Consider the following 57,671-nt stretch of genomic DNA (forward strand, 5'->3'; position numbering starts at 1 on the left):
AAAACTATCGCGAGATAGGAGAGAAGTTTGCCATCATCTATTCCAATCGATTTGAAGAGGGTGAGTTTAGAAAAAAAGTTCAGTTCATGTTTCCAGGCAAGCTGATGCGTCTTCAGTTTAAGTATACTGGACGAAGTCTAGAAGCAATACTGGATAGATTGCCAACAGCGAAGGTTGTTTCTGAAGATGGGGAATCGAGTTTAATAGAGGCGGAAGTATATGGCAAGGGTATTATTATGTGGCTTTTGAGCCAAGGACGTTCTATAGAGATTGTTCGCCCTAAAGAGATGAGAGAGGAATTTAAACAAATATTGGAAGATATGCTTTCAATGTATAATTAATCGTTTTTTTTCGTTTTTTCTACGTCCTCCGACAGTAATGGCCCAATAATCTCTGTTAATCCCGGAAGGTACTCCATGTAAGTATTGTGAGCAGAATTATAATATGTAAAAGCCCGGATATTTACATCATGTGTAAGTTCCTCCAAAGCTGTATCAAGACCAGATGTATGATATAGTTCTTTGTAGTAACTAATTGGAAAAAGCCTGTAATAATCATGGTTATCCAATAATTCTTTTGCCAACATAGATTCAAAAGAATCGTTGCTTTCGCGCATAAACAGATTTATTTTAGAATAAGCTTGAAGAAGTTTTGATATGGCTTGATAGTCATCCATACCGTCTGTATAAAGCTCGATTGCTTCATCTATATGCTGCATGTAATAATTCAAAGTAAAAGAAACAATTGAAGTCTCTGATTCTGAATCAAACAGATCAGAGGCTTTTTTGTATGCCTGTTTTATGATCTCCGAAGAATTTGTCTCGCTGGCATAGTCATTCCGGGAGAAAGTATACTCGGAAGCAAGTTTTTCGCTCAGAGTATTACTTATTTTTTGTGATATTTGGCTGTTGTTTTTCATATCTGTATTATATTTTTTCACCTGGACATTATACGTCTTGGACTGATGATATATTTGCCTTACCACTAAAACAACAGAAGCTAATAATTGTGGGAAGGAGTACTATAGATGGTTCTGAGCAACATTCCAATAAAAGTCATGAACAATGAAATAATGTGGAACACCTTACGAAGAGATAAAGGTTGGAAATTAGAGCAAAACATTATAACAGGTCATGCGCGGATATTAAATCCAGAGGATATCAGGCTTGCTTGGGGTAGCGTTCAGGATATGACGGAAGCCTTTGATCAATTTGTAAAGCCTTGGAAGGGATGTAAAAAGGGTGACATCATTGCAGTTCAAAGAATTGGCGGTGTTTACTCACATTATGCCGTGTACATAGGATACGGTAAAGTTATTCATTACGGAATGGATACTACAGCGGATGACAAAAGCAGATGGATATGTACTATTCATAAGGCTGATTTTTCAGAATTTCTCGGAACAGATACCTGTTATGAGGTTTTGAGTTTTCCTGAGGATGGCTCCGATCCTATACATAAAAGCATAAATCTCTTTTCGCAAAATGGAACCCTTAGCTTCCGCAGTACTTTTCGAATTTTTCCAGAGCTCAAGGCGATGCTAAGGCATCTAAAAGGATATCATCTATATTCTGCAAAAGAAACTGTAGACCGTGCCTATACTCGACTTGGCGAGGATGAATACAGCCTGGCATTCAACAATTGCGAACACTTTGCGTTGTGGTGTAAGACAGGACTACGCGAGTCATCGCAGGTAGATGATTTTTGGAAAAGGTTTTGGGTAGGACGAAGCATTTTAGTATAAAAGGAGGTCAATTGATAATGGAAGAAAACGTTACAATGAATGCAACTGAAAACGTGGAGGCACCTAAGAAGAGCATCTATTCTCTGATAGAGGAAGACATCCTTGCGCGAGATTTGGATGAAAAGACTAAAGAGAAGAAGCTCAAGAAGCTAGAGAAACTCAAAAAACAACAAGTAAACATTATGCTCGTAGGCGCGACAGGAAGCGGCAAAAGCTCAACAGTAAATGCGCTGTTTGACATGAACCTCGCTAAGGTGGGCGAAGGAGCAGATCCTGAGACCACAGGAATTTCTCAGTACCAGTTTGAGAACCTGACGGTTTGGGATACTCCCGGTCTTGGAGATGGTGTCGAGAGAGATCAAGAGATTGCTGATGACATCCTTTTGAAGCTACAGGAAAAGGATGAAGACGGCAAGCAAGTGATTGATATGGCGGTTGTTGTCATGGATGCTTCTACCAAGGATTTCGGAAGCTATTATACATTACTTAATGATGTACTAATCCCTGAGTTTGGTGACGACGCAAATAAGAGAATAATAATTGCATTGAATCAGGCGGACATCGCTATGAAAGGAACGCACTGGAATGAAGAGCTGAATGAGCCTGATGAAGTACTATCTGCCTTCCTCAAGAAGAAGGCAGCTTCTGTAAGAGCAAGGATTAAAGAGAACACGGGACTTGATGTTAAGCCTGTCTGCTATTGTGCAGGTTTCTTTGAGAATGGTAGTCAGAGAAAGCCCTATAACCTCGCAAAACTTCTCTACTTCATTGTGAAGGCTGCGCCAAAAGCTAAAAGACTCAACATTGCCGCCAATGTTAATGCAGACGAAGACAACTGGGAGTTCAACGAGAACTATGAATATACCAGCAGGCTTAACCGCGATTTTGGTGAGATTATCCTTTCCTGCATTGATGAAGGAATCGAGAATGGAGTTGAGCTGGGAGAAGAACTTCTTGGAATTCCTGGCATTATCATAGGTGGAATTGTCGGTGCTGCAGCTGGTGGTGTAAGAGGTGTGTTTGAGGCAGTATTCTAAAGAAATAGGGGTGGCGCTTCTATGGGGAATAAGAGTAGTACTGAAATCCCTATAGAAGCGACTACATCGGAAGCAAGCCTAGGCTAAGTAGTTTTTTAGAGGTTCGATAAATATTTTATACGACGTATTTTGATATGCTTTTGAGGAGTAAAAACATGCCAAAGTCAACAGAAAAAGCCGCGAGACTATTATGTATAAACGAGTATCTGAGAAGTGGGAAACAAATAAATCTTCAATCACTTGCGACTGAATTCAGGGTTAGCAAACGAACTATACAGCGAGATTTGGATGATATTAAAGCTTTCTATGCCAACCAGATTGTTCGGGATGAATCTTACAAAAGTGTCTATTTTGACAATAAAACTAATACATATAGGCTTAAATGAGCGTTTTTGGTATGAGGAAAAGAGTATGTTTGATGTGCTATCAAGAGAAAACTCCTGGATCGCTCCAAAATTGAGTGAACAAGATATCCTGAAAGCCACTGCAGAAGCAAGAAAAATAAATGAGAGAGTAGCACTGCTTACGTTTATAATGATAGAACCTTACATTGACTTGCTTTTTGTGGAGATAATTGATCCAGAAGACAAGATATTTAATGTCTCAAGGTTTACATTTCATGAAGGGTTATCTTGGAGTGCTGAAGAAGAGGGGCAGTTCGAAAGAAAATGTCTAAAAAGCGAGTATCCACTGCGCTTTTGTTCTGCTGATTTTGACCATATCTACAAGTACTATTCAGAATTGCATCCGCAATGGCACTTAAAAAGATATTACACTCATGAAATGCGTCTTTTAGATCATATCCACCACTGCATGACTCAGAACACAATCAAAGAGCTTCTGTATAAGTCCGGTGTTGATGAGCTGGCCGTGAGGGCTCCTGAAGCACATGAAATCAATCTTCTGGCAACAAATCCATCGGAAATCTATGATCATGTTCCCATGCGAGTCATCAGAGCCGTGAATACTGAGTACGGCGCCGAGTTACTGGCAAACAAAGAATACCGGGAATATCTAAAACAGTTGAACAGCCAGTATCCTGATATCTTCAAAGATCCTTTGAACGATGCCCAATGCGAGTATCTTTTGCGACTGAAAAAGGGAAATCTTACCAATCCAGAGATATATAGGCTATTCTTGTCGAAAAAGCCAAAGTTGACCAACATCTGGATCCATGCACAGTTTTTAAGATTTATGTATTCTGAGGCAGCGCAGAAAACGCTTAATGAAAGAGCTAAAGCACTTGTGAAGGTTGATCCATTTTATGCAACATATTTGCCCAAGTTAGATTCTTCTAAGATTTCAGAACTTCTTCATTATCTGACAACTTACAGGAAAGACCTTGATAAGGATATTCGAAGATCCAATAGAAAAAGAGATTACAACTGGCAGGAGCGCTATGATGGCTATGTTATCAGATATCCTCAGACAATAAACGATTTTTGCAAAGAATCTATATACATGAGTAATTGCCTGATGACATATCTTGAGGCTTACATCGAAAATGATACGACCATTATGTTCCTTAGACGGGAAGATAACATATATGAGCCCTTCATTACGCTTGAAATCTATGATCAGGAACTTACTCAAGCCTACCACAGATTTAATACTGAATGCTCAGAAGAAGAGTGGAAGTGGATAAGAGAATTCTGCTTTAGGCACGACATAAATTGTGACTTATAGATAAGGGGAGTTTTCGATGATATCAGACATGAGGTTTAGGACCTCCAAAATACTCGTAATTGGTTTTGGAGAAATAGGTAAGAAGGTAACAGATAAGATACAACAGGATGATTTAGTCGACGTTGACACAGTTTTTGTTAATTCTGGGAAGATTGTTCTTAGACTTAATCAGATGTGGAACCCTGATAATTTCAATGGGGCAGAAATGATCATTATCGTTTTTGATTCCGCTGAAGATAATGAGGGGCTGTCATATATTGCTGCAAGTGCCAGAGATAAGGGGATTCTTGTATTAGGCATGGGAACAAGATCCTTTTTCCCATATAAAGATGAGGACAAAGCTTGTACCGAAGCTATTTCTTGTGGTATTGACGCTCTGAACATTATTTATAAAGATAAAACAGTAGAATATTATTCCGGAAAACAATGCATAAGCAAAAATTATTCTGCCGAGAGGGCCATAATTGGATCGATACAGCAGATTGTTCTCATGATGAATGTTCCAAATGTGATAAACATCGACATTGAGGATTTCAGCAATTTTATGCAGGAAGCGGGCATTATTCATATTGGAAATGGGTATGGCATCGGTGATAATAAGGCCGAAGAAGCAGTGCTCATGGCTTTAGATTCTTGTTCAAGTTCTCCGGATATCCGTAAAGCAACAAGATGGATTTGCTCAGTATTTGGTGACATAACACTTACAGATGCATCAGATGTCAGTGAATATATCAGAAGTTTATCAGGTAAAGATATAGATATTATTTTCGGCGCCAGCTACGACGATAGTCTGGAAGATGTGTGTTATGTTACAATCATTGCTGCGGATTTTGCTGAATCCCCAGTTATTTGTCCTGCTTGTTCCTCCAGTTCCTTGACTCCTTAACCGCTTCCTCCTTATCACTGGCTCGGGCGTAGATGTTGGTGGCAGCCATGGACTTATGACCCATGCGCTGCTGGAGGACCAGGATGTTTTTTTCATGCTTATAAAATTCCATGGCAAAACTGGAACGGAGTTTGTGAACGCTGATATCACTGCGGTTTAGGGAGGCTTTGACGTACTTTTTGAGCATCTGCTGAATCTCGCGGATGGAGAGCCTGGTGCCTTCCAGGGTAATAAAGAGAGGAGTACCCTCCTTAAACTTCTCGCCCTTCATCTCCCGTGAATCAAGATATGCCCTGAGATAATCTTTGGATTCATCAGAAAAATACACCTTACTGGTGTTGTTGCTTCTCTTGTGACCTTTTCTAAGGGCGTTGACATAGCACTCATTTTTCTCTGGGTGATAAGGGTTCTCGAAGATCACCACGTCATCCACATCAAGAGCCTGCAGCTCGGAAACTCTAAGTCCGGTATCGAGGAAAAGAAATACAATCGCCAGGTCACGTTCTTTATATTTCTCATGATAAGCCTGTTGTTTCTTGGTCAGGCCGGTTCCATTCTTAATACAATCCAGAAGTACGTTCTGCTCATCAAAGGTCAGGTATGTTACAGTCTCCGGTAGATCAATCTTAATTGATGATGATCCTGAAACCGGATTATAATCAAGCTTTCTTTCCGTATTAATAAGATACTCAAAAAGCACAGATATAGAGGTTCTGCGTCTGGCCAGGGTTTTATCTTTGAGATGCTGGTTTTCAGTCATCCAGCTTACAAAGTTATCTATATCTACAGCTGTGATCATCTTAAGATCATCCAGTGACAGCTCTTTTACTGATTTGTCAGGGAAGTAACTATAGAAATTGACTGCATACTCAAAGAAATACCTAAGATCCAGCGCATAGTTCAGCTTTGTAAGCACAGATCTGTTTGCCGATCCGAAGTAAAAGAAATTGTTGGTGAACTCCGGGAGTTCTGCAAGTACAGCATATAGCTTTTCTGAATTGGTCTTTGCAACTGGCTTTTCCATGATAATTACCTCGATTTATACGTCTATAGCTATATTCTACCATCTGGCGCCCATACTTTCAAATATAACTTAAATTATACGCATACGAACAGGTGTTCCCGCGCCTCTATGCCCTCCGCTCAGATACGCTTTATCTCATAGCAGAATCTCAACACGGTTCTTGCATGCTTTGATATGCTGTAAAGAGACAGAAATTCTGTTGGCACTCCAAAACGCTGGTACCGTTTGTCTTCGCCTATTGATTCAAGAACTCTCTTGTTGAAGTCGTAAAGATTTTCCCTGATAAACTCATCAAAGTCAGTAAATGTGAGGGTACTCCTTAATAGGATCTCAACATTTATAAAGTCAAAGGTCTTGGTGTTTTTGTTGCCTGTCTGCCTTACAATATCAGGCTTCGATATCGTAATGATCGGATCATTCATATCATAGCCTGCAAAATAGGTCGTATCGGCAGGAGGAAATGAAAACCTGTCAGGGTCATGCTCAAACATCTCAAGCGCAGTATCAAAGTCTGTTACGTTAAGGTCATCAATAATGACCTTAAGGAACTTTGAAAACATATAGCGCCTCCTGCCTCCGGGAACTGACAGTCTCTTTCGTAGCGACATGTACCTTTCTTGATAACTGTCATCTGTATGGCGCCAGTATATCCTTGGTCCTTTGTCCTCTTTATTGTATTTCCAGATGCCTCTATAATCCTTATAGTAGCTTGTAAATCCCTTGGAGGAATAATCTTCATATATCCTTGTTGCGCTTTTTTCCAACAATTCATCAAGATGATCCCGTAAGTAAACTTCCGCCTTATTTTCCGCATCCACCCAGTTCGCATGTTCATCCAGATAGTAAATGTCTATGAAAACCCCTTTTGCATCAAACTTGTCCCAGAATGAAGGCCAAAATGGTCTTCTGTACGTTTCTGGATTCACCGGAAATTCTAATAAATAATCCCTGCCATCATAATTATAAGTTCCGCTTGCAGTAGCATATTTTCTATATTTGTTTATATCTATTTCAAACATAGGTGTATCCCCATTTTGTGTATTACATAAAAAGCTCTGTATTGCGTTTTCAGAATCCAAAAGTGGATAATTCCACCCTGATAGCAAAAATCTTTGAACGATTTTTAATCGTTTTGAAGCTTCTTGCAAAATGTGTTAATGGTAAGATCATTTTGTTCTGATGGCTTTGCCTTTGGATCAATCAGAATGATGTTAGCATAGAATTCATTTATTCCAATAAATTCACGTAGCTTTGCAAAAGCTTTTTCAGCACCGGCTCCGCTCTGACATGCAAAAGCAGATATTCTCTTTCCGCTAAGTGCTGCCTTGTTCTCTTTTACAAAAGTCCTGATAGGTGGAGTAAAGGTTCCAGCCCATACAGGGAATCCAATTACTACCTGATCATATTCTGAAAGATCTACATTATATGGCTCAAGTTCAGGTGTCTCTGCCATTACAGCGCTCTTGCCACCCCAAAAGAACTTTGAAAAGCCTTTATCTGAATAAGCCTTCTTCGGTACAAGCTTCAGAACATCTGCAGAAAGCTTACCTGAAATTGCATTTACTACATACTCAGTGTTCCCCTCAAGTGAATAATAAACAATAATTGTTTTCATCTCTTTTCCTTTTCCTTTAACATAGCATCCCGTATTGCCATGGCAATGACTTCATCCGGAGCTTTCTTGATAGCTTCAGCCTTAGGATTCTCTTTTATTTTGATTTCAGATTTTGCAGTAGTTGCAGGTAATTTCTTCATAGCAGCTATTTCCCGTAATCAAATCTTCTCAAGATACTTCACCGGTACACTTTTTGTCAGCCAGACTTTATTTGCTGACAGGAAGAATTCATATCCGTCTTTTATCATCTCCCCGGCTTTTACCTTATAAATGACAGACTTGCCGTGTCTTGAACCAACTGTGACAGCGGTGTCATAGTCTTTTGACAGATGCACATACAGCCTGGACTTCGGAATAAGTCCGTCTCTATCTATAGATTCTTCAAACTTTACTGCACTGCCGTGATACAAGATGTCTGGCGGAGTTGCTTTCTCTAGCTCAACATCTACCGGTATAGAATGACCCTGGTTAGCTCTGATCAGAGTTTTATCTTCATTAAAAGAGTACCTTTGCTTGTTGTCAGTTCTGACAATCTCTTCAAGCATTTCCATATTAAAGTCATGGTCCTTGGAAATGCCAGCTATAAGCTCATCGACATTTGCCCATCCATGTTCGTCCAGCGTAATTCCTATTGCTTCAGGCTTGTGCCTGAGTATAAGTGCTATATATTTACTAATCTCTGTTAGACTCATTTTCTGTCTTCCCCTTGTTTTCTATATAATTCAGTACTCCCATCATAGATGAATATGCCAGATCATGTTCTTTTTCCCCAAGACTACGGTACTTCTCAGCCGTCTTGTCCATCAACTGAATCGCATTGGACCAGTCCTCGTCTGTCATTTCACTACTACTCTTGTTTAGAGTTTTTGAAAAGTTCCACAGGTCACTACATATATTATAGAAAAGTTTCTGTTGGTCCATCTTTATCCTTATCTAAATCATTCAAATGCCAAAAGTACTACCTTTTAATTGTAGCAAAAATCCGCCCACAAAGTGAGCGGATCCATAGGGTAATCCAAATTATTAGTAAGAATTACTTCTTGTTTACAGCATCCTTAAGAGCCTTACCAGCTTTGAACTTAGGAACAACTGCTGCAGGAATCTTGATAGCTGCTCCAGTCTGAGGGTTCTTACCAGTTCTTGCTGCTCTCTTTGATGTCTCGAAAGTACCAAATCCAACAAGCTGAACCTTGCCCTTCTTCTTAAGCTCCTTTGATACAACATCAACGAAAGCCTTTACTGCCTTCTCAGAAGCTGCCTTTGAAAGGCCTGTGTCCTTTGCGATTGCTTCAACTAATTCTGTTTTGTTCATTGTGTTCTCTCCTCTCAAAAGAAAATCTTGTATGGAAACCTGACCGTGAAAGCCAAGAAACCTACTAAATGAGCGTAGTACAACTACTGTACCCTGTCAAATAATGTGTTTTGGCGGATTAAAGGTCGTAGCTGCCCTCTACACCATCCATAACAAAGTAAACCTTATTCTCTTCAGGCTTTACAAAGAGATCGATCTTCTTTACTGTTTCAGGATCACCGTTCATGTCATACTTGAGGACATTCTTTGCATTCTGTACAAGCTCGTCATATGAAAGATCCTTGTCAGCATACTGAAGAACTACATTAGCCTTAACATCTGTAGTAGCCTCAGCTTTTTTAGCAGAAGCCTTTTTGCTCTTTGCTTCTTCTGCTTTCTTTGCAACTGTTTCTACCAGCTTAGTAGCTGCGTTAGCGGCCTTGTTAGCTGTAGCCTTTGTGTTTGTCTTTTTTGCCTTTGCCATTTTCATAATCTCCTCTCACAAAAAATATTAACAACGTTGAATCCATAATAGTCCCTTTAACACGCTAATGCAAGGCAGTGACCAAAAGGAAGGTTTGTCTACAACCGATCAAACTCTTATCTGGTTCATGATTTTACCAATGCTGTCATGAAATACCAGATCCGCCTTTCCTTCCATTTTGGTCTTGCCCTTATTGATTATGACAAGGTATTTCCCATGATATATGTGCGCAAGTTGCGCAGCAGATCCGACTTCCAGAGATGTGCCTCCAATAATCAACAAATCCGCATATCTAATCCAGGCAATAGCCTGTTCATAATCATTTTGCGGAAGCAGCTCTCCATATAACGTCACATCGAGCCTGACCATCTTACCGCAATTAGGACAGTGTGGTATTTCTTCGGTGTTTTCAAAGATGAAGTCAGGGCCGTACTCTGTCCGGCAACTTACACAATAACTTCTAAGGGCACTTCCGTGAATCTCACTTACTTTTTTACTGCCAGCCTTCTGATGGAGGCCGTCGATATTCTGAGTAATCACGCCATCAAGTTTGCCCTTTAACTCCATCTCAGCCAGTTTATAATGCACATCGTTTGGCATTATTGTCCTGCAATCAAGATTCTTTCGGAAATAATCAAAAAATACTGCCGGTTTTTTATGGAGACAGTCGTAGCTAAGAAGATACTCCGGACGATATGCGCTAAATTTCTTATCTTTTCTATGATATAACCCATCCTTACTTCTAAAATCCGGGATTCCGCTCTCGGTAGAAACTCCAGCACCTCCCAGGAACACAATATGTTCCGAAGCACTGATCATATCATTAAGCGCCTCAATCTTCTGTTCATCCGTAAGGCCCTGGAAGAATCTTTCTTTTTCTTTAAGTGACGAAAAATCCGGTATCATCGATGTGTCCTTCTATTCTGCTCAAGAATTAATTGTGGTTTAAAATCCAGATAATCTCCTGATACAAGCGAGTACTTTACACCATTATGCATCCCTTTATAGCTATCGTTAAACCTTTCTTTCCCATGGCAGTGGGCATATATTACCTGCTCTGCTCCATATGCCTCAGCCATAAGTGTGAATCTGCTTCTCTTTTCCCATAGAGATGTAGGCGGATAATGAAGAAACATGATGAATTTCTCATATCCTTCTCTTCTTGCAGCCTCAAAAGACTCTTTTAGTCTCTTCGCTTCTCGCTCAACCAGCATATCCGCATGTTCTCTCGTATCAAGACCTTCATAGCAATAGCCCTTTGTCCCTACCAAAGCATAGTCTTTGTAAGTATAAAAATTGTTCTGTAGAAACAGCAGCCTTCCATCATATAACTGATTTAGCTTTTCCGTCTTCTTCGCATCCCAGAACATGTCGTGGTTCCCCCTCAAAAGAATCTTTCTACCGGGAAGATCCTCAATAAACTTCATGTCCTTTTCGCACTCTGACAGATTTCTGCCCCAACTGTGGTCTCCAACCAGTACCAAAGTATCCTCTTCAGTAAGGAGCTTGTTGCAATTCTTCTCTATTTTTCTTTCGTGATTTCTCCATACCTTCCCAAACATATCCATCTTTTTATCCGTCTGGAAGGAAAGATGAAGGTCTCCAAGAGCATATAGTGCCATTTCTTATTCCTTATTAGTTTTGCAAAAGGCGGCACCGGATGGTACCGCCTCTGCTCCAAAGCCCTCCTTGCAGGGCTTGCTTCTCAATTATAACATCGATGCTGACGCCAGAAATGCTCTTCTTTTCGAAGACCTGACCAACACGTTATCATCGCCATAAGGCTGGTCATCATAATCCGGCATAGCAATTTCTTTTGCCTCCATGCCATCAAACTGGGCCTCCGCCCTGATTACGGTAATCTCCTTATCAAGCTGATTCATTATTCTCTTCCCCCTCCAACAAATTCTTTTTTATTTTATCATCTGGGGAAAAAGAAATAACGTCTTGACTTTGTCGATTATGATAAATTCAAAACCATATAAAACACTACACAGATAACGGCAGTACCTGCAACCATCCTCGCATATGCTACCGGCCACTTACCATCCCTGTTAAAACCATAAAAATCTTCCCATCGCTTCTCTTCCGGAGCATAGATCACATTGTACAGATAAAGAGGTGCATACAGCGCAACTGGGATACCCCCAATAAACGAGGCTAAGAAGCTAATCCCTCGCCTCTCAAACACGCACAGGGAGATAATGGCAAGTAGCGGAGTTATCAGATGCATAAACAGATCGGAACCTGATAAAAGAAGCTTATATCCATATATCCTGCCCAGAAAGATTAGCACTGTCAGCATAGTTACAGTAACTGCCGCAGTTCCCATCACCTTCAGGTAATACGCCCAGTCCTTATCTGGGAAAAGACACATGGCCAGAGCCGACACAGCACAGAGCACATTACTCTGAGTTGTAAAATATCTGAAAGCCTTCTTTCCTCTTGCAGGGCTCCACTTACCATTCTCACGGAAGAACCTGACAACCAGGATGAAAGTAAGGACGACAATCGTTATGTTGGTTGCAAAAGAAATGCTTCTAGTGAGGTCTGTCACTTTTCTATCCGAACTCCTGACTCATCATTGTGTAAAGGGTGTGAACTTTATCTTAGAATAATGGTATTTATCTATTACTTTAGACATAGCCGCATCATCAATATCTACACCTACGCCGTTATCGGGATCTGTCTGATAATACAACTGTTGCCCATCTTCAAAAATGACTCCTTCAACAAATTCCAAGTGTTTATTGGTATATGTGTAATACTCCCAAATGGAAGAAGATGCGCCATTGGAACCCTCATTAGCAATCATTCCATTATCGCAAAGATAATATCTGTTACGTCCCCAGCCATCTGCGACATACACTAATTTGCCATTATCAACGGCGAAAATGTCATAGATTATGCTATCCCCTTCGCCATCTCGACTATTGGATCCAAAGAGAAGCTCATCAACACCATCCCCATCTAAATCCATGAGATAGTATCCGAAAATCTCATACGTTCCACTTGCTGTGAGGATTTCATCCAAAGCCGCAAAGTCTTCTTTTTGCTGATTTGTAAACCCATTTCTCCGCCCTTCAGTAACAATTCGGATCAATTCCTCATATACCGTGTAGTCCACACCGTTTCTAGATACTATTGTCACCGAATCAGGTTTGTAGTCTGACGATACACACTTGGGAAGATATACTGAGAAGTCCATACGCCTATGACTGTCATTCTCTGCATCACTCAGATTAAAATAGTCATAATTTGATAGCGAGTCGTCCCAAGTACAATCCACATTATGATAACCATCGTCCAATTTTATGATGTTCCATGCGTGACGTTCTCTGCCTCCCCAGCCATGGCAATTGTAGGTAGGAACATTCAAAAGTTGCATTAGATACTGAAAGCATCTAGCATATCCCGCACAAACCGTATAATTCTGAACAACCGAACTGTAAGCGCTTTGATCAAGGGAATTAAACTGATAGTACAGCTTGTCTACAATCAAGTCATGAATATAAAGCTCTTTTTCGTAATCCGAGCCTAAGCCCTCTGCTCCAGAAGCAAGCTCTTTTGCTGTGCTTTCAAACTTCTCTCTTGAAGCTGGAATATCTGGAAAATTCTTATAGAAATCAAAGTCAAATTCTATTACATTGCCCTGATAGTCATATTGGAAATAATATGATATGTCCACCCAAAACAGCTCCGGATGGTCATCTAGCAAACAACAAAAAGCGCTTTCGACTTCCTTGTCAGTTGTATTAGCATTTATAGGAGCAAACTTCTTATTCTGAGCCAGAGCATTTGCATATAACTGTCTATATAGGGCTTTGCAGCGATCATTTAGCATGTGGTAATAAGGATAAAAAAGCTCATCAAATTCCAGCCCCTCACCAGTCTCACCATAATCAACGCTATTGATAATTTCCTGCGCCTGATCCTCATCTTCTATATCTACAATCTCAGGCTGAGGATCGAGCATATGTGAACTGTCTTCCGGGAAAAAACTGTCCTCATCATCCGTAGGATTTAAAAATGCATCCACAAATTCCGTATAATCAGAATCATTAGCAATGTCATCATCAATTACTGTGTTATCCCAATCATTAACGTAATCGTCATAAGTCAGATCGTAGTTATACGGATGGGCTGTCTCCGGTTCGTTCTCAATTTCAGACTCTTCATCAGGTTTCTCCTCTAGGAGTTCAATTGAAAGCTCCGTTGAACTATCATCAGTAGCCTCATCCTCAGTGTTCTTCTTACTGGATGCGATATTTGCCGCAATATCTTTTAAAGGCTTGGCAATATCCGGATTTACAGCACATAGGCCAATAAAAGCGCATATTAAAACTACTATTGCCAAAATAACAAATAGAATTTTAGAAAGAATATCTTTCATTATCCACCTTCTCTCTCATCCTTGATTCATAAGGCGCTACTATATTTCTAAGTTAGTTTCCTCCCAGTATTCCCTTCAACTTATCCGCAAAGTCTTTTCCTTTTTGCTCCCAGTCAGTTTCTTCTGCTTTCTTTCCCCATTCTGCAGTCTTTTTATTCAAGTTATCCGCAGCATCCTTTCCTTTCTTTTCCCAGTATTCTTCATCACTAAAAAGCTTATTGAGATCCTCTGCCTGCTGTTTAGCTTTTTCTGCAACTTCCGCATTCTTTTTGTCCCAGTCTATGCTATCCATGTAGTCTATCCACTCATCAGACTTTTTCTTTGCATATCCTTCGGGATCACTGTTAATTGCATCTATTACATCGCCATACTTGGATAACCATTCATCAAGTTTTGGAGCATTCTTCCCTATAAGCTTGGCTCCAGAATCAAGCATCCCCTGAGCAGCACTCCTTGCAGCTTTAGCGGCAGCATCTGCCACAGCTTTAGCAGCCACATCCAAAATATGACTATTACATCTCGTATACTCCATTACATTCTCAGTCTGTGTTCCGCCATAAGCAAAAACATATCCATCAATAAAGCTATACGTTCTCGGGCATGTACTCTTAAGATATCCTCCGCACTCTATGTATTCACGAAATGCCTCTGCAAAATACTCTGCAGGCGCAGATTTAGCATATTCATTTGAGCCTCCATCAAACAATGTTGCCTCTGATTTATAAATATCTTGAAAAAGTGCACTTTCGGAAGGCATGTTTTTTGAATAATCAAGGTAATGCCCCATTTCATGGTTAATAGCACTGCCAGCATCTGTATCTGCAAGTATTATCATCTTAGAAAGGCCATGTGTGAATCCAGCGACATATCCTGCACCTGAGACTCCACCAAATGCTGCACTTGCCATGTTTACTGCAGTTACGCTTGTAATCGTTATCGTCCAACCTTCACTCTCAAACTGTTTTCTTAGTGCTGAAGGAAGCATGTTATAGTATTTTTCCGCCTCCGCAGATGCAGATTTACTTGTAGACTGAGAAATTGGGCAAGACGCAAAGACAACAATGCTATTTGCATAAATTGAAATGATAGAACACAAAAGAATAATAGTAATTCTTATCTTTCTCATAACGCCTCCATGCGATAAAAAAGTACATAATACCAATTGTATTTTATCATTTTGCTGTAAAATATCTGTAAACTTGGCATGATAAATTAGTAAACCAATATAAAGTTAAGCCCCATCAGCTGAACAATGGTAGGTTGAATTACACCTACTATTTATATATAATTTAATCATAGAAAGAGAGGTGTTCCCCATGACAGTGGATACAAGTATCATGGTTTCCATTACCGAAGCCAATCGTAATTTTTCAAAAGTAGCTAAACTTGTTGAGGAGAAAGGCGCAGCCCTTATTCTGAAGAATAATACTCCCTGTTTTCTCATAACAGATATAAGAAAAACAGATGAGAATAGCGAAGCCTCTGATGAAGATGTTCTTGCCATTTCTCAGAAGCTAATGGCACAAAACAAAGAAGCTTATGAGGTACTGTCAAAGTGAAAAGACTTACTCAAAAACAAATCCTCATGATGCACAAGCAGCTTGTTGAACAGACTGGTGGCAGCGACAAGGTTTTGAATTATGACCTCTTGGACTCAGCTCTCGAAAATCCATTTCAGACCTTTGATGGAAAAGAGCTATACCCTTCCATCCAGGAAAAAGCTGCCCGATTAGGATACGGACTTATCAAGAACCACTGCATGGAGGATGGCAATAAAAGAATTGGCACTCACGCCATGCTTGTTTTCCTGGCTCTTAACGGTATTGAGCTTCAATACACGCAAAAAGAGCTATACGAGATCATTCTTGATATCGCAGCAAGTAAGAAAGAATACACAGATTTACTAAACTGGGTCATAGGACATCAACTATAGCATTGTCCACATCATTCAATTTTTCAAAAAGAAAAGATGCTGATTATCAATTCACCAGCATCTTTTACTTTAATATATCAAATCCTATTCAATTCTCTTCAGGGGTGGGCTCCCCGTTACCGTCATCCGGTACGTCCTCTTCTTTTCCTGCTCCGTCATCAGTGTTGTTTACCAGAGCATCTTCGTTAGTATCAGCCTCGCTGGTGTCATCATCAGAATTGGTTGTATCATCACTGGAAACATACTCAGCGTTTTCTAGCGCATCTAGTGTGTCTTTTATAGCGTCCTCAGCCATGATTTCCTCCTCAGTCGTAGGGTTTTCCAGTAATTCTCTTTCTGCAGAAGGTATATCAACGACCATGCCTTCCTCAGGATCATCCGAAGCTGCTTGATCCAAGGAATCATCAGCTGACGCCTCTTTGATATTTGACTCCTGATCTGCACCACTTGAGAGATCTACGTTCATTTCACTTTCTGTATCCATAACCGCTTGCTCTTTTTCAACATCAATCAAAGACGAGCTATCCATTTTCAATACGTGGAATTCATCAAACTCTCCAAATCCTCCGCTTCCAGGAAAATGAAATTCATCGTTAGAATTATATCCTGAATGAATTTCATCATTTGGGTTATTGCCTCCTGTATTTGTCTCATCATTACCATTATTGCCACCTATATTTGTCTCATCGTTAGAATTATGGGTTCCATCCGTAATACCTGTCTCCGAGCTTCCTCCAGCCTGTAACGCGTCCTCATTCAAGACTGTAGAGTCCACAAACTCTTTTGTATCTGCTGGTACATAAACTGGTGCATTTTCTGCATTCTCCGGCTGTAAAGGGGATAGTGCAGCATCGGTGAAATCCATGAGTATAGACCCATTGACCATTTCATCGTCCGTACTAATGGATTCGATATAATTCAAAAAATTGGTAACAAATTCTTGTGACCCTCCGCTCCCACTCTTAATGAATTTTTTTGTAAAATCCTCGGTGTCTATAAATGCAGGATTGCTACTATCTGTCTGCGATATTTCAGATATCACATCATCTAGTGTTTTTCCATTATGTAATTCTTCGAGAATATGATTTACTCCTCCACGAATAACCGAGCTATCTATTGAATACGTTCCTGAGCCAGTACTGCCATCTATGGCATCAACTCCATCATACTTTAGCGCAGCCAAATACCCAAGATATACATTAGCAAGATATCCACTCATGTAAGCACTCTTTATAGTATCAGCCTGCTCAACCTGAGGGCTATCGGCATATGCTAATTGAAGTGACTTATCGACCGTATAAGAGTACTGAATTTTACTGATATCATAGCTTTCCGTACTGTTATCATAACCAAATGACGAACGCATAGTATCATTGTAGGCTTGAACAGAGTTTTCCACTGTTGATGCCATGCCCTCAACAAACCATGTTGGATACTTAACATCACTATATACAGCAGATGAAGGATCATTAACCTCAATTTCTTCCGTAGTGGTGTTATACTGTTCTCCTGTCATGCCTGGGCGTGTATAGTCGTACATGAAAGCATGCATCAACTCGTGAAGTATAGTATTATCTAGCGACTCTCGCGCCAGCTCCTCATCATGACTATATGTATCTGTGTTTACATCATAGTCGAATACTTTACTAGCATTAAGCACTATTCTATATGAATATGTATCTCCATTGTTCTTTCCAGCAACTCCGGCGACCGCATCGGACTGATTGCTAATCCCTCCTTGAGAATCCGTATAATCATCATAATAAATATATAATCCTATATTCTTTCCTAACTCATTATTATCCGCTGCCGCTTGATATGCCGGAAATCGATCTAAAAGCAAATTAACTGCCTGTGGTTCAATATTGTATTTAACCAGCTTTACAAGCCATTCCAATTCATCATAGCCTATTGCATTTATTGCATTCTGATCGCAGTGCATAGAGACTATATCCGCAGTTACAGACGGCACCACGATATTTGAACCACTCTGCTCGGATTCACTTAATGAATTGTCATTATCAGTAGTTGGTGGTGTGGTCACAGAATCCGTTACATTCTGGCCTGCTTCATTTTCTATGCCACATATATCGTTTTGGACTTGTTCTGGGATAATATCATCCCTAGGCTCAGTTGTTTGGACTAGATTATCTGTAATTTGATTAACAATCTCTATATCATCATTCGTATCAGTAAGATCCGCGGCACTAACCTGTACTACATCAACACTCTGCTCATTTTTTCCGCCTAATCTAGTGGTAAAGTAAATAAGCCCCTTGCTTGGATCTGCCAAAGACAACATTCCATTGGTACTCAATATTTCACTCACAAAATCCGGCAAAACAATATTAAAATCACCAAAATCTGATTTTTTTATTGAATATCCATCTGGTATGAAAAAAACAAAAACTGGGTAGCTTTTCCTAATATCTAAATGTATTGATATCTCATTCCCATCCTCATCAACCCAAAGCACAGGAATTTCCCAAAAAACGCCATTGTCAGCGATAATTGTGGCTCTTGTATCTAACAACTTTCCATGCAGGGGTTCATCTAAATCTGTAATTGCAAAAGAACCTATATTTTTGCTCCCATTAAAAGAGGACGTGTCATACCCAAGTCCCATGAATTCCCTTTTACTACCAGTACTATGCTCTATGCTTGTTACAGCATTTAGAAATTCAGAGGTATCCGCCTTATTTAGATCTACGGCCTCGGCTTTTAATGCACACAAATGAAAAGCCATTACTATTATTGACATTACTACACTAAGGAACTTAGATTTTCTCACGTTTCGCCTCCTGAAAAGGTCAAAAAGCGCCTACTTATCTACGATATCATTATATCATTTCATTATTAACCAAATATAAATAAAGGATAACTTTCCTATAACAGACGTTACCCCTATTAGAAATGTCCATTAATTGAGAAAGAGCGGTACGTTCTGTACCGCCCACACTTATGCTCTATTTAAATAAGATTATTGTAAAATTCTACCGCGCTCTTTATCTCTTCATCCGTAGGATGCCCCTTCTGAATTCCACCAACAAGCTTGAAAGGCCCAAAGCTGTCAAATCCCTTACAAAGATACTTTCCAACCTCAACACACTGCTTATCAGCCGCGATTTTGCTTATTCCCTTGAAATAGCTCTTCATCGGATTCCCACAAGTGGCCATGAAAAAGACCTTTTTCTGTGGTGGAAGGTTTACCCTGGCAAAGTTTAGAACCTGCTCAGCGAACTCTCCATAGTAAATACCGCTGGCAAAACCGATTACATCATATCCATGAAGATCCTGCTCGCGCTTCTGCGTCACATCAATAAGATCAACCTCTGGATGTTCTGCCTTAATGGCATCAACAAGCTTCTTTGTATTCTCATGGTGCTTGGAATAATAGATAATGCAACTACTCAAAACTCTTTTCACTCTCCTGAAAAACGATAGGTATATGATACCATATCATAGTTCCAAGTATCTACATAAACACATTCAGTCTGCCATCCTCGCATATAATCTCATCATCACGGAAATCATCAACAACTGATTCAGTGAAAGTACTTGGCAAAAAAGGTACCTGATAAAGCCCGTACTCAGATGCAGCAATAAAGTAATAGTTTATTTCATAATGGCATGCACTTCTGATAAAGCTCAGCTCTTTACCCTTAAAGACCCTGTCACTCCACTTGTCCGTAAGTAAAATGACCGTCTTGCGTTCATATCGATTACGAGGCCGTGGGATCAGATGCGCGGAATTAAGCATTTCCTGCATAACATCGCCAAGGCGCTTCTTCCCGGTACAAACATATAACCACACCGGCATATCCATGCGCTCTCGCAGAGGTCTATCCGACGGATAAAAAACTGAGTAGTCATTAAAATCTGCCATCGATGTAACACCCATAGAATTGGCGAGATCCTCAATTGTTCCAATAATTCCATGCTTAGGAACACCATCGTAAAACAATTCCATTAAATGCCCCGCCACATTGATATCCTCCTTGTCTCGAAGCCTCCTAAGGAGTAATTCATAACTGTCCCTATCACTGGCAGCAATTACATTTCTGAGCTCTTCTATCTTTCTAGCCATAGTATATCCCTCCATATTTCTATGATACCATCTTCCATAGTCAACCTTACACGCTAAATCCTATCTTCTTCTCTTCTTTACCAACCTTTCCGGCATTGACTTCAAAATCCTCTGCCTTCAACACCTTAAGAGCTTCTCTATCAATCTGTTTTCCTGCATTCTCCGCCATTATTCTTCCAGCCTGAGCCATCTCTGCCTGCTCAAGAAGTGTCCTTACAAACCTGCCATTACCAAATTCCTTCTTCTGGGATGCATTACGGAATATCTCCATGCACTTATCTGATGCACCATCCGCAAGAGAATATCCCTTCTTACCAGCCATAAGGTCCAGAATCTGGCCCAGTTCCTCAGCCTTATAATCTGGGAAGTCGATATGAAACGCTATTCTGCTTCTCAGGCCTTCATTCTTATCCAGGAAAGCTTTCATCTTCTCAGGATATCCGGCAAAGATCACGATAACATCATCCCTGTGATTCTCCATCTCCTGCACTATGGTATTTATGGCTTCGTCGCCAAAGCTGTTGCTGTCATCAACCAACGCATAAGCCTCATCGATGAAAAGAATGCCTCCCTTTGCCTCCCTGAACTTAGCCCTCACGGTCTTAGCTGTCCAGCCTACATACTTTCCTACAAGATCCGCACGTCCACACTCAACGAACCTATTTCCATCCATCACTTCTTCCTTATATAAGATGTCTGCCAGCAGCCTGGCAACCGTCGTCTTAGCAGTGCCCGGATTTCCGGTAAAGATCATGTGCATAGAAGGCTTGTAGTTGTCCATTCCCATCTCGCTTCTGATTTTTCTGACCTTTGCAGAATTCAAAATGTCATTAACAGTCTTCTTGACCTCTGTGAGGCCAATCATGCCCATAAGCTCCTTATAAGGCTCTATCTCACACTTCTTTTCCTTGACGTCATAATAGTTGACCTTTTCATAAGCCAGGTAATGTATCTTTTTAAGGCTGTCCTTATAAATCTTGTTGATTGCTGAGTACGCCTCTCCTACGGAAAAGAGCTGTTTGTCCGGCAATGCAATGTCTATATCTGCGTCAGTGACCTTCATTCCCCTTTCCTTCATCTGCTTCTTGATAAAATCAGCCGCAAGGTCACGGCTTACTGATCCTTCCCTCAGCTCGACTATATCAACATCTTCCTGAATCGTGCTCATTAAAGCCCTGGAAAATCCCGGGTTTTCAGTTATCTCCACAAAGATAAACAGCGTGTTTACCTGATACTTTTCAATCTGCTTGTCAAAAAAGTGAATGACTTCATGATACGCAGATGCATAACTACCATGGTCTTCCTCAGTACCGGACATATCTATGACGACGACTCCACCCTGAGCATGATCTACAGTGTGAACAAATTCCTCTTCATCGTAGCAGCCCTCAGTGATTTCATAGATCTTATTAACCCTGTTCCCAAGAAGTCTATTATTGGATTTTAAAGAGTTAACCAGAACATCGATCATGCCATTGGCAGAATCCATATTCGACGCAGAAACCTTGTAGTGTACTGGATTCCCATAATATTTCTTTTCATTCTTGTCAGAATAAATTCTCTCAATCTCCTCTATCAAGGATTTATCCGCCAAAATCTTAGTGGCTTCCTCTTTTGCTTTCGAAAGACTCCATTTCTTCCCATCCATCAGCTTTTCTTTTATGCTGAAGGCTCTTTCATTGAAGTAATCAGTCCCCAATTCGGTAATGGTGTCATAAGAGCTATTCAGCAGCTCATAAAAAGGAGCCTTGTTGATCTTCATATTAAACTCATGAACTGTTATCTCTCTGACTTCGGTAAAAGAAATATCGTCAACATCAAAATGCTCTGTCAGGTAGCCAGTGATTTTCTTCTTAAAATTCTTCATTGAATACTTATTAAGATCAACAGAAAAGACGACTTTCAGTTCCTCTGCTCTGGCCGAGTACACCAAAAGAGAAAATGGATCTTCGTGCCCATCTTTGTTACTAAAAATACCGTTCATGTTCCTGAGCTTAGTATTAAAGCTTCGCTTTTCTTCTTCGCTGGATGGCGTATAAGTAAGCTTACGATCCTCATCACAGCCAAATGGAAGGCTCATAGCCTTGTAAGTCACAATGGCACTGTAAAAATTCATCCTCGTACCTCCGTCTGAATCACTGTTTTCCTTTCTTTCAACTTCATAGTATCAAACAGGTGGTACAAAAATTTGCCCATTAAAAGAGCCCCGTGACGAGGCTCTTTTAAGTATGTACTATGATGTTTCATTCCAAGATACAATGGTCCAAACGCTACTTGTGATTCTTTATCTCATCATCAAGAATCTTCATCATTTCATCGTTATGATCCTTCGCGGTTTTAATCTCCCATATTCCATTATTCTTCATCATCAAATCACGCATAAGCATAAGTTTTGGACTTTGTTCAATGTATTCAGGATAATCCTCTGCTTTCTGATGCGGTAACATATTAGAAAACTTGGAATTAGCCGACACCGTAATAAGTGCAAGATTTCCAAAACAGTTTAAACTCTTTGCATCCCAAACATTTTTTGTAATTGGGTGTTGTGGGAAAAAATGTTCTATTGAGGTTCTAAACTGGAACTGATAATTATCTGCTTTATCCCGTGAAAGAACATAGTCGAGGTAAGTAAACACAATCCTATCAATTCCAAATCCTTCTCGGCTCTTGTACTCTGAATCCAAGATTTTATCGCAACAATACTTTTCCAAAACAAATTGCAAATCGATACCTTCACTTTTGGCTAATTCTGCTAATGCTTTAGATATCCAATGCATTGTTTTGGGCGATGTATAAGTAATACGAAGGCAAGATTGTAATAAGCGCACTCGTTTTGTAGAGTTATTATCTGTGTCCCCAGTATTATAAGTTCCTGTATAGGTTGGTTGGGGTCCTTTGTTTCCTATATATTTCTCGATGCGTTGTAAAGACCACCGACCCTCAATTCTATAATCCTTAGCATACTCACGTTTTATAATGTATTTGTCGAAAAGCATTCGATACTTCAATAATGAAAAAATAAAACTCAATGCACTATCATTATCCGCATAATGAGGCTTCATCAAAGATATGAATTTCTTGTCATCTAATCCAGCATCATCTTCTATACCTGCCGAACTCACAGCCTCATTTACTTGTAATAAAAAATTTGGAAACGAAATAATTGATTCGAACCTTTCATTTTCCTCGGGTTTATTGTCCTTAGATTCCTTTTTAGTACTCTTAAATCCTTCCCGGAGCTTGCTGATCAAAGTGTATTTGTTTTCATCACTCCCACTATTTCCCATTACTTTTCCTTCGATCATAAATAACGGTCGAATATCTTCGTATTTTTGATATGGAAAAGATACCCAATCATCACCAAACACATTTTCTCGCACCTGCTTAGGAAATGACATCTGTACATATCTATCCATTAGAGCACACGCATCCCAAATTGATGCCGCTATGATCTTATCTTCTCTAGAATCAATAACAGAAAGAATGTTGCCTTTAACTATCTCATGAAGTTCGAGCTGTTCTCCGCGCGTATTCATTATTTCGAAATAATGGTTGAGATCAATCTTTTTAGGTACCTGAGTACGAATAATAGCAATATGCGCAAGCTTATTCTTGAAGTCATCCGCAAAGCCTTTTGATTCTTCTGTTTTCCTCAAAAAGTACTTCTTAATTATGGAGTATCCATTTATTATTTCTTCTGAAAACCATGGTTCTTTTTCTAATTCATCCGTTGTATTTTTTATTTTATTTATTTCTGAAAGTGTTTTATTCGACTTTTCCCTTGCTTCAAATCTTAATGAATTCCTATTAACGGACTCATCATTCAGATATGATAACAATAAAAAGATAGTTGTAAGTCTCTGCTGTCCGTCTATTACTTCAAAGACACTTGCTGATTGTTGATTGACAATAAGACTTCCAAGATAGTATTTTCCCGTTGAATCATTAATATCTTCAAGAAGCTGCTCAATCTCATCACTCTCCCAAGCATAGTTTCGTTGATAGATTGGCACTATATACTCAGTACCCCTGAATAAATTTACAAGACTATATTCTTCTGGCTGCACAATTTCTTCTAAGTATTCCATATATCCACCTATGAGTTGATTCTATCAATAATATTTTTGTACCTATCTACATTGACCTTATATGTTTCAGCATCTGCCATATCAACAGACTCGAGGATAATTGCGTCCATTTCAGACGGATCTTGCATTTCGCTTATTCTTGCGAATAAGTTAACCCCATAATTTACACGATCGTTAATCCCTTGAGCATAGCGGTTAACAGATTCCCAATAAACTGCTTTCATGACAACTCTAAGAGAATATGCCCATTTATACATTTGTTCGAGTCTAGTATCACTCAAAGCCTCAATGTTGAATTTATCTACATAGAACATAACAATATTTATAAATAATTTCTTAATGTAGCTATCTCCTACACCGCTTTCAGGGATAAGCCCATCTACATTTGTAGCTTTATACTTGAATTCTACTAATTGTTCTACAGTTTCTTTTAGTTTAAGGTAATGCAAACTGTATTCAAAGAATCTCTTTCCTGCTATGACCGGTTGCGTCAGCTGAAACTGATTAATCATTTTCCCTGATGCTAACTCATACATGCCTTCTCTATTGAAATGTTCAACATAGAGATTTGCTGCTCGATTATATATCGAAAAATTAAAATTATTACTTGTCTTTATTCCTTTGAAAGTCTTAATATCCTTTGCAGAATAACCAATTCCATCCTGAAATTTATACCAACGAACCATAGGATACAAATGATCCTTAAAAAGATGCTCCAACTTTTTCTGATTGGTCGTCTCCCATCTCTCAATAATACTAATCTTTTCTGTTTCATCATCATCTCGCATTTCTCTAAGATGATACGATTTGAGCAAATCATGAGGTGCCAAAGCTTTACCTCTAGAATTCTGAGAATCGAAAAACTGAAAAGCCTCCTGCTCACTATCTGTTACAATACGAACCATAGTGCATCTATCTAGCAAATATGCCAAATACTTATCCAGCTCAGATTCTTCCATTTCTTTTACCTTACGCAAAAGAATCTGATGGTTATTAACTATTGCTTCCAAAGAAAGATCATTAAATTCTGCCTTCAATAACTCCGGAAAGGATGCTAACGCCTTGTCTTTTTTTATTTCTGAAAAGCAATATACAAGAATAGACAACGTTGTTAGACGTTGTTGCCCATCTACTATTTTCATTTTGCCTTCGTTATTATGCAAAACTACCGAACCTATTCGATATTCTGGTACTTTCGAAACAAACGCATTATAGATATCAGAAAATAGCGTAACCGCCGACTCCGTTGTCCATCTATATGGTCTTTGATACTCAGGAATATCAAGTTTTTCTCCTAAAATAGTCTTAAGTGTAACTATCTGTAAATGCTCATACTCATTAGACATATCGTCCTCCAGATATCAGTTTTATATTAAAGCATCTATACTTTTCTTTCTTAATCGTTCATCAATTATCATTGTGGTACTTATCGTTCATTTTTTTAATCTCTTTTGCTAGATCTGCTCTTAGCGACGCGGGTGCCAGAACTTCTACTTGCGGCCCATATTGAAGAGCCCAACAGAACATGGCATTCTCATTACATCGGACCAGAATCTCAAGCTTATCTTCAGTACTCTTCAGAATCTTAAAATCCTTACCAAACCAATCTACTAGAGCATCCATCATCCCCGGAGTGGTTTTAAGCGTAACATTAAGCGTTTCTCCACAGAACATGTAGATATGCTCTGCCATATGCTTGGACAGGTTAAGCTGACCATCAAGGCCAACCACTTCTTTCTGAGGCTTAACCTTCTCATCAAGAATCACCACATTGGTCATCTTATCAATCCTGTAATAGGCCACATCATCGTATTTGTCCAAATTCCCGAGAAGGTAATAATGCCCACCCGAAGCTACCATCTGGTACGGATTGACCACATAGTTCCTACCAAGATCGTGCATCTTGAAATCGAGGCCATACTTACAATAGTGAAAAGAAATCTTTTTCTTATTATCAATTGCATCATCAATAGCGCTGACGTTATAGAGAACCTGCTTGTTATCGGTGCGGTTCATGGTTGGAGTAGGTTTAACGTGAGAAACACGCATATCAAAATATATGTTGCCAAAGGACTTCAGCTTTTCGATGAGTCTTTTGGCATAAGCATCTGAAATAGTCTTGGAAAAGAGCACAGAATCAATAAGCAGACGCAGCTCCGCATCCTCAAACTCCCTGCTCATGAGATAGTACCCATTTCCCTCTTCCATGGATATTTCATAGCCCATATCAACCAAAGACAGAACATTAGCCTTCACAGAACGACGATCAATCTTCTCAACTCCATAGTCAGACCTAAGAATCCTGATGATTGCCTGCTGGGTCAGAGTATGGTCCGCATCAGAATATCGCTGAAGTACATCCAATATGAGTAAGTTCAGCATCTTTTTCGTTTCAGTTCCATATACTTTGATCATGAGATTCTCCCACAGTTACTCAATGCTCAGTATCAGTCTAGAGCCATGTAGCAGTCCTTAGCATACTCTCGCCAATCTTCCTGCGTTGTTTTAGCAGTAACTTCAAACTCATATCCGGAAACATCTGACTTGATGTGATAGACATCATTCTCGCCTATCCCCATTTCATCAAGAAATACTTTTAGATGCTCCACCTTGTTCTTTTCCTTAAGAACATTGCCATCCTTGTCCCTTAATACAAAATGATCTGTCCACATAAATCTGCCCCTTTCTATAAAAACAGCGATAAGTATCTTTCCTATGCTTATCATATGACATGGGGCTGTACATTTTTATGTGCATATTCTTCTAATCTAAACCATACATGTGCAGTAATTGCTGGAAATCCATAGTCACGCCTTTGATAGTCTTCTCAAGTCCCGCAGCATACAATGCATCTTTGCGCTCATCAAAGAGCTGCTTAAGTAATTTTTCAGCTCCTTCACCATAATGAATCTGATTATGACAATTACTACACAGCGAAACTATATTTTCCTCAGTATCAAGGGTATACTCAAACTCTGAAGAAAACTCTAGCGGAATTAGATGATGGGTCTCGGTATAATCTTTATCTGAATTTCTTCTTTTAAAGGTAGGATGGTTTTTATCAATCTCACAGTGATATTCTGCTCTGACTAGTGCATTAACTTTACGATCAGCGTGTCGAGGAACAATATTTCCTTCCTTAGGTACTTTTGCGCTGGCCTTAATCTCACTAGCCCTTGGTGAACTACTATATTCAAAGCTCTTTGGGGCTTCTGCCAAATCAGAACCACAAACTTCATCATCAAGCTTCTTTGATTCTTCCTCAATGCGCTTCTTTACATCGGCTCTTGGGGCTGCTACATACTGTATAGTTCTTCTCTTTATAGAAGCCATGAAGCATAAAAACTGATAAAACCTATATACAGACCAGTCCAATATTGTTTCATCACAATACCGCCAGAAATAGAGATAGGACTGTTTTGCCACCAAATCTACAGATTCGTCTGATTTTATCCCAAGTGCATAATTAAAGTTTTCAACAACTCGGCCACTTAAAGTGTACAGATACGCATATCCATCTTTATCGTATAAGGTGTATATTTGAGCAGCCAACTCACTTCCATAAATGCTATTACGAATCCGGTCATTTATACTTGTATCAGTATCATGTAACAGATCCACAAGGGCCCTGCCAAACTCATTGACCTGGCCAATCTTTTCAAGAATCAATCCCTTGTTATAGGAAGCTTCAAATAACGAATTAAGTACATCTGCAAGTTCAGGTGCAAATGAATTCTCATATTGCTCAGCCCCCATCCTGCTTAGTGCTATCAGACTATATTTCTCAGTAAATGTCTTTCTTATGTTGTCATACTGTACTTCGTCATCTAAATATTCCTTATCATTTTCCAGGAACCTCGTAATATATGCCTTTTGTTGCTTATAGTCTTTATCAATATAAAAGCTCTTGAAAACATCTTTTCCAATCTGAGACATGTCAAAATACTTCATATCATGTCCAGATTCCCAGATTGATAAATCTATTCCCTCTTTTATACGTCGAGAAACATGATATCGAAGACTTGAACTGTTGTAATCCAGCATATATGTGCCTACATATCTAAAATCCCTTTCTCCCATCTTCATAAAAGTATGAGATGGTCTGATATCGACACCATAGTGTAGTGAAGGCTCCTTACCATTTGTATTAACCATTTCCCCGGGATAAAGCATTTGAATAATGATATCTTTATTATCATCTTCAAAGTAATTCTTCCAATTTACTTCTGATGATCCTGGGGCATATCTGCCATTCTCGATTTTGGCAAGATGTGGAAACCAAACCAAGCAACCGTCGCCTGGTTCCCATGTGGCATGCTGCAAAGAAGCATGCATATCTGCCCCAAAACATGCATTAAGAACCTCAAAGTTATATGAAAAACTTATGTTGTCAGACGCTTTTATATAACGTAGCTTGCCAATTTCACTACTTGAAACATAGCTTTTATAATCTGATATGTATTCCCTAACCCGGTCATTCAATTCCCCGGATTTATCCCCATACCAAATATTATTTTGTCCCATGCCCTCAACTTGAAACAGTCTGTCCTTGGGATCAAGCAGAAAAACATCTTCCGCGTAAATATTGTAAACAGAGTGCGATTTTAATGAGCGAGCCTCCATTGCTTCGGCTGGAACATCCTGCAATTCTCTGTATACAGTAGCATTCTTATACCAGCCAACGATAAATTGTCCGCCACCTGAAGGCTTCCGTGCTACCCAGACAACGAGAACGTTCTCTGCATAGTCAGCATTAGTATCACCACATAATTTCTCTACATGAATGGTGTTATTTACACCAGACTCTACAAATCCATAATACTTTCCATTAACTCCTAGATAATTATGGACTTCATGTCCGATATTATTCCGGTTATATTTTCCACCACCTTGTGGACGTTCACTATCAATCCCCTGATAGTCATTCATCCAGCCTACTCTGCAATAAAGAATACTCATAGTATTTCCTTTCACACATCAATATGGTACGTCAGCGCATCAGCGTCTTCTCCGGTTGTAGCCTTAAAAGCCTTTATATAAGCCGAAAGCTGTGCTTGGTACTTGGTATCCAAATCGCTTCCGTCAGCATTGGTCTTATAATCTACGATATGCCACTGCCCATCCTTGGAGTAGATAACGTCCATGATTCCGTTCCAGATAACAAGTCCATCAGAATCATCTCTGTAGCAGAATGGAACCTCGCAGTATACTTCGTCTGCACCTATAAGCGTATTCAGCATATCCTGTGGGAGGCCATTTGTCTGGGCATAACCGCCAGATCTCATATGTTCTGCTACAGCCGTCAGCCTCTTTGCAATAACCTTTTCATATGGCTCAAACTCAGCTGTTCTGTACTCTCGGATTATCTCCATAATGGCATCGGAAACATCAAGCTTATTCCTAGTGGAAACCATCATTTCCATGAGTTTGTGGACCATGGTTCCAGTAAGAGCCGCCATCCCGCCACGAGTGCCTGCATCATCAGTCGGTTTCGCATCTTTGCCCTTTAACGAATCAGTACTCGAAGCCTCATTATTATCTACTGCAACTGTACTCTGGGCCTCATCTTTATCAGCAAGCTTTGATTTCAGCTCCAATCTGCTCGGATTCTCAATAGTATAAGTGCCGGTCTCAGGATCTCTATCATTAAGAGCACATCCTTCCTGGGCTTCCTCATATAGCATCTCAGCGTCAGCAACCTTTACCTCTGCCTTTTTCTTTTCTGTAGGCTCAGTCAGAACTGAAAAGATATCGCCATCTACTGAAGCAAGCAGGTCTTTCCACTTACAATCCTGCACTTCATTCCCACCTCTTAAGTAAACACTGTTGCAGATGATCAGCGCATTGCGGGCTCTGGTTGCTGCAACATAAACGAGCCTTTGCCCCTCAGCCTTCAGCGAAGCATCCTCTGCCGCCTTCTCATCAGCAAAGCTGCTAGTTTCAAAATATTTCCAGGTGCCTCCATTATCAAGTTTCTCACCCAGAGAGAACACATAGCCTTCCGAACCTTTCTCACCATGAACAAACCTGGAGGTGGAGCCAAAAGTCTTGCCTGAAGAAGCCGCCAGTATTACAATTGGCGCTTCCAGACCTTTCACCTTATGAAGATTCGCCATATGGACACAGTCCTTGCTGTCATTTAAGCTAAGGCATCTCTCTTCATCGGACTCCCCGGCAATCAGCTCAGACAAAAGAGCTGCTCCGTCCTTCAAGGTCACAACCTCTCCGGACTTTTCAGCATTCCTGATAAGTTCCAGCGTGTAATAGACCACTTCAAGATTGTCGGCTTCCACCGCCTCATATACCTTGAATTCATCCATTATTCTGGAGAAAAGAGCTGCCGGCGACAATCTCTGCGCCTCCCGGCTCAAGTCCTTCAGCATATCCAGCTTCTCTTTTACCTTCTGAACGGCTTCACTTTGGTCCGATAGCTCTTTTGCATAATTCAGTGCAAGAACTCCGCCCTTGGAGCGGAACTCCATAATATCCTGCTTCGATATTCCCAGAACCTTACCGCTCAGCGCGCCATAAAGGGCAATCTTGTCCTCAGGATCTGCCAAAGCAGTATAGATCAGCAAAATCTCCCGAAGCGCCTCGTTTTCTCCGAAGGGAACAGAGCCCTCAACCTTAGTTGGAATCTCTCTTGAACTAAGTTCAGCACCAATAGGCGCAAGCCCTTTCTTTGCACCAGTGATAATCATGATATCGCTGTACCTAATAGGCCTTGGCGCATCATCACCCTCAGTGGATACGAGATACTCCGGCCTTCCAACAATCCGATCTATCATGTCTGCAATCTTAACCGGATCTGCCTCATCCGGATTATCCTTGGCTGCCTGCCCTGTATATGCCTTATACGAAAATATGCCCTGAAACTCGCCTTTTGTCTCTTCGGGCAGTGGAATCTCCTCGAACTTACTCTGATCATCAGTCTCTTCAGGCAGCATCTCAGAAAAGACCTTGTTATAGTACGTGCACAAAGCCCGTGTAGACCTGAAGTTTCTGGACAGCATTGCTATCGCACCGCCATTCTTCTCAAACAGCTTCTTCACATTCAGGAACGACGTAACATCCGCGCTTCTGAACCTGTAAATGGACTGCTTGGGGTCACCAACTATGAAAAGAGATCCCGGCTTGGGCTCGCAGTCTCTCCACTGAGGCACAGGCTTTTTTGCCGTCAGATAAAAGAACACTTCCGCCTGCATAGGATTTGTGTCCTGGAACTCATCGATCAGGAAATAGCTATGACGCTCATAGATGTAATTGATGAGCTTTCCATCCTTCTCAGCATCCTTCTTGAGCATATTCCTCAGGTAAAAGAGATAGTCAAAGTAGGTAAGGCATCCCTTTTCCAGCATAGCCTGCTCAATGATTGGAATGCATCTATTCAAAAAAGTCATGGAAATGTTGTACTTAAGCTCACCGGCCTTTACAAACAAACCTTCTTCCTGACCAACAGAACATTCAAGCCACTTGCCCTTAGCTCCGCCGGGTTCAAAGAGTCCTCCAAGAGAAGCTCCAAAATCATCAACTGCACCAGGAATTGTTCGAATATCTTTCAGATCCTTAAGCGCACTAAGTATACCGGTAAAGTCATTAGACCACTTTCGCTTAAGCACATTATAAATGGATTCAATTTTTGCCCATGCTTCTCTGCTTTCCTTTTTGCCGTCATACATGACTTCAGGGTGATCCTTAAGGCACTTTACGGCTCTTATTATCTCGGTTCTCTGATTACCATATTCTTTATCCATGTCAAAAGAAGTGATCTCTTTGTAATTGAAATGCACGTTCCGGTTGTCCATAAGAAGCTGCATTCCCTTTACAAACACCTCCTCTGCAGACCTGTTGACTGAGCGGAAGCCCTTGGCCAGGTCCTGTATCTCTTTTCCGTACTCACCATCACAGATCTTCACATACTGCTGTTTATATATTGTCTCAACATCCACGTCAGAAACTATCGTTGAATCTGAAGGAATGCCGGCCTCAGAAGGATGCTCAGACAAGACCATTCCACAAAAAGAGTCAATGGTCCCCATGAAGCACAGATCAATGTTCTGAAGAGCTTTTTCACACCTTGCCCTGGTCTCATCTGTCGGAGCCGGAAGCTGTCCTGCAAAGCCCTTATCCTTCCAGACAAAAGCAGGGTTACTGCGCTCAATAAGTGCCCTTTGGAACCTGTCGTAGAACTCTCCGGCAGCTGCTTTTGTGAAGGTAATGGCGCATATCCTGCCAATATCAATACCAGTCTCAACCATAGCAACCATGCGGCTTACAAGCATAGTCGTCTTACCGGATCCTGCGCCGGCTTCAACAAAGAAATTAGTATCTATTTCAGAAATGATCCTGTTTCTGGATAAAGAATCTATCTCAAGGTTTGACTTAGGATTCCCCATAGATCACACCTCGCTTTCTGCGGAGCTCTTGCCGCATATGTTGCCATATTTGCAATACTTGCAAGGGTTCTTATCCTTAATCTCCTCTGGATCAGGCACCGGAAATTCTCCATTAACCAGGGCTTCCTTAAAAGAATTCAGCCTCTCAAGCAGGGCATTCTTCATTTCATCATCATACTTACAGGTCACAGTTTCTCCCAAACGGATATATCTGTATTCCCCGCCTGAGATCTTAAGCCCCTTCTTCTCCATAAGGTAGGCATATATGAGTACCTGAAGGCAGGTCTCGATGTCGTCCTGAACGTGTTTAACGCTACGGCCGGTCTTAAAGTCCACGATAAGGCAGGTGCCGTCATCCAGTTTTTCGACACGGTCCGGGAATCCATGAATCTTAACTCCACTCTCATGAACGCAGTGCACGTCCTCTTCCTCTAGAACTACTTCTCTGTGAGGATCCATTTCATAGGCAGTCTCCATCATTTCCAGGAACTGTTCTTTTTCAGCTTCAACCTTACCGCTGATCAGTGGCGGATTCTCAGATATAAAGCTGTCAAAAGAGCTTTCGGACATCTTCTGGAATTCGTCACCGGTAATGGTGGAATTGCCAAGCTCTTCCATCAGAGCATGGGCCATGGAACCACTTTCGGCTGCAGATATGATCTCAAACGGGTCATCATCTTCAGGCTCAGGTATACCAAGAATATAACTAAGAAGGAACCTTCTCGGACAGCTAAAGAAAGTATCAAGAGCGGTCGGTGAATATTCATTTTCAAGGTTCCAGCCGAAGTTAAGGGCCACCTCGGAATTATCCGTGCCCATTGAAATCTTTAGTCCTTTATCGTATGCATCACCAACTTTTCTGGTAACAGAAACAGCTGGTGCAAAGTAAGTAACCTTCTCTACTACTGCCTCAAGTTCTTTTGCCGTAGCATCAGCTCCATGCTCCTGACGGAACAGTTCAAAGAGTAGTGACGATGCGTTATCGCGCTTAAGGTCAGAAACATTTAGCCCTGCGTATGACACATGGATATCTGAACCCAAAGCCGAAGCAAGACTTACCAGCTTAAGAAGGCTCTCTCGTTTCCTAAGAATCTTTCCATCAGCAGTCAGGAAATTCGCTCCAGTACCAAAGAGCTTAAGGTCAGAATCCAGGAGAAGGTAATTCTCTCTTGGCGATCCGGGATATTTGGACGCAGACAGCCCTGCAATGTACAGATTCTTTCTGACAGCAGAAACAGCCCCACTGATACTGGTCACATGGAGCTTGCCAGCTTCGCTTCTTTGTGAACAGACATTATTCTTAAGAATAGAAAGGATAAGACCTTCAGTATCCTGTTCAATTCCAGCTTTATGAATTGTGCTAAGTTCGCCATAAATAGTGGCGGATGCTGCTATATCCAGATTCATGAGAAGGGCATCTTTGTTCTTGTCAGTTCCTGTGCGGATATAGGAATACTTGGAGATAAACTCTTCCACCGGAAGGGCCAGCTCCTTTGCCACAATCTCAAGGTAAGGAATCACCTGCTTCTTTTTCTCGTCGGTAGTGTTCTTTATAGCTGCTATCTTCTCATCATTTGTCTTTTTATCATTGGTAAGCTTAAGGCTCCCCAGAGTCTCGTAGAACACTCTCCAGCTAAAGCCCTCCCCGGTCTCCGGGAACATACCATACAACTTGGATTTGTTAAAAGATGCACTGCCAAGCATCTCATTTATTGCCGCAGCGCCAAAGAATCCCCTGGTCATCCAGTTATAGTATAGAGACAAAAGTTTTGCCGGGTTAGAGTTAACGATAGGGATCCCGCATCCGAAGGTCACGGGGATGTCATAAAGAAGCGCATAGTCAAAGAACAGCTGCGCATACGTTGCTACATCTGTCACAGCCACAGTACATTCATCAAGCTTCTTGCCATCATAAACCTCTGCAATGATGGTTTCCACCTCATTAGGCGCACCATAACAGTTCTTAAAGCTTGAAATCTTAGTACCCGAAGCCTGTTTTTCAAACAGACTACAGATATCCTTCTGCTGATACTTCCCCACGGATACTCTTGTTAAAAGAGCATCATCCAGGGGCGTCAGCGGACATTCCTGTAGCGTAATAAAGTCTGCATCTATCGGATCACAGTTCATTGCCGCCCTGCGCTCAAGAGTAATGGCATCAACAACCTTTTGGGACGCCAACAAATCCATGTACTTCTTATATACACTGATCAGAGCTGCATTTTTCTCAGTAAAGATGCCTTTACTGAGGGTATCTTCAATTGCCTTGCCTTCATTGGCATCAGAAACAAGACTCCTCATACGCCTTATGGCTGAAGCAAGCTCCTTGATATCTGAGTATGAGGGCCTTTCAAAGTAGCTCTCACCCTCTACAGCCTTGGCAACAAGAGTCGTCTCCTCATCAGAATCTATAAAGTCCTCTTTAATAGAAATTCCAGAACGCATCAGGGCTGTGCGAGCAAGCTCTCCAGCATTACAAATGCGCAGATTGATACAGTTCTTGCCATGCATGGCAAGACTCTTTATCAGTTCCTGGCCGTTCAAGCCAGGGGCAAACACGATTGTTTCTCGCATAAAATCTCCTTAATCGCTTATCTATAAGCTCTTCAGCATTATGAAAAAGCTGTTAGTATAGGTATATAGGTATTCATGTCCTAACTATACTCTACAATAACAGCTGTCCAATAAATCGGTTTTAGGAGTTTATCCGCTTACCTATAAAGCAAAAGGGGGAACCAATCGTTCCCCCACAATGAATTATAGCATTATTTCGACTCTATTTGTTTTTATTTGCGACAACAATAATTAATTCTTTATAAAAACTCGTTATAACCAAATGACTCTCGCCGCATGTTCTTCGTCAAATATCTTTAAGCTTTGTTCCATTTTCATCTTTCCAATCAACATTTCCATTGGAAGTATGCCCCACAACAACTGCAGATGCCGCAGATGGCGCATTGAATTCATAATCTCTTTGAAAAACACGATTGATAATCGTCCCATCATTTTCTAATTGCTGACGCAACCTATAATACGATTTACCTTTTGTTGCAAACGATGGCACTGTCCCGTCAGAAACTTGGGATCCTTTTAAAACAGTAAGCCCCCCAGCACTAATAAAGCCTTTTGCATCTGCCCCTGATCCCTTGCAATACAAATATTTAGTATCATCCTTTGCCTTAGGAATAGGCGTAAGAACGCTATATCCCAAAGTAGATATAAGAATCTTTATATTGTCTATGAACTCTTCCATAGATGCAACCTGGGATTCTTTCATTACAGTTTTACTATAAGTATTCTTTGTAAGCACCTTATACCGCCCGCAGTCACGAGCAATATTCACCAATCTATCTTCAAGATATCTGATAAGCGCCTTATTTAGGTCTCGTCCAACAAAAACAACCGCTGAATTCCAGTAATAATCTTCTTTATCACTTAAGTGCTGTTTAAGTCTGGTCAATACATTTTCAGCCTCTCCAATGTAGACAGAATCAGCCCCATCATCCTCCTTACAAAACAGGAAATAGACTCCTACCCCTGTAATGTCATCCCTATCACATGCCTGAACCTCTGTGCGAGGGATCTTTATGGCCTTCCCATTCCAGTTTAATAGTTCGGCCGTTATTAAACTATCCGCTGTTCCATTTACAAGAAATAACTCTATTGACTTGCCGTGCATGTTCCACCTCTCTCAAAAGAAATCTATATTTTAGTATAAAGCCTTGATGATCTATGTACCAGTTTCATATTACGTATAATTTCATAATTTGCATTATGAGAAGTTCTCTGATGGAACTGTGAAATGTATTGAGGATGATATTCCATTCGATGTATTAGAAGGATGGAGTTGGTGTCGGCTGGGCACAATTTGTTCTGAAATACTATATGGTTTAAGCAATTCTGCAGAAGCATCTGGAAGTCATAGATTGTTAAGAATAACAGATATACAAAATGGTTGTGTTGATTGGGAGTCTGTCCCGTTTACAAGCGTTGAAGAAGATGATAAATATTTGCTTCAACCTAATGATATAGTATTTGCTCGTACAGGTGCTACTGTAGGGAAATCATTTTTGATTACAGAAACACCATATAAGTCCGTTTACGCTTCCTACCTTATAAGAATAAGATTATTGCCTGGAGTAAATGCGAAATATATCTATCAATTCTTTAATAGTGCATGCTATTGGTCACAAATAACAGATAAATCTGTCGGTGTTGGTCAGCCCAATTGTAATGGAACATCACTGCAAGAATTATTTATTCCGCTACCTCCAAGCGGAGAGCAACTTAGAATTGTTCCAATTGCTGAAGATCTTCTTGAAAAAACTTTAAGTATAGAAGCAGAAAAGGAATCATTGTCAAGATTGTTATATGATACGAAATCAAAGGTATTAGATTTGGCAATCAGAGGGAAGTTGATTCCTCAGAATCAAAATGATGAGCCTGCATCCGTACTGCTTGAAAGGATCAGGACAGAGAAAGAAGAACTAATAAAACAGGGCAAATTAAAGCGCGATAAGAAGGAATCTATCATTTACAAAGGTGATGATAACTCTTATTATGAGAAGTTATCTGATGGTACTGTAAAATCCATAGATGAAGACTTACCGTTTGAAATACCAAATAATTGGCATTGGGAACGAATTAGGAATCTTTTTATTATTAATCCCAAGAACAATATTTCTGATAATACAATGGTTTCATTTATACCGATGGCTTTATTAGATGATGGATACTCGGGTAAATATTCATCTGAAGAAAAAGTATGGAATGATTGCAAAAAAGGATTCACCCACTTTTCAGATGGCGATGTTTGCTTTGCCAAAATATCACCTTGTTTTGAAAATAGAAAATCAGCATATTTTAATGATTTAAGCAATGGATATGGGGCTGGAACAACAGAACTATATGTTTTAAGAAGATACACCGATGATATTGTGGCTGAATATTTATTATCATTTGTGAAATCAGAGTATTTTATTTCTCGTGGAAGAAATACTTTCTCTGGAGTAGTTGGCCAGCAACGTGTTGACAAAGAAGTTATGCTAGATACATTTATTCCATTGCCTCCATCAGCAGAACAAATACGGATAACCGATATGATAAGTAAAGCATTTTCTGAAATTGCAAAAATAGAGGATAGCATCAATTGATGCTATCCTCTATTTTTTTTATTAGATTATAGCTGTTATGTACAGCATTACATATCTTTTTTTGTTCTTCCATGGGCGGTATTGGGACAAGTATATCTTGAAGGGTATTCGGCTTTAATTCCTTCTGATTAGTGGATCCTTCGCCACTTTTTTCCAGGACTGATTGCAAGGATTTGAGTAAAACAAATACATAAAATTGGTTTATTTCGCTGCTGACACGTATGGTTGTTACATGGGAATCTGGAACTATTGGGCATTCCGCCAATGAATCAATAAAGCCTACTCTTCCAAGAGTGCCTGTGCCAGTTGAGTTTATAACAGTATCGTGCTTTTGCAAATACTCAGAGTCATCATATCTTGAGATTGTTGTCTCATCCAGATATTGTGAAAGCGTATAATCAATGCCGCCCTTTTTCAAATTGCATTTCTGTGCAAATACCAAAGTATTGCTTTTGTCTACATATTTTGGCGCTTTGCCTCGTTTTATTTCTTTGATACATAACGATGATAAACGGCTCCAGCACCATGTATCTGATATTTCGAAAGGTAGTTCGTCATCAATATTCATGACCGTTCCATCCGACAACTTCTCATAATAAGAGTTATCATCACCTTTGTAGATGACAGACTCTTTCTTATCACGCTTAAGTTTTCCTTGCTTTATTAGTACTTCCTTTTCTTTGCGGATCCTTTCAAGCAGAACAGATGCTGGCTCATCGCTTGGATTCTGTGGGACCAGCTTGCCACTTATAGCCAAATTCAATATTTTGGATTTAGTATTGCTGATATCATCTATTAGTTCGCTATTTGTGATATCTATAACGCAAATATTCGATAATAGCTCTCTCAATCTATTTTCTATAGCCGACTGCATACTCTTAGGCGGAATAGATATTAACAAATCTTGGATCATTCCTAGTTTTAAATACCTGGTCTGAGTTCCTATGCTTATCTTTTGAAGATGTTTTAGGTAGTATTGAGTGTGATAATATAAGTAATCAGTATTCATATCTTGATATGTAGTGATTACATAAACTCTTTGGTAAGCATTAAATCTCCCATTGTATCGATGCATCTTAAAATCACCAACTGCATTATTGCCGCCAAGAAGTATTGCATCACAATCAAATGCAAAAGAATCAGTCTGCAAAACATCTTCCCCACAGGTAAAAAATGGATAATTTCCATTTTCAGTTTGTGCATTTGCATCTAAACTACCAGTTACAATAGACGCTATAGATGAAAGTCTAGTCCATTCCCATCCTTCAGGCAATTCAAAAGGTATTTCATCCTCAATGCATTTTATAGTCCCATCTTGGAACTTCTCATAATGCAAATTATCCTCACCTTTGAAGATAATCGTATCGTTTTTGATATCTTTAGCTTTTAGCTTTCCCTCCTTGACCATCCGTTTCTTCTCTTCTCGAATTCTTTCGAGAAGAACAGATGCCGGCTCATCGTTAGGATCTTGAGGAACAAGCTTACCACGTATAGCCAAATCCAGTATTTTCTGGCGTAATGCCTTTGTATCCATTAAAATTATTCCTCCAAATCTCCTATTAAGCTCTTCAGTGCTTCAACTGCATTATTGATATTTGTAGCCTTCTCTTCGATTTCATCAAGGAGCTCGGCCAGTGTCCTATCATCAACAGCATCTCCTGATCTAATCCAGGAGATATCCAGACTAGTCTTATCACGTTCGAGAATATCCTCGTAAGAATACTTTCTCCAACGGCCTTCCGGATTCTCCTCTGACCATGTAGGCTTACGATCTTCCATATGGCCAGCACAGTAGCATTCTACAAACTCATCAAAATGACTTCTTGTGAGCGGGTTTGTCTTTCCAAAAGATGGCATATTAGAACGCAGATCATAGATCCATACATCCTTTGTATTGCCCTTATCATTCTTCCCCCTATTAAAGAACAGAACATTAGTCTTAACGCCCTGAGCATAGAAAATACCGGTAGGAAGCCTAAGAATGGTATGCAGATTGCATTTCTCCATGAGATCTTTTCGTATTTTTTCACCATCGTTATCAGCGAAAAGAACATTATCCGGGAGAACAACTGCCGCTCTTGCCTTACCATCAGTATTAAGCGAACGATAGATGTGTTGTAGGAAATTAAGCTGCTTATTGCTTGTCATAAACGTAAGATCATCCCTGCTGGCACGCTCACCACCTTTCTTGGTTCCAAAAGGTGGATTAGTAAGCACCACATCATAGTTCTTGAGGGATTTTCCCTGATTTGACAATGTGTCGCAGAGGTATATTTCTCCCTCGATGTCATGGAGCATAGAATTCATAAGTGCAAGCCTATGGGTCTCGTGTACAAGCTCCGCACCTGTAAATGCTTCATACTTTTGAAAATGCTGTTCATCTTCAGATAAGTCAAATAAATCATTGGTATGATTCTTAACATATCTATCAGCAGCAATCATGAATCCATATGTACCACATGCCGGATCATTACATTTTTCACCCGCCTGTGGAGCTATCAGCTCAGTCATTACATCTATCAGTACACGTGGTGTAAAGTACTGACCAGCACCTGATTTCTTCTCGTTAGCATTCTTTTCGAGGAGTCCTTCATACAGGTTACCAAGACCCTCTTCTTTTGCACTGTACCAATCTAGGTCATCAATACTCGTTATTATCTTCTTAAGGTTCGCAGGTTCATCAATTTTACTGCTAGATCCAGCATATATGTGCTGGATTATACCGCTACCGTTCTCGCCGAGTTCCTGTAGAAGCGTAGCATAGAACTTCTTCAGTTCAATACCATCTTTACTGGCAAGATTATCCCATCTATACTCTTCTGGAATGTTTTTCTCCGCACCGGTTTCTTTTGCCATCTTAAGAAAAAGAATATATGTAAGTTCCGTAACATAGTCCTGATAAGTGATTCCATCATCACGGAGAACGTTACATAGATTCCAGAGTTTTGCTACAATTTCGTTGTTTGTCATTAGTTATAAATCTCCCTTTATTTTACTGTGCTGCATACATTGCCTCATTAATCTCAGCAATATAATCATCAAGCTTATCGCAAAAAGCTTTATTTACCACATTGTATCCGCCCTTATTCTTAAACGCAGCCGAATCAAATGTCTCGCGATTAAGGACTGTTTCTTGAAGAAGCTGTGCTTCTATCCTATCAAGCCAGCCTATCTGAACCTTCGTAAGTTCTGGATGAGCTTTCTTCACCTTGGCAACAGCATTATGGATTCTATCCTCCTTACTAATAAGCGCATCTCCAATACTGTGCTGTCTTATAAAGCTAATTATGTCCGCGGCGATGTCTTCATTTGTCATATTCTTCCATGCCGTATTAAGCATAGTCTCATTGAAATTATTCCTATCCAAAATAAGACGTAATTCCTTGAGAGACTGTCTGGTAAGATCCTGCGGTCTTGTAGCCACTATCTTAAGCGCAGCTATCTCGTTAAGATGAGTATCTATGAAATCTCTGAACTCCTTAAGGTAATCTTCTGGCCTTGTTGCATCCCCATACCCGCGAACATGCTCAACAATCTCATCCGGAGCATCACTAATAGCCTTGCCATGCTCTCTAGGCATTCTCTTAACATACTCAAACGCAGCCTTATTCCTCTTGATAAGTTCTTCCGCCTGATCAGGACTGCATGCCTTCAACTGCTTAATAAAGGCATCTGGATCAAAACCAGTTAGTTGCTCGAACTGATCTTTGTTTTCCTGGCTCATTCCTGATTTGCTACGTCTGATCTTAGCAATAAGAATATCAACCTGATTCTGCTTCTGAGCTTCAGTCTCAAGCGCGTCAAAACCGTCAATGATATCATTGAATGTTGTTTTCGTGCCTACTACGACCGGCTTCATGTTAGTAACCGGCTCTAATGCGTTATATACACCTACAGCATCATATATTTCGAAATGAGTTTTTCCAATATCATCACAAAGCCTGGTAGCACGACCGAGCATCTGCTCGAACAGGATTCTAGACCTTATTCTTCTAAGGAATACTAAATTCTCAATTTCCTCAACATCAATACCGGTTGTAAGAAGATCTACCGTTACAACAATGTTGGGATATTTGTCATTCTTAAACTTTCGGATAACTTCATTGATTCTTTTCTGATTGCCATTTTCTATGGATCCAGTAATCTTCATAATCGCTTCCGAACTAACACCCTGCTCAGAATATATTTCCTGAAGAATCCTTGTGACCATATCTGCGTGTGAATCATCTACAGCGAACACAAGCGTCTTGCCTTGATCGTTAGGGTCGATGTCCTTGGCAATTTCTGCGAGCACTGTCCTATTAAAAGGCTCTGTCACGACTTCTTTATTAAACTTATCCACCTCAAACTTAAGATCATCATCGAGCTGATCGGAATTGATTATCTGCTTGGTTACAGGGTCATAAATAGGCACCGTAGAACCTGCTTCAAACACAATCCCTTCTTCGCTAAGTTTTGTCTTTATAATATGAGGCGCGTCATGATCCACTAAGAAACCATCTATGACAGCAGTACGATAATCATATGTATAAACCGGACTACCAAAAATCTCAGTAGTCTGCAGTGCTGGCGTTGCAGTAAGTGCAATTTTAATAGCATCAAAATAGTCAATTACAGAACGATATTTACTCCTGTAATCATCCTGATCTCTATAAAGACTCTCTTCCTCCGCCATCTCCTTATCCAAGATATAGCCGCGGTGCGCTTCGTCTACGATAATTAGGTCATAATCAGTTGAGCCAAGCCTCTGGTCAGAGTCATCATAAAGAACCCTCTTTACAAGGCTCTGCACTGTACAAATGTGCACCTTAGTATCTTTGTCAAACTCTTTGTCTTTCAGCTCCTTAACGTCATATATCTGATTAAGAGTAAGCAGGTCTTTAAGCTTTACTTCCCTAAACGTATCCATTGTCTGCTCGCCGAGAGCATTCCTATCTACCAAGTATAGAATCCTCTTAAACCTCTTAGCTGTAAGAAACCTATAAACCATGCCCAGCACAGTTCTTGTCTTACCCGTACCTGTTGCCATAGCAAGAAGTGCAGTCTTCTTATGATCGTTGATAATTGCGTTTTCAGCTGCCTTGATAGCTTCGATCTGGTAATAGCGTAAATTAAGGCCATCTGGATTCTCGAGGTCCTCAAACCCAGTTGCTACAAGCTGCTTATTGGCCTCCTCAACATCTTTTTGAAGATCAAGCGCCATCTCTTCAGGTCTTGGCCATGCTGCTACAGCAGTCGGAACATTGAATGTCTCTCTAGTGTCGAGACCCCATATACCAGATTTTTCCTTGTACTGTTCCAGATAAGGTCGTCCATTTGTAGCAAACACAAAAGGTACAAAGTATTCAGCATACTTCCTAATAACGTACTTATGATCCTGCTGTCTAATGTTTTTTGCATAATCTTTAGCCTGAACGTTAAGAGCACCAAACACATCTGTATCTATCTTTTTTGCTTCAACAATTCCAACCAGTTGCTCGCCTATGAACAATGCATAATCGGCAAACCCCTTATTTCCAAGGCTACTATCTGTAGGCCACTCGGCAATTGCCTTCGCAACTCCCTTTTCAGGTCTGCTTCCTTTTGAATAGCGAATTTCCTGGGTATCAACAGTCCACCCCGCCTGCTTCAATTGCTCGTCGATAAGCTCTCTGGTCTGAGCCTCAGACAGATGAATGGCTTGAGCATTCTTAAATGCACTGGTCTTTCTATTCTGGTCAGACTTACCGGACTTACGAATATTATCTATCTCAGCCTCAAGCACCTTAAGCTTTGCTTCCAGTTCACTATTCTCTTTAGCCAGCTGCTCTGACTGTACGGACTCATTTACAGGATCAACATATGGTGCAGGCTTAAATTTATAGTCCCCATATGTCTGCATAAACCACACGCCAACATTAAAAGCTAATTCAAGATTATCCTTAGCTCTCTGGACATCATCATAGCCTTCATGTGAAGCATCATTTCTGGTTCTTCTTATAACATACAGTGCATCATCTATGTCTCGCGGAAGCAAGCCGTTGAATTTTAATATACGGATCCTGTTCGCATGGGTGTTATCCGTTTCTGGCTCAGGTATACCATCGTAAGCAAGCATATATCTTACTATTGTTTCCGCGTATATGCCCTGCTTATACATGGAACCATTGGGATCTGAATACACATACTTCTCAGCCAGTTCACCTGTATTGGCCAAATCTTCCCAATGTGATTTCAAAAAAAGGAAATTTCCCATCTGCATGCTCCTTCCTATAATTCTAAATTATCGGAACTTTATGGCACTTTTTATGATACCATTTTTAATACGTGTTTTCCGATGTTTATTAGATTTTAACAGTTACAATTCGCCCTTGGTTGGACTAGGAAAACAGCGCCAGGCTTCTGCTTTCGTCGTTTAATTCATCCAGCCTTGTATAGTACTGTTTCAGTTCTTTATTAATATCTGATAATGATCTTAATTCAAGTGAATCTTCAACATCCATGTACTTGGAAATAGACCAATCACCCGTCTCCAGCACTTCTGCATTCGGGATAATAAATGAAATGCCATCAACAGCCTTTTTCCCTTCTAGGATGTCGTGTAGCTTGTCTTTATCCTCCTGCGTGATATAGGCATCGTTCCTGCGTTCTCTCTTAACCAACGTGGTGGCATCCACAAACAACACATCCTTATTGTTATGTTCAAGCACAAGCATTGCTGTACTAATCATCGTGCTGTTATATACCGGTGGTAAAGATACTACTGCTTTCAGCAATCCTTCCTTTACCAAATTTCTGCGGAAAGTACTGAGCGCTTTTGTCTGCTTAAACAAGATTCCCTGCGGTACGATCAGCACGATTCTTCCGTTATCTTCCATGGCATCCAATGCGCTTGCCATAAAGAGACATTCCATTTCCTTGCACGAATCAGTATCCATCCACTTATTAACTCTGTGAAGCTGATATCCTACCAGATCATTCATAGGACGCATTCCGAAAGGAATATCCATAATTACTTTGTTCGCCACATATGCTGAATCCATCGCAGTGAAGTCTTCCTGCATAACGTCAAAGCGAATACCACAAAGAATCATATATAATGTAGCCACCTGAATGGAATCCGTATTAATATCAACACCATAAAGAGTTACATCCTTTTTCCCTCTAACAGCATTGATTGCTGAATATCCATATCCTATCGTTCCATCAAGCACGGTTTCTCCATCCTGAACATTCGCTGCGATACTTAGTAAATCTGCTACTGCATTACTAGAAACCTTCTCCGCAGTATTCCTATCCTTTGATGAATCACATATGAGCTGCTTGGCATACGGATAGTATCCGTCCTCATCAACTACAATATCTGCAATCATTGACACAATATCCAAGAAGGCTTTTTTCCATGCATTCTCTTCTGATCTGAACGAGTCTAATACCCCTGACAGCAGCCCTCTCCTTACATTATATGTTTCCTCCAGTATCTCTGATGCATTTCTGATAATCTCAATATCTTCTGTCGAAACTGGTCGATACAATACTTTAGTAAGCTCAACAATTGCCGGCATGCGTTCAGGATTCTTACAGGCATTTGTTTCGATCATCTGCTTAAGGCACATAACATATAATGTACTTCCTATATACTGCGATCCAAACATTCCTGCACCACGCCATCTATTCGCTATATCCCAGTTGAATTTCTCAACACTCATTACATCATGCATTCCTATTACCTCCTAAAACAGAGTCCAATTTTTCTCTCTCGAGAGAAATGATTTTCTCCATTACAATTTGCTTCTCATTCAGTGTTCTGTAGTACTTAGCCACCTGTTCCTGGTCCTCTGTGGGAAGAAGGTTTATAATCACATCCTTAATCTTTCCTATTGTCAGCATCGGAACTTTAGCACCACTTACCATATTCATAACCTGGCTGAGATATACTCCTGAATTGCAAAAGGCAGTTAAGTATTCTGACAAAACATTCTTACCGGTGTTTCTTATGATGATACAGAATGATGTTATCAGCAGCCCTTCATCTTCTTTAGAAACTAATGCCGCATCATATGGCGACGAAAGCTTTACAACAATATCTCCAGCTTTAGTCAGTTTCTTTTCATCAAACTCCGCCTTATACTCAACCTCATATAATTCCTCATGTACGATACTTCCCGCCTTAATGGCTTTGGGCGGAATCACCTTTACCTTTCCCAAGACTCTTTCGTCCCTTTTCTCATTAGCTTCAATTCTTGAAGTAATCTGTCCACCTATAAAGCTTAGGCCTTTTATATCGCACAGCTTAATCTGTTTATTCAATTTTATATCCTCCGTTCTGTTGATATGTTTTTCAATGTTCATAACCGGTTTGCAAAAGAAATGGCACGGTACCAGTGCCTCTTCCTTTTGTGATGACATCATGTTAGCACAACGTTCCAATGGTGTCAATAACATTTTTGATAATATCCATTAATTGATGATATATTTTTGTATGTTCATCAAATCCATTTGATCAAGTAACTAGTTTTCGCAGCATTTCATAAGCATTGTTTTCTTGATACGCATAAGGTATCTCCTCAGAAATAGGAACAAGCTTAATATATGGCTTTATCTCTTTTACAGTTTCAAGCTGCACATCATAAAATGACTCATGATTAGCATAGTCATCTACTATTCCGTAGAAAACAAATAACCCCTTAAGCTCGGCATTCGCCTCAATAGTACTGATAGATGTAATATACTTGTAAGTAAGACTCGGGATAATTTTATGCCGGACCTTCGTATTGGATGAAAACTTTGCATCACAAATAATATAATTCTCTTTATCCTCATCTGAGTACTTCAACAGGTAGTCCGGAACATAATAGTGCCCTCTACGTTCCTCATCAGATTCATTATTTAAAGATATCCTATTGTTTCTGAACAACCCTATTCCATTTATCTCTCTGCTGTCCTGATCGTAGATAATAGGCTCGTAGTACAAAGTTATTGTGCTAGATTCATTTTCAAATATGTATGTGTTATTGCAATTCTTTTGCTCATATCTCCAATCAGCACGTTTTGGATACTGAACATGCTTTGCTTCTTTAAGAACATATCCAGATTCTCTGATATAATCGACAAGCTTTATCAACGAATATGTCTCAAATATCTCTGGAGCATTAAAGAAATTCATCAACATCTGTTCTTTTTCAAAATCATAAACATTGCGCTTATTCCATTTCATGATGCACGAATAAACACGGTTGTACTGCGGAACATTCATGAAAATTGCAGTTGGCTTAGGCATTACAAAGTTATTAGAGTATGTTACATCCAAGATACGTGTATACGACATCAGTAACTGTCTATATTTTTCTTCCAGCAGCATAATTCTCTGCATAAATTCTCTAAGTTGCTCTGCAGCATTTTCATATATTATGAAAGAGGAAACTATGTACCCATTATCTGCAGTTTCGTTGACTATAACGCTATCCATAAAGCGCTGAACAGTGCTCTTCAAGTCCTCAATTATAAGAAACATTTGATTAAGGAAGCCTATAACTACCTGGTTCTCATAGATATCATAAGTAATGACATTTTGAGTCATTAGTGTCTTTCTCGGAAGATATGTTTGCGATCCATAGCTGATTCCTACAACACTACGATCCAGATACTCTGGATGTCTTACCATATACTGAATTGTCTTGGCATCGACATGCTGTAATTTCTCCGTTCTATCCAAAACCTCTTTTTTATCAAGCTTATATCTGCTGTTCGCCATGAAGTAGCCATAATTACCTTCATATACATTGGCAACCTCTTCCAGTAATATGATCTGTGACCAAAAATCCCTTGAAACTTCTTCTTTGCCAATCCCGGGATGGGTCATTTCCTGAAATAAATAGTCCTCCATATTCGCATAAATATATTTCAGCATTAGGCTTACTGATCTATTCTTATCACTTGGTCTCACAAGAACAGATACATATTCAGAATAGAACCATTGTTCAGCGTTTGGTTTCTTTATGAGAAGCGCAATTTGAGCAAACCCATAGATATTAGCAAATATCCTTTGGTTCTCATAACCAAATACGATTTTATTCCCATATGTATAGGACTCTTGTTCCTCCCCGTTTATAAACACCCTTACAGCAAAAAGGCTATCATCTGATGTTAGTTCTATCTCGTACTCGACATCTTCGCAAACACTTTTGCATACTTTCAAAACCTCTTCCGCGCTGTGAATCGGCTTATACGGAGACATTATTAAGTTGATTTCCCCTCCAGTAGAAGGTCTGAGTATTATTTGCTCCATACGTTAATTAAAGAAGTCATAGTACTTCATTCTCATATTGCCACGGCTTATTATATCGCCAACAATCTCTGCAGAATGCATCAGGTTTTTTCCATCGCAGTAGTCTTGCAAATCAGTCAGCCAAACCTCATATTCTTCACCACTTCCGCTAATTTTCGGCAATACCTTTTGTGAGATCGCATAATCTATAGCTACGATATTGGGCTGATTTCCATATGTATCCTCAACCATGATCGTTGATGCAACATTCCAATAATCAAATATCGCCATGTTAACTCTAGGACTTAGATAAACACTTTGTTTTGCAAACCGGTCTTTAATACCTTCTAAGATATTTGCAACCTCTCTGTCATATTCAGTCTTAACTCCCGTATCACTGAAAACAGCTTTTAGGTTCTGCCATGTAAGATGCTTAATTACTTCGTTCTGAATTTGTGCCTCCCTGGTAAAGACATTATTCTTTGGCAGCGTAACTACCCAAGCTCTATCCACCAGTCTAGGGGAAAGAGTTTCTGTAGTATGATCATTATTGATTGTTGCCAGGAAATGCAACGTATCAGGAATATGAAAAACATTATCACTTCCCATATTTACAAAGCTATTATCACCCTTATCATCGCAGACATTCATAAAATCAGCCCAATAATACTCCATAGGGCTCAGGTTTGCTTCATCAAGCAGAATAAAGAAAGGATATTTAGAAACATTACCAGCATATTCTTCATTCAACACCTTCAGACCAGTGAAAACCTCTCGGTTGTTTTCTTCAAAAGACTTTGTCAGAGGATTGTAGTAGCCTATAAAATCTCGTTTCGATGTCCACCCGCGCTCTACTGATACCGGGATGTATCTGGACACGCCTTTTAGCCCATTATTGCCACGAGAGTAATCAGTCAATCCCATAACTTTTGCAACTATATTGCAAATTGATGTCTTACCACATCCGGGCATACCAGAGAAAACTGTCAAGAATCCCTGTGTACAACATGTAAAAATGTTTAATATAGTATTTCTGTCGTACTTAGGTCTGGCTATCTGAACTGCATCAACTATATAATCAATAGTTTCGTTTTTATCCAGCTTCTCCTCTTCCACAGAATTAATTGCAGATACCAATTCCTCCAATGCTGCTTTTTCTTCTTTTTTCTCCCACTCTGATGCAGACTGAAGCATTTTACTAGACATAAATCCATCGAATGTGATATCAGCCATTTTGTCTGAATAGCTGTTTATCAAGCTTACAAAGCTCTGCTCAAGCCCCTTTGTATCGCTTCGTAGATTCTGAATATGATGTTCCAGATATTTTTCCTGTTCTTTCAGCGATTCAACACGTGCATCAAGCTTTTCCGTGGCTCCAGCCCGCTCAAGTTTTTCAAGAATGTCAGCCAGCTCTACTTTTTTGTTGTTTATTTCTTCTGTTAGTTCAGAGAGCTCTGCCTCTACCCTGTCATTTCTATCTGCCTGAATTTCAGTCGCTTCCGCTTTCAGTTCATCAAGTTGCTGCTTTGCAGTCTCTAATCTTGATTGAACTATTCTAATTCCCTGAACTTTTTCCAAGAACTCTGGATGATTTTCAATGATTGCAGTGAGCAATTCGTCAGTCCGTGAATCATCTTTATTCTTCAGCAGCATTTTATAGATAAAATCAGCTGCATCAGAAAGGATCTCCTCTCTTTCCTGCTCAGAAGCGAACAGCTCCTTCAACCGGTTGATTCTACCATCCCTAATCTCATCTGGAATCCTATTTCCAAAGATCTTAGAATCCCCAAGCTGCTCAATAAAATCACCAACATCATCACTCTGGACTTCTGACAAACTATCCACATCGATTGATTCAACGAATGACTCAAAGAGCTCCTTATCTCCTAAGATATCTTTATATACTAATGGCGCGTCTTCCTTAACAAAGTAATAGTTTTCGGCATATTCCGCAGTCCATGCGTCCCAGGAAGTCTCAACGCGGACGCGTTGACAATCCTCAGATCTATGGCCAGTAATGTAAGCACTATTCCCGCTATCCTGCGTCACAATGTAATAAAATGAGTTTAATTCCTGGTATTTGATCCTGTACGGTCCAGCATAAAAGCCCTCGCCAAGGCTGACTATGATTGTTTCATTTTCAATATACGAATCACCAACTAGACGAACTGTTCTTTTCGTCAATATATCATCTTCCAAGTCATCCTTCCGGATAATCTTTGAAAGTCCAAGATCGCTCAAATATTGGATTTTTCCATTGTTACACCCATCCCAGGCAGATAATTTGTATCCTGTTTCATTTAATTGCCCATCATTCCTAATATTTAGGTCCAGTTGGTCAATATCACAATCCAGCACTGCCAGCTCACCATCATGAAATCTGGAGTACATGAAATCTACTTGCGCTTTATCCCAAATATTGTAATAGAAATTTATATTATTCTTCTGAGACTTGGGAAGTAGTTTATTTACTTCACTTTCACTAAAAGAATTATAGTCTCCATCCTCATATGACCCAATCGGAGTAAAATTGTAGAAATTTCCTATAGTATTAACTCTTCCAATGTAATACACGTGTTTATCTCCTTCTTGATGTGTTGTAGGATGTGTAGTAGGATGCATGTCATTATTAAGTGCTTCAAGTAATTCTTCTTCAACAAGCAGCGTATCTACTTCATCAGATATATCTTCTTCCGAAATTTCTGATTCTTCCTCTTCCGCAGCTTTTGCTTTGTTTTCTAACGCGATTCTGTTTCTTTCTGCCTTCTCTTTAGCCGTAAGCTTTTTTACTTTTACTTTTTTGGCAGGTTTCTCAGCTTGTGGCTCATCTTCAACGCTCTCTGCTTTTACCTTCTCTTGAACTTCCCGTTCTTTCGCATCTTCCTTCGCCTGTTCCTCAGATTCCTTCTTTTGAATTGTCCGTTTTGCCTCTTCTACATCCTTGGCTGCACATAACTCTATAATAGATTTCCTTCTGCCCTCATCTAGTTCCAACCCATTGAGTTTTAGCTGGACCCACAACAAATCAAAGTCCAAATTGTTATTTTGAGAATCGCCACTCTTCATGAATTTATCAATCAAGTCTGCAAACTCTTCGTCTGAGTAGCCTTCCAGTGTCTTTATGCTAAAGGTTTCATTTGTGGTTTCTTCTATGCAGTTTCTAAGCACTGTGGCCATCTCATCAGCATGTGTTTCCAAAGCCTTTACGAAGTTTTGATCTTTTCTCCTAAACTGCTTAACCGCAATTCCAGGAAGATTTCTCTTCACGAGCACTGAATTGGATTTCATATTTCCCAACATGGCTGAAAATTGGGCATACTTCCTTCCATTCTTTTTTATTAACTCTAAAAAAACAAGGTAAAAGTTCCCCTCGCGTAGCAGTATATCAAGTTCCGCATCAGTTAATGAATCTAACATAAAATTCATTTTAAGCCCTTTCCAACTATCGTATTTTTGATACGCATCACAAAATCGTGCTTATATACCATAGCTTTGATATATTATAACGTTCACACATAATTGTAATATGGATATGTAAAATAATCACGAACAGGCAATTAATTAAATATAAACTATCCTCATATAAAATATATCCCCCACATCTTTTGATCAGAAATCTACTAGATATATCCCCACACTAATCTGGGTAAAGCTCCCTTTCAGCTTAACATCTGTTATCTTCGCCTTCAGAAGCTTTCCCGCATCCATAAGTCTGGCAAACACTATGTTGTCCTTCTCCGGAACATAGCCCAGTTTTTTCTTTTCGTCGTTGATGATCAGGATGGCATTACTGTCGAACTTATTATCCTCGCGCTGCAGAGTCAGCATATCGCCAACCTTGATATATTCAAGAACAGACTTATCCTCCAGGTGTGTGGTTCCGGCCACATAGGAATCAAAGAGGTAGATCTCTTTGATGAGAGGCTTGATGATATCGCCAAGTTCATGGCCTTCTATTGTGGCAACTGCGCTCTGCTCGTGTGTTATCTTCAGTTCATTTGCCATGTTATCTTCACCCCGCTTCCCAGGAGTTCCTCAAGAACCTCCTCCAGCTGCTTACTGTAGTCATCATAAGTCTTAAGTTCTGTATTCAAATCTTCCTTCTTGGCTTCTACTGCTTTGCTGTCCTCAAGGAGAAACTTGTACTGATATGGATCTGTCTCCATTATTTCCATGATCTCTTTTTCCAGGTCAGATATCTTTTCCTCTATATCAGGGATATCCATGTCATCGATATCTACTGACTCAAGAGCCCGCATTACAAGAACTTCAAGTTCTTGAAGATCCTTTAGGCTGTTGCAGGAATAAGCCACTGTAACTCTGTGCCACAGATCCATGAGTTCCTCGGAACCGGTAACTGCAGGATTGATATCCGGGTGGATCTTCTTTACAAGCCTGTGGTAGATGCGCTTGATCTCCAGCATATCTTTTTCCGTGACAGTGGTAGACTTAAAGGCAGCCTCATGCTCTTTTACCATGTCATTCAGCCGTGCCTGAAACTCCGCCATTTCTTTTTCCAGATAAGCCTGAAGTTGTGCCTGATCGACGTTATTCCCGTGGTTCAGAGCAGCCTGGCAGTACTCGATGGTCTTCTTTTTCCGAATGCACTCAATCTTTTTCCTAAAGAGTTCCAGAATCAGGTCCCCGAACCTGCGCACATACTCGGCGTGATACTGGAAAGCTTCCTTCTTCAGTTCATCTCTTCTGTTTATCAGTTCCTCATACCTTGCGTAAGAAGTATTGTGTCCTTTAATAACATCAGCCATTGTCCATCACCTCAAATCCATACAGGTCGCCGTAAATGGCAGTAAACTTGGTTCCATCCTTGGTGGCAGCATCTTTAAAGAAATCATCTCTTGAGTGGTACCATTTTCCATTGAAGCAGACAACGCACTCGTCGCCTTCCATCACTGACTCCAGGTTTATCTCCTCATTCTCGTAAAAGAACCTGATCTTGTGAGGAGTGTTCAGGATATAATAAAGGTCAAAGAAATCAAAGTAGTCTTCATCAAACTCAATAAGCTTGTAAAGATCATCGATAAGCCACTTCATTATATTGAGATTGCCAAAGAAGGCATTAAAGTGGATCCTCTGAGCCAGCCAGTCTTTTGCCTTAAGATAGAGGTTTACTGCATCTTCCTCTTTTCCCTCTTCTGTCCTGATTCTGGCAAGCCGGGTGTAAACTTCCGGGATAGGATCAAAGACATTTCTGCAATCCTGAACCTTCTCATAGAGGTCCTCGATCATGCTCTTGTACTTATCCATGTCCTTGTCTACGTAGTAGCCGTTCCTGTACATGTCAGCCACTTTGTAGGTTGCAACGAGGTTACCCTTGTTCATCATCTTGGTGAAGTATTCGAAGGCTTTGCCGTAATCTCTTTCTCCGGTCCTACCGTAATACCAGATGTATCCAAGGCACTCATAGGCCTCGTCGTAGTCCATGGATGCCGCCATCTCATAGTATTTAAGGGCAAGGTCGAAGTGCTTTTTCTCATAGTAATATCCCCCCAGGTACATCATGTCTCTGGGATCCTTGCGCTCTTCAATCAGGAAGTTCAGTGCCTCGATGAACATGAATTCCTCTTCATCTGTGAATTTTCTGCCTTCGTCAAAACTTCTTACTATATTTTCAGCTTCTTTGATTGTCATGGTAAACCTCCTTGGGAGAACAATATAATTATCTCACACTTTTGTTTGATACGATGGTAACGCATCAGGGCTTCAGAAAGGTCGCTTCGCAGGCGACGGACATGTTTTAGTGATGATTGCTGCGATGGATTATCCAGTATGCATGATTACAGCCATTTGTCATCCTGAACGCCTCATCCTTCATCTGTCTGTATAGCTCCGGATTCTTCTTTTTCACTGCTGCGCATCTCAGATCAAATTTCAAAAATCCTGCAACAATCTCTATAGTCTTTACAAAGCACCAGCCCACAAATAGTATTGGTGCAAAAGCTATAATCAAAAATATCATGGTAATTTCCTTTCTTTCTCAGCCAAGTTCCCCATCCCTATGGCAAATCTCATAGTACTCACATGTAACACAGAAATGCTTACAGAACTTGTTGTGGCCCATAAGGCATTTCTTAACCCAATACAATAACCTCTTCATAAGCTCAGCCTCCTTACCAGCCCATGTCGTCCATGTCATCTTCGAAGTCTAGCCAGGCATCTAGGCGATCATCTTCCCTATCACGCCTGAATTCTTTCTGTCTACGATCGAAATCCTTGCGTTCCTTCTTGCTCATGCCACCCACAAGGCTCTTGTACTCTTTATCTGTAAGTCTTACGTCTTTATCCTTCTTTCCAAAAAACATATGCTCACCGTCCTCTCTATAGACACAGGCAGGAAATGATATATGATCATTCCCCGCCCCAAAACACTTTTTTCCTCGCTCCTTGTACCTCTATCCTAAAAAATCAACAGTCCCATAAAAACACCAACTGCATATTGTGTCTGTTTGTATTAACGCCACAATATATAGTATGATTTGACGCAAATTAAAAAGAACCATTGATATTAACTTATACCAACAGTTCTTTCTTAATATGATTACCAGATTGAAATATCTCAATACCCAAGCAGTCTGCAGAACAAATCTACGGGCTGTACCACATATTCGTTTGGACGAGCACTGCTTCTCATCTGAACCTGACCATCAGCTCTTGATTCCAGAGTTAGCACTGTCCCATCCGATTTTGTAAAAGATATCTTTTGCCCGATTGAAGCCCCTGCGACGTCGCCTTTCTTTGAATACTCCTCGGAAAAGAGATTACACCAACGGCTCTTGATCCCATCAATAACCTTTCTGTATAAGATAAAGTCTTCACTGTGAATTAGGAAAATATAGGAGCGCTGAGTCCCTTTATGAAATGTGAGAATTACGGGCTTCGCATCCGGAATCCTATCTACCATGGCGTTCTTGTAATCATCCCATTGAGTGTACGTCCTTCTTCCCTTGTGGCAGTAATAAACAACATTGTATCCTTCGTTATAATATCTTTTCACTTCATTTGGGAAGATATATTTGTCAGCACCTTTTGCCAGATAATCATTTTTATCCAGGAGGCCATTGTCCGGATCCATGAAAATCAGATTGGAGCCTTCCAGTGCATCCATGCTCTTGTTAAACCAATGTATTCTAAAATGTTCCTTTTCAGGAGGATTACCTTGTATCTTAAGAAGGCCATCATAGTACAAGGCATTTTCAATCATCCCAGAGTCTTGAACTGCCTGGACTGACCTGTTTCCACTATTCACAATCTTCTTTAGTACATCAAAAACCACAGGATCATATCTGCGCATATCCTCTTTTTCCAGATAGCTGATATGCTTCCCATCATTGGAACCATCATCCTCTGTAAGATACCAGTTGATTCCAACTCTCACTCCAGCTTCCGAAAAAGCTCTAAGCATGGAACATTTGCCATAGTCTCCAACATCACCAACGTACTGATTCTTCATGTGATTACCCTCATTTATTTGTGCGATTTCAGCGTTTTTATTATAACAAAAAACTACGCCACCCATGTAGATGACGTAGTTAGATATCTCCATATTCAAAACATATCTTCAGTTATTTCTTTACATGCGAACCATATATAACAAAAGCGCTAACTGTTCCATTAAACGAATTTTGATAAGAACACATGTTAATGGGAACTCCATATACAGTAACCTTATCGTTTTTATTTACATCCGGAAGCTCTCCTGGGCATAATACAAATACCCTGTTACCATCAGTATCCTCTACTATGAACCATGTAACTACAGAGTCGAAAACTGTCTCCTGTCGTATCTGTATTATTTTCTTGGTTTTAAATGTTATTATCTCGTCACTGTGCTCTCCCGGTGTTTTATATAGCTCATTAAGGATAATATCCTCATTTATTTTACCCTCTAATGCCTCTTCATTCTCAACCATAAACAAGTTGTCATGCTCATCAATAAACTTTATCGAAGCATCATTTACCGAGTAACTCATAAAATCTTTTACAGTCCCCAGATACACTAAAAGTTCGGACTTTGTAGGCGTACACTCTCCATTTGTCATATGCCCCCTATAATTTGTGACCTCATCACTATCGTATGTAACTACACCATAACCATTGTAAGTTCCTTTATCAAAGTCTCCTTCATATGTATAAGTTATACCGCTATCATTAGTAGCTGTGAATTTTCCCGTTCCAGATGCCCTGCCATCAATAACACTGCCTTCATATTGGCCAGTTCTTGATACCTCCTTGAAATCAATAGTATAAACATTAGTCTTTAATTCCCCTTCACCCGAAATGTCGCCGTCAGTCCATGTTCCAGAATAATCAATGTTGATATCCGTAGTTTCAGCCGAGAATTGCCCTGTTCCACTTGGTATTCCATTTACCATATCCCCAGTGTACTTTCCTTTAGCCACCTTGCTCTCATAGGAAAGATCATAAGGATAGTCCGTTATTTTACCATCTCCTTCAACTGTCCCATTTGCAAAGGTACCTGTATAACTCCATCCATCTTCAGCCACAAATGTTCCTTCTCCATTTGGTCTCGCATCTGTGACTTTTCCAGAATAAACACCTGAATTATTATGTATTCCAATTCTTATTGTACAAGGGTACTTATCTACGCTTCCTTCACCGGATATTTTTCCATCCACAAAAGTTCCCTGATAGACCCAATTGCTCGTATCATCTATCTTTACAACGTATTTTGCTTCTCCGACAGCATTACCGTCCTCCAGGGTTCCAGTATACTTTCCTGTATATGTAATTGTGTCATCCACAATTGTCAAATCATAATCCGTAACTTCTTTAGTACATCCAGCTAGAACTAGTGGGACAAGCAGCAACAATAATGCGCCAATCTTTTTCATGTTTACCTCCTGGCTAATCACAAGCACGAATTAACGTATCTCCGCTTATTATCACTCTAAATAAAATTATATATTTGCTGACCCATAAAAGCATAAGTTAATCATAATTTAATAAACGACTGTTTTTGAGATTATCCCAACGCTGTGGCTGGCAAAACGGGGCAAAAAAAGAGCTCTAAAGCGCATGCCTTAAAGCTCTTTTGACTCATAATTATTCTGTCTCATCGCTCAATTATGGATGTCTAAAACCGCCTCGCATATCTCCTCTTCCCATTGGCAGATGCCCTGGTCTTGGACCAGGTCTCATACCAACAGGCGGCCTTCTGTTACTTGCAAGAACCGCTCCTCCTATTGCGGCGATAGTACTTCCAATTATTGTTCCAACACTGCTCGTGTTTACTTCAGTCTCATCATTTGTTCCGGACATACTCCCACTGACCTGTGAACAATCTGGCACAGGCAGTGGCGCTCCACAATACGGGCAGACATTTACATCATCATTACTTCTCTGTTCGCAATATTCGCATCTGACCATATCAAGATCTCCTCTAAAACTATTGGAAAGGTCACGTACTTTTACCGTGACCAGGTTAGTGTTCCTTTACAATAATCATAGAGACTCTTCCTAAAATTACCCTTAAAGTTTTTAACTATTTAATGCATCTTTTGCATGCCCAACATAAACGTCGGCGTTGTCCAATATTCCCTGCTTTTCTTCTTCATTTAATGCTCTTATAA

At 40.1% G+C, this 57,671-nt stretch carries 52 protein-coding genes (2 of these 52 cut by a window edge); 9 read left to right on the forward strand and 43 right to left on the reverse strand.

Going from position 1 to position 57,671, the window contains the following annotated elements:
• Window positions 1-341 carry the end of a helix-turn-helix transcriptional regulator gene (locus G589_RS0111990; protein WP_051192354.1) on the forward strand. 667 nt of this gene lie to the left of the window's left edge, so the window shows 341 of its 1,008 coding nt (coding positions 668-1,008); the start codon falls outside the window, past its left edge; the stop codon is at window positions 339-341.
• Here the strand turns inward: G589_RS0111990 and G589_RS0111995 are convergent.
• Window positions 338-919, reverse strand: coding sequence for a hypothetical protein (locus G589_RS0111995; RefSeq protein ID WP_026522318.1), 582 nt, complete (start codon window positions 917-919; stop codon window positions 338-340). The genes G589_RS0111990 and G589_RS0111995 overlap by 4 nt on opposite strands.
• 108 nt (window positions 920-1,027) lie before the next feature.
• Here G589_RS0111995 and G589_RS19845 point away from each other — a divergent pair, with 108 nt between their 5' ends.
• The 5 genes from G589_RS19845 to G589_RS0112020 all read left to right on the forward strand — a co-directional run bounded on the left by G589_RS19845 (window position 1,028) and on the right by G589_RS0112020 (window position 5,353).
• Window positions 1,028-1,744, forward strand: a complete 717-nt coding sequence (locus G589_RS19845; protein ID WP_051192355.1) for a lecithin retinol acyltransferase family protein — start codon at window positions 1,028-1,030, stop codon at window positions 1,742-1,744.
• A gap of 17 nt (window positions 1,745-1,761) precedes the next feature.
• Window positions 1,762-2,781, forward strand: coding sequence for a GTPase family protein (locus G589_RS0112005; RefSeq protein ID WP_051192356.1), 1,020 nt, complete (start codon window positions 1,762-1,764; stop codon window positions 2,779-2,781).
• Window positions 2,782-2,936: 155 nt separating this feature from the next.
• Complete coding sequence (locus G589_RS22435) at window positions 2,937-3,167, forward strand: HTH domain-containing protein (RefSeq protein ID WP_022769169.1); 231 nt, start codon at window positions 2,937-2,939, stop codon at window positions 3,165-3,167.
• 25 nt (window positions 3,168-3,192) lie between these two features.
• On the forward strand, window positions 3,193-4,467 hold the full coding sequence (locus tag G589_RS0112015; RefSeq protein WP_026522320.1) for a PcfJ domain-containing protein: 1,275 nt from the start codon (window positions 3,193-3,195) through the stop codon (window positions 4,465-4,467).
• A 16-nt stretch (window positions 4,468-4,483) separates the two neighbouring features.
• Entirely contained in the window at window positions 4,484-5,353 is an 870-nt protein-coding gene (locus tag G589_RS0112020; RefSeq protein ID WP_026489139.1) for a hypothetical protein, read from the forward strand.
• On the opposite strand, the gene G589_RS0112025 is transcribed toward G589_RS0112020, so the two are convergent.
• The 14 genes from G589_RS0112025 to G589_RS21260 all read right to left on the reverse strand — a co-directional run bounded on the left by G589_RS0112025 (window position 5,313) and on the right by G589_RS21260 (window position 15,286).
• Window positions 5,313-6,377, reverse strand: a complete 1,065-nt coding sequence (locus G589_RS0112025; protein ID WP_026522321.1) for a tyrosine-type recombinase/integrase — start codon at window positions 6,375-6,377, stop codon at window positions 5,313-5,315. The two genes, G589_RS0112020 and G589_RS0112025, sit on opposite strands and share 41 nt — an antisense overlap.
• Before the next feature lie 119 nt (window positions 6,378-6,496).
• Complete coding sequence (locus G589_RS0112030; RefSeq protein WP_026522322.1) at window positions 6,497-7,396, reverse strand: hypothetical protein; 900 nt, start codon at window positions 7,394-7,396, stop codon at window positions 6,497-6,499.
• A 104-nt stretch (window positions 7,397-7,500) separates the two neighbouring features.
• Window positions 7,501-7,992, reverse strand: a complete 492-nt coding sequence (locus tag G589_RS0112035) for a flavodoxin family protein (RefSeq protein ID WP_026522323.1) — start codon at window positions 7,990-7,992, stop codon at window positions 7,501-7,503.
• Entirely contained in the window at window positions 7,989-8,132 is a 144-nt protein-coding gene (locus tag G589_RS21905) for a hypothetical protein (protein ID WP_022769161.1), read from the reverse strand. Before G589_RS21905 ends, G589_RS0112035 begins: the two co-directional genes overlap by 4 nt.
• Window positions 8,133-8,150: 18 nt before the next feature.
• Window positions 8,151-8,684: an RNA 2'-phosphotransferase gene (locus G589_RS0112045; protein ID WP_026522324.1), complete on the reverse strand. Its 534-nt coding sequence runs from the start codon at window positions 8,682-8,684 to the stop codon at window positions 8,151-8,153.
• Window positions 8,665-8,832: a hypothetical protein gene (locus tag G589_RS0112050; RefSeq protein ID WP_242826447.1), complete on the reverse strand. Its 168-nt coding sequence runs from the start codon at window positions 8,830-8,832 to the stop codon at window positions 8,665-8,667. The genes G589_RS0112045 and G589_RS0112050 overlap by 20 nt, the downstream gene beginning before the upstream one ends.
• Window positions 8,833-9,025: 193 nt before the next feature.
• Window positions 9,026-9,304, reverse strand: a complete 279-nt coding sequence (locus G589_RS0112055; protein ID WP_022769149.1) for an HU family DNA-binding protein — start codon at window positions 9,302-9,304, stop codon at window positions 9,026-9,028.
• A 118-nt stretch (window positions 9,305-9,422) separates the two neighbouring features.
• Window positions 9,423-9,767, reverse strand: a complete 345-nt coding sequence (locus tag G589_RS19850; RefSeq protein WP_051192357.1) for a DUF6465 family protein — start codon at window positions 9,765-9,767, stop codon at window positions 9,423-9,425.
• A 108-nt stretch (window positions 9,768-9,875) separates the two neighbouring features.
• Window positions 9,876-10,673, reverse strand: coding sequence for an NAD-dependent protein deacylase (locus tag G589_RS0112065; RefSeq protein WP_081669037.1), 798 nt, complete (start codon window positions 10,671-10,673; stop codon window positions 9,876-9,878).
• A complete protein-coding gene (locus tag G589_RS0112070) occupies window positions 10,670-11,389 on the reverse strand; it encodes a metallophosphoesterase (RefSeq protein WP_026522326.1) in 720 nt (239 codons plus the stop codon). Before G589_RS0112070 ends, G589_RS0112065 begins: the two co-directional genes overlap by 4 nt.
• Before the next feature lie 87 nt (window positions 11,390-11,476).
• On the reverse strand, window positions 11,477-11,650 hold the full coding sequence (locus tag G589_RS21910; RefSeq protein WP_022769144.1) for a hypothetical protein: 174 nt from the start codon (window positions 11,648-11,650) through the stop codon (window positions 11,477-11,479).
• A gap of 77 nt (window positions 11,651-11,727) precedes the next feature.
• Window positions 11,728-12,324, reverse strand: a complete 597-nt coding sequence (locus tag G589_RS0112080; protein ID WP_026522327.1) for a hypothetical protein — start codon at window positions 12,322-12,324, stop codon at window positions 11,728-11,730.
• Window positions 12,325-12,348: 24 nt separating this feature from the next.
• Entirely contained in the window at window positions 12,349-14,160 is a 1,812-nt protein-coding gene (locus G589_RS0112085) for a transglutaminase domain-containing protein (protein WP_026522328.1), read from the reverse strand.
• Window positions 14,161-14,212: 52 nt separating this feature from the next.
• The gene (locus G589_RS21260) at window positions 14,213-15,286 is read right to left on the reverse strand and encodes an anthrax toxin lethal factor-related metalloendopeptidase (protein WP_026522329.1); all 1,074 of its coding nucleotides are present in this window, start codon (window positions 15,284-15,286) and stop codon (window positions 14,213-14,215) included.
• Between the two features lie 190 nt (window positions 15,287-15,476).
• Here G589_RS21260 and G589_RS0112095 point away from each other — a divergent pair, with 190 nt between their 5' ends.
• Both G589_RS0112095 and G589_RS0112100 read left to right on the forward strand, forming a co-directional pair.
• A complete protein-coding gene (locus G589_RS0112095; protein ID WP_026489151.1) occupies window positions 15,477-15,719 on the forward strand; it encodes a type II toxin-antitoxin system Phd/YefM family antitoxin in 243 nt (80 codons plus the stop codon).
• A complete protein-coding gene (locus G589_RS0112100) occupies window positions 15,716-16,093 on the forward strand; it encodes a type II toxin-antitoxin system death-on-curing family toxin (RefSeq protein ID WP_026522330.1) in 378 nt (125 codons plus the stop codon). The genes G589_RS0112095 and G589_RS0112100 overlap by 4 nt, the downstream gene beginning before the upstream one ends.
• 88 nt (window positions 16,094-16,181) lie before the next feature.
• Here the strand turns inward: G589_RS0112100 and G589_RS0112105 are convergent, their stop codons facing one another.
• The 12 genes from G589_RS0112105 to G589_RS0112160 all read right to left on the reverse strand — a co-directional run bounded on the left by G589_RS0112105 (window position 16,182) and on the right by G589_RS0112160 (window position 36,343).
• Complete coding sequence (locus G589_RS0112105; protein ID WP_026522331.1) at window positions 16,182-18,884, reverse strand: hypothetical protein; 2,703 nt, start codon at window positions 18,882-18,884, stop codon at window positions 16,182-16,184.
• 179 nt (window positions 18,885-19,063) lie between these two features.
• Window positions 19,064-19,507, reverse strand: coding sequence for a flavodoxin family protein (locus G589_RS0112110; RefSeq protein WP_026522332.1), 444 nt, complete (start codon window positions 19,505-19,507; stop codon window positions 19,064-19,066).
• Between the two features lie 61 nt (window positions 19,508-19,568).
• Window positions 19,569-20,180 carry a hypothetical protein gene (locus tag G589_RS0112115; protein WP_026522333.1) on the reverse strand — a complete coding sequence of 204 codons (612 nt, stop codon included), beginning with the start codon at window positions 20,178-20,180 and terminating at the stop codon, window positions 19,569-19,571.
• A 46-nt stretch (window positions 20,181-20,226) separates the two neighbouring features.
• On the reverse strand, window positions 20,227-22,296 hold the full coding sequence (locus tag G589_RS21265) for an AAA family ATPase (protein ID WP_051192358.1): 2,070 nt from the start codon (window positions 22,294-22,296) through the stop codon (window positions 20,227-20,229).
• Between the two features lie 154 nt (window positions 22,297-22,450).
• On the reverse strand, window positions 22,451-24,268 hold the full coding sequence (locus tag G589_RS0112125) for a DUF262 domain-containing protein (RefSeq protein ID WP_022769131.1): 1,818 nt from the start codon (window positions 24,266-24,268) through the stop codon (window positions 22,451-22,453).
• 8 nt (window positions 24,269-24,276) lie between these two features.
• Window positions 24,277-25,614, reverse strand: coding sequence for a DUF262 domain-containing protein (locus G589_RS0112130; RefSeq protein ID WP_026522334.1), 1,338 nt, complete (start codon window positions 25,612-25,614; stop codon window positions 24,277-24,279).
• Window positions 25,615-25,675: 61 nt separating this feature from the next.
• The gene (locus tag G589_RS0112135; RefSeq protein WP_022769128.1) at window positions 25,676-26,683 is read right to left on the reverse strand and encodes a helix-turn-helix transcriptional regulator; all 1,008 of its coding nucleotides are present in this window, start codon (window positions 26,681-26,683) and stop codon (window positions 25,676-25,678) included.
• A 32-nt stretch (window positions 26,684-26,715) separates the two neighbouring features.
• Window positions 26,716-26,940, reverse strand: a complete 225-nt coding sequence (locus G589_RS0112140; protein WP_155832537.1) for a hypothetical protein — start codon at window positions 26,938-26,940, stop codon at window positions 26,716-26,718.
• Between the two features lie 91 nt (window positions 26,941-27,031).
• Window positions 27,032-29,197: an HNH endonuclease gene (locus tag G589_RS21270; RefSeq protein WP_196811880.1), complete on the reverse strand. Its 2,166-nt coding sequence runs from the start codon at window positions 29,195-29,197 to the stop codon at window positions 27,032-27,034.
• 41 nt (window positions 29,198-29,238) lie between these two features.
• A complete protein-coding gene (locus G589_RS0112150) occupies window positions 29,239-32,664 on the reverse strand; it encodes a UvrD-helicase domain-containing protein (protein ID WP_026522336.1) in 3,426 nt (1,141 codons plus the stop codon).
• A 3-nt stretch (window positions 32,665-32,667) separates the two neighbouring features.
• On the reverse strand, window positions 32,668-35,238 hold the full coding sequence (locus G589_RS0112155; RefSeq protein ID WP_026522337.1) for a PD-(D/E)XK nuclease family protein: 2,571 nt from the start codon (window positions 35,236-35,238) through the stop codon (window positions 32,668-32,670).
• 286 nt (window positions 35,239-35,524) lie between these two features.
• Entirely contained in the window at window positions 35,525-36,343 is an 819-nt protein-coding gene (locus G589_RS0112160; protein WP_026522338.1) for a GIY-YIG nuclease family protein, read from the reverse strand.
• A 118-nt stretch (window positions 36,344-36,461) separates the two neighbouring features.
• On the opposite strand from G589_RS0112160, the gene G589_RS21275 reads away from it, so the two are divergent.
• The gene (locus tag G589_RS21275; protein WP_196811881.1) at window positions 36,462-37,817 is read left to right on the forward strand and encodes a restriction endonuclease subunit S; all 1,356 of its coding nucleotides are present in this window, start codon (window positions 36,462-36,464) and stop codon (window positions 37,815-37,817) included.
• On the opposite strand, the gene G589_RS19875 is transcribed toward G589_RS21275, so the two are convergent.
• The 16 genes from G589_RS19875 to G589_RS0112250 all read right to left on the reverse strand — a co-directional run.
• Window positions 37,810-39,351 (reverse strand): restriction endonuclease subunit S, encoded by a 1,542-nt coding sequence (locus tag G589_RS19875; RefSeq protein WP_051192361.1) that lies wholly within the window; start codon window positions 39,349-39,351, stop codon window positions 37,810-37,812. The genes G589_RS21275 and G589_RS19875 overlap by 8 nt on opposite strands.
• Before the next feature lie 5 nt (window positions 39,352-39,356).
• Window positions 39,357-40,787, reverse strand: coding sequence for a class I SAM-dependent DNA methyltransferase (locus tag G589_RS0112175; protein WP_026522339.1), 1,431 nt, complete (start codon window positions 40,785-40,787; stop codon window positions 39,357-39,359).
• Between the two features lie 22 nt (window positions 40,788-40,809).
• Entirely contained in the window at window positions 40,810-44,052 is a 3,243-nt protein-coding gene (gene hsdR, locus G589_RS0112180) for a type I restriction-modification system endonuclease (protein ID WP_035776046.1), read from the reverse strand.
• A gap of 124 nt (window positions 44,053-44,176) precedes the next feature.
• On the reverse strand, window positions 44,177-45,517 hold the full coding sequence (locus G589_RS0112185) for an HsdM family class I SAM-dependent methyltransferase (RefSeq protein WP_026522341.1): 1,341 nt from the start codon (window positions 45,515-45,517) through the stop codon (window positions 44,177-44,179).
• Window positions 45,510-46,106: a restriction endonuclease subunit S gene (locus G589_RS0112190; protein WP_026522342.1), complete on the reverse strand. Its 597-nt coding sequence runs from the start codon at window positions 46,104-46,106 to the stop codon at window positions 45,510-45,512. The genes G589_RS0112185 and G589_RS0112190 overlap by 8 nt, the downstream gene beginning before the upstream one ends.
• A 193-nt stretch (window positions 46,107-46,299) precedes the next feature.
• Window positions 46,300-47,994, reverse strand: a complete 1,695-nt coding sequence (locus G589_RS0112195; RefSeq protein WP_196811882.1) for a DUF2357 domain-containing protein — start codon at window positions 47,992-47,994, stop codon at window positions 46,300-46,302.
• Between the two features lie 93 nt (window positions 47,995-48,087).
• Window positions 48,088-51,489, reverse strand: a complete 3,402-nt coding sequence (locus tag G589_RS0112200; RefSeq protein WP_026522344.1) for a hypothetical protein — start codon at window positions 51,487-51,489, stop codon at window positions 48,088-48,090.
• Between the two features lie 183 nt (window positions 51,490-51,672).
• Window positions 51,673-52,068: an HIRAN domain-containing protein gene (locus tag G589_RS0112205; protein ID WP_026522345.1), complete on the reverse strand. Its 396-nt coding sequence runs from the start codon at window positions 52,066-52,068 to the stop codon at window positions 51,673-51,675.
• Window positions 52,053-52,829 (reverse strand): hypothetical protein, encoded by a 777-nt coding sequence (locus tag G589_RS0112210; protein WP_026522346.1) that lies wholly within the window; start codon window positions 52,827-52,829, stop codon window positions 52,053-52,055. The genes G589_RS0112205 and G589_RS0112210 overlap by 16 nt, the downstream gene beginning before the upstream one ends.
• Window positions 52,822-53,712, reverse strand: coding sequence for an SEL1-like repeat protein (locus G589_RS21280; protein ID WP_051192362.1), 891 nt, complete (start codon window positions 53,710-53,712; stop codon window positions 52,822-52,824). Before G589_RS21280 ends, G589_RS0112210 begins: the two co-directional genes overlap by 8 nt.
• 106 nt (window positions 53,713-53,818) lie before the next feature.
• Window positions 53,819-54,040: a hypothetical protein gene (locus G589_RS0112220; RefSeq protein ID WP_026522347.1), complete on the reverse strand. Its 222-nt coding sequence runs from the start codon at window positions 54,038-54,040 to the stop codon at window positions 53,819-53,821.
• Between the two features lie 151 nt (window positions 54,041-54,191).
• Window positions 54,192-54,383 (reverse strand): hypothetical protein, encoded by a 192-nt coding sequence (locus G589_RS0112230; RefSeq protein WP_026522348.1) that lies wholly within the window; start codon window positions 54,381-54,383, stop codon window positions 54,192-54,194.
• A 254-nt stretch (window positions 54,384-54,637) separates the two neighbouring features.
• Window positions 54,638-55,531, reverse strand: coding sequence for a hypothetical protein (locus G589_RS0112235; protein WP_026522349.1), 894 nt, complete (start codon window positions 55,529-55,531; stop codon window positions 54,638-54,640).
• Between the two features lie 112 nt (window positions 55,532-55,643).
• Entirely contained in the window at window positions 55,644-56,933 is a 1,290-nt protein-coding gene (locus G589_RS0112240) for a hypothetical protein (RefSeq protein WP_026522350.1), read from the reverse strand.
• A gap of 232 nt (window positions 56,934-57,165) precedes the next feature.
• Complete coding sequence (locus tag G589_RS0112245) at window positions 57,166-57,390, reverse strand: hypothetical protein (RefSeq protein ID WP_155832539.1); 225 nt, start codon at window positions 57,388-57,390, stop codon at window positions 57,166-57,168.
• Between the two features lie 189 nt (window positions 57,391-57,579).
• A protein-coding gene (locus tag G589_RS0112250; RefSeq protein WP_035776050.1) for a gamma carbonic anhydrase family protein crosses the window boundary here: on the reverse strand, window positions 57,580-57,671 show its end. Its footprint extends 385 nt past the window's final position; only the last 92 of its 477 coding nucleotides appear in the window; the start codon falls outside the window, past its right edge — the gene reads right to left on this strand; the stop codon is at window positions 57,580-57,582.

It is taken from the genome of Butyrivibrio sp. VCB2001, from assembly GCF_000423965.1.
In the GTDB taxonomy this organism is placed as follows: domain Bacteria; phylum Bacillota; class Clostridia; order Lachnospirales; family Lachnospiraceae; genus Butyrivibrio.

Bases quoted from the DNA above. Each gene is read 5' to 3' on its own strand.
- G589_RS21905 (WP_022769161.1), bottom strand. From the start codon at position 8,132: ATGAAGAAATTACCTGCAACTACTGCAAAATCTGAAATCAAAATAAAA.
- G589_RS0112125 (WP_022769131.1), bottom strand. From the start codon at position 24,268: ATGGAATACTTAGAAGAAATTGTGCAGCCAGAAGAATATAGTCTTGTA.
- G589_RS0112025 (WP_026522321.1), bottom strand. From the start codon at position 6,377: ATGGAAAAGCCAGTTGCAAAGACCAATTCAGAAAAGCTATATGCTGTA.
- hsdR (WP_035776046.1), bottom strand. From the start codon at position 44,052: ATGGGAAATTTCCTTTTTTTGAAATCACATTGGGAAGATTTGGCCAAT.
- G589_RS19845 (WP_051192355.1), top strand. From the start codon at position 1,028: ATGGTTCTGAGCAACATTCCAATAAAAGTCATGAACAATGAAATAATG.
- G589_RS0112135 (WP_022769128.1), bottom strand. From the start codon at position 26,683: ATGATCAAAGTATATGGAACTGAAACGAAAAAGATGCTGAACTTACTC.
- G589_RS21270 (WP_196811880.1), bottom strand. From the start codon at position 29,197: ATGAATGACTATCAGGGGATTGATAGTGAACGTCCACAAGGTGGTGGA.
- G589_RS0112240 (WP_026522350.1), bottom strand. From the start codon at position 56,933: ATGAAAAAGATTGGCGCATTATTGTTGCTGCTTGTCCCACTAGTTCTA.
- G589_RS22435 (WP_022769169.1), top strand. From the start codon at position 2,937: ATGCCAAAGTCAACAGAAAAAGCCGCGAGACTATTATGTATAAACGAG.
- G589_RS0111995 (WP_026522318.1), bottom strand. From the start codon at position 919: ATGAAAAACAACAGCCAAATATCACAAAAAATAAGTAATACTCTGAGC.
- G589_RS0112230 (WP_026522348.1), bottom strand. From the start codon at position 54,383: ATGTTTTTTGGAAAGAAGGATAAAGACGTAAGACTTACAGATAAAGAG.
- G589_RS0112095 (WP_026489151.1), top strand. From the start codon at position 15,477: ATGACAGTGGATACAAGTATCATGGTTTCCATTACCGAAGCCAATCGT.
- G589_RS0112050 (WP_242826447.1), bottom strand. From the start codon at position 8,832: ATGACAGACGAGGACTGGTCCAATGCGATTCAGTTGATGGACAAGACG.
- G589_RS0112130 (WP_026522334.1), bottom strand. From the start codon at position 25,614: ATGTCTAATGAGTATGAGCATTTACAGATAGTTACACTTAAGACTATT.
- G589_RS0112140 (WP_155832537.1), bottom strand. From the start codon at position 26,940: ATGTGGACAGATCATTTTGTATTAAGGGACAAGGATGGCAATGTTCTT.
- G589_RS19850 (WP_051192357.1), bottom strand. From the start codon at position 9,767: ATGGCAAAGGCAAAAAAGACAAACACAAAGGCTACAGCTAACAAGGCC.
- G589_RS0112030 (WP_026522322.1), bottom strand. From the start codon at position 7,396: ATGTTTGAAATAGATATAAACAAATATAGAAAATATGCTACTGCAAGC.
- G589_RS0112035 (WP_026522323.1), bottom strand. From the start codon at position 7,992: ATGAAAACAATTATTGTTTATTATTCACTTGAGGGGAACACTGAGTAT.
- G589_RS21910 (WP_022769144.1), bottom strand. From the start codon at position 11,650: ATGAATCAGCTTGATAAGGAGATTACCGTAATCAGGGCGGAGGCCCAG.
- G589_RS0112160 (WP_026522338.1), bottom strand. From the start codon at position 36,343: ATGCACGGCAAGTCAATAGAGTTATTTCTTGTAAATGGAACAGCGGAT.
- G589_RS0112235 (WP_026522349.1), bottom strand. From the start codon at position 55,531: ATGAAGAATCAGTACGTTGGTGATGTTGGAGACTATGGCAAATGTTCC.
- G589_RS0112200 (WP_026522344.1), bottom strand. From the start codon at position 51,489: ATGAATTTTATGTTAGATTCATTAACTGATGCGGAACTTGATATACTG.
- G589_RS0112175 (WP_026522339.1), bottom strand. From the start codon at position 40,787: ATGACAAACAACGAAATTGTAGCAAAACTCTGGAATCTATGTAACGTT.
- G589_RS0112045 (WP_026522324.1), bottom strand. From the start codon at position 8,684: ATGAGTCTAACAGAGATTAGTAAATATATAGCACTTATACTCAGGCAC.
- G589_RS0112150 (WP_026522336.1), bottom strand. From the start codon at position 32,664: ATGGGGAATCCTAAGTCAAACCTTGAGATAGATTCTTTATCCAGAAAC.
- G589_RS0112210 (WP_026522346.1), bottom strand. From the start codon at position 52,829: ATGGCTGATGTTATTAAAGGACACAATACTTCTTACGCAAGGTATGAG.
- G589_RS0112055 (WP_022769149.1), bottom strand. From the start codon at position 9,304: ATGAACAAAACAGAATTAGTTGAAGCAATCGCAAAGGACACAGGCCTT.
- G589_RS0112155 (WP_026522337.1), bottom strand. From the start codon at position 35,238: ATGCGAGAAACAATCGTGTTTGCCCCTGGCTTGAACGGCCAGGAACTG.
- G589_RS0112070 (WP_026522326.1), bottom strand. From the start codon at position 11,389: ATGGCACTATATGCTCTTGGAGACCTTCATCTTTCCTTCCAGACGGAT.
- G589_RS0112220 (WP_026522347.1), bottom strand. From the start codon at position 54,040: ATGATATTTTTGATTATAGCTTTTGCACCAATACTATTTGTGGGCTGG.
- G589_RS0112085 (WP_026522328.1), bottom strand. From the start codon at position 14,160: ATGAAAGATATTCTTTCTAAAATTCTATTTGTTATTTTGGCAATAGTA.
- G589_RS21280 (WP_051192362.1), bottom strand. From the start codon at position 53,712: ATGACAATCAAAGAAGCTGAAAATATAGTAAGAAGTTTTGACGAAGGC.
- G589_RS0112015 (WP_026522320.1), top strand. From the start codon at position 3,193: ATGTTTGATGTGCTATCAAGAGAAAACTCCTGGATCGCTCCAAAATTG.
- G589_RS0112005 (WP_051192356.1), top strand. From the start codon at position 1,762: ATGGAAGAAAACGTTACAATGAATGCAACTGAAAACGTGGAGGCACCT.
- G589_RS0112020 (WP_026489139.1), top strand. From the start codon at position 4,484: ATGATATCAGACATGAGGTTTAGGACCTCCAAAATACTCGTAATTGGT.
- G589_RS19875 (WP_051192361.1), bottom strand. From the start codon at position 39,351: ATGGATACAAAGGCATTACGCCAGAAAATACTGGATTTGGCTATACGT.
- G589_RS21260 (WP_026522329.1), bottom strand. From the start codon at position 15,286: ATGAGAAAGATAAGAATTACTATTATTCTTTTGTGTTCTATCATTTCA.
- G589_RS21265 (WP_051192358.1), bottom strand. From the start codon at position 22,296: ATGAATTTTTACAGTGCCATTGTGACTTACAAGGCTATGAGCCTTCCA.
- G589_RS0112065 (WP_081669037.1), bottom strand. From the start codon at position 10,673: ATGATACCGGATTTTTCGTCACTTAAAGAAAAAGAAAGATTCTTCCAG.
- G589_RS0112115 (WP_026522333.1), bottom strand. From the start codon at position 20,180: ATGGCTAGAAAGATAGAAGAGCTCAGAAATGTAATTGCTGCCAGTGAT.
- G589_RS0112185 (WP_026522341.1), bottom strand. From the start codon at position 45,517: ATGCATGATGTAATGAGTGTTGAGAAATTCAACTGGGATATAGCGAAT.
- G589_RS0112205 (WP_026522345.1), bottom strand. From the start codon at position 52,068: ATGGCAAATGAACTGAAGATAACACACGAGCAGAGCGCAGTTGCCACA.